49 protein-coding genes and 2 tRNA genes (1 of these 51 cut by a window edge) are annotated in these 56,946 nt (G+C 40.4%); 30 read left to right on the top strand and 21 right to left on the bottom strand.

Going from position 1 to position 56,946, the window contains the following annotated elements; all coding sequences use genetic code 11:
- Together Q1W14_RS20725 and Q1W14_RS20720 are read right to left on the bottom strand one after the other, a co-directional pair.
- Positions 1-356 (bottom strand): hypothetical protein (locus Q1W14_RS20725; RefSeq protein ID WP_300704641.1); only part of this gene is annotated, 356 nt, incomplete at its 3' end.
- A 123-nt stretch (positions 357-479) separates the two neighbouring features.
- The gene (locus Q1W14_RS20720; protein WP_300704640.1) at positions 480-947 is read right to left on the bottom strand and encodes a hypothetical protein; all 468 of its coding nucleotides are present in this window, start codon (positions 945-947) and stop codon (positions 480-482) included.
- Positions 948-1,330: 383 nt separating this feature from the next.
- Here Q1W14_RS20720 and Q1W14_RS20715 point away from each other — a divergent pair, with 383 nt between their 5' ends.
- From Q1W14_RS20715 to Q1W14_RS20625, 19 genes are all read left to right on the top strand, one after another.
- Positions 1,331-2,302 carry a site-specific integrase gene (locus Q1W14_RS20715; protein WP_300704638.1) on the top strand — a complete coding sequence of 324 codons (972 nt, stop codon included), beginning with the start codon at positions 1,331-1,333 and terminating at the stop codon, positions 2,300-2,302.
- 394 nt (positions 2,303-2,696) lie between these two features.
- Positions 2,697-3,089 (top strand): hypothetical protein, encoded by a 393-nt coding sequence (locus Q1W14_RS20710; protein ID WP_300704636.1) that lies wholly within the window; start codon positions 2,697-2,699, stop codon positions 3,087-3,089.
- Positions 3,090-3,704 carry a DUF3575 domain-containing protein gene (locus Q1W14_RS20705; RefSeq protein ID WP_300704635.1) on the top strand — a complete coding sequence of 205 codons (615 nt, stop codon included), beginning with the start codon at positions 3,090-3,092 and terminating at the stop codon, positions 3,702-3,704. It abuts the gene before it with no gap.
- Between the two features lie 49 nt (positions 3,705-3,753).
- Positions 3,754-4,734, top strand: a complete 981-nt coding sequence (locus Q1W14_RS20700; RefSeq protein WP_300704634.1) for a DUF3868 domain-containing protein — start codon at positions 3,754-3,756, stop codon at positions 4,732-4,734.
- Positions 4,735-4,760: 26 nt separating this feature from the next.
- On the top strand, positions 4,761-5,954 hold the full coding sequence (locus tag Q1W14_RS20695; RefSeq protein WP_300704632.1) for a fimbrial protein: 1,194 nt from the start codon (positions 4,761-4,763) through the stop codon (positions 5,952-5,954).
- A gap of 23 nt (positions 5,955-5,977) precedes the next feature.
- Positions 5,978-6,154: a hypothetical protein gene (locus Q1W14_RS20690; RefSeq protein ID WP_300704631.1), complete on the top strand. Its 177-nt coding sequence runs from the start codon at positions 5,978-5,980 to the stop codon at positions 6,152-6,154.
- Positions 6,155-6,175: 21 nt separating this feature from the next.
- Complete coding sequence (locus Q1W14_RS20685; protein ID WP_300704629.1) at positions 6,176-7,687, top strand: DUF3575 domain-containing protein; 1,512 nt, start codon at positions 6,176-6,178, stop codon at positions 7,685-7,687.
- A gap of 26 nt (positions 7,688-7,713) precedes the next feature.
- Positions 7,714-8,616, top strand: coding sequence for a DUF5119 domain-containing protein (locus tag Q1W14_RS20680; RefSeq protein ID WP_300704627.1), 903 nt, complete (start codon positions 7,714-7,716; stop codon positions 8,614-8,616).
- Between the two features lie 28 nt (positions 8,617-8,644).
- Positions 8,645-9,628: a fimbrillin family protein gene (locus tag Q1W14_RS20675; protein ID WP_300704625.1), complete on the top strand. Its 984-nt coding sequence runs from the start codon at positions 8,645-8,647 to the stop codon at positions 9,626-9,628.
- 68 nt (positions 9,629-9,696) lie between these two features.
- Entirely contained in the window at positions 9,697-10,713 is a 1,017-nt protein-coding gene (locus Q1W14_RS20670) for a fimbrillin family protein (protein WP_300704623.1), read from the top strand.
- Positions 10,714-10,732: 19 nt separating this feature from the next.
- Positions 10,733-11,782, top strand: coding sequence for a fimbrillin family protein (locus Q1W14_RS20665; protein WP_300704622.1), 1,050 nt, complete (start codon positions 10,733-10,735; stop codon positions 11,780-11,782).
- Positions 11,783-11,821: 39 nt separating this feature from the next.
- Positions 11,822-13,045, top strand: coding sequence for a fimbrillin family protein (locus Q1W14_RS20660; RefSeq protein WP_300704620.1), 1,224 nt, complete (start codon positions 11,822-11,824; stop codon positions 13,043-13,045).
- Between the two features lie 49 nt (positions 13,046-13,094).
- Complete coding sequence (locus tag Q1W14_RS20655; RefSeq protein WP_300704619.1) at positions 13,095-15,578, top strand: DUF4906 domain-containing protein; 2,484 nt, start codon at positions 13,095-13,097, stop codon at positions 15,576-15,578.
- Positions 15,579-15,826: 248 nt separating this feature from the next.
- Entirely contained in the window at positions 15,827-17,377 is a 1,551-nt protein-coding gene (locus Q1W14_RS20650; RefSeq protein ID WP_300704651.1) for an ATP-binding protein, read from the top strand.
- A gap of 768 nt (positions 17,378-18,145) precedes the next feature.
- Positions 18,146-18,607, top strand: coding sequence for a hypothetical protein (locus Q1W14_RS20645; RefSeq protein ID WP_300704617.1), 462 nt, complete (start codon positions 18,146-18,148; stop codon positions 18,605-18,607).
- 12 nt (positions 18,608-18,619) lie between these two features.
- Positions 18,620-18,979 (top strand): four helix bundle protein, encoded by a 360-nt coding sequence (locus Q1W14_RS20640; RefSeq protein ID WP_300704615.1) that lies wholly within the window; start codon positions 18,620-18,622, stop codon positions 18,977-18,979.
- A complete protein-coding gene (locus Q1W14_RS20635; RefSeq protein WP_300704613.1) occupies positions 18,954-20,219 on the top strand; it encodes an RNA-directed DNA polymerase in 1,266 nt (421 codons plus the stop codon). Before Q1W14_RS20640 ends, Q1W14_RS20635 begins: the two co-directional genes overlap by 26 nt.
- A 167-nt stretch (positions 20,220-20,386) precedes the next feature.
- A complete protein-coding gene (locus Q1W14_RS20630) occupies positions 20,387-20,884 on the top strand; it encodes an HU family DNA-binding protein (RefSeq protein ID WP_300704611.1) in 498 nt (165 codons plus the stop codon).
- 39 nt (positions 20,885-20,923) lie between these two features.
- The gene (locus Q1W14_RS20625; RefSeq protein ID WP_300704609.1) at positions 20,924-21,022 is read left to right on the top strand and encodes a smalltalk protein; all 99 of its coding nucleotides are present in this window, start codon (positions 20,924-20,926) and stop codon (positions 21,020-21,022) included.
- A 59-nt stretch (positions 21,023-21,081) separates the two neighbouring features.
- On the opposite strand, the gene Q1W14_RS20620 is transcribed toward Q1W14_RS20625, so the two are convergent.
- From Q1W14_RS20620 to Q1W14_RS20590, 7 genes are all read right to left on the bottom strand, one after another.
- Entirely contained in the window at positions 21,082-21,855 is a 774-nt protein-coding gene (locus Q1W14_RS20620) for a LytTR family DNA-binding domain-containing protein (protein ID WP_300704607.1), read from the bottom strand.
- Complete coding sequence (locus Q1W14_RS20615; protein ID WP_300704606.1) at positions 21,848-22,873, bottom strand: histidine kinase; 1,026 nt, start codon at positions 22,871-22,873, stop codon at positions 21,848-21,850. The genes Q1W14_RS20620 and Q1W14_RS20615 overlap by 8 nt, the downstream gene beginning before the upstream one ends.
- Positions 22,874-22,918: 45 nt before the next feature.
- Positions 22,919-24,205, bottom strand: a complete 1,287-nt coding sequence (locus Q1W14_RS20610) for a TolC family protein (RefSeq protein ID WP_300704604.1) — start codon at positions 24,203-24,205, stop codon at positions 22,919-22,921.
- Positions 24,202-27,240 carry an efflux RND transporter permease subunit gene (locus Q1W14_RS20605; protein WP_300704602.1) on the bottom strand — a complete coding sequence of 1,013 codons (3,039 nt, stop codon included), beginning with the start codon at positions 27,238-27,240 and terminating at the stop codon, positions 24,202-24,204. The genes Q1W14_RS20610 and Q1W14_RS20605 overlap by 4 nt, the downstream gene beginning before the upstream one ends.
- A 2-nt stretch (positions 27,241-27,242) precedes the next feature.
- Positions 27,243-28,292, bottom strand: coding sequence for an efflux RND transporter periplasmic adaptor subunit (locus Q1W14_RS20600; RefSeq protein WP_300704600.1), 1,050 nt, complete (start codon positions 28,290-28,292; stop codon positions 27,243-27,245).
- A 163-nt stretch (positions 28,293-28,455) separates the two neighbouring features.
- Positions 28,456-31,569 (bottom strand): ATP-binding protein, encoded by a 3,114-nt coding sequence (locus tag Q1W14_RS20595; protein WP_300704599.1) that lies wholly within the window; start codon positions 31,567-31,569, stop codon positions 28,456-28,458.
- 191 nt (positions 31,570-31,760) lie between these two features.
- Positions 31,761-32,468, bottom strand: coding sequence for a NigD-like protein (locus Q1W14_RS20590; protein ID WP_300704597.1), 708 nt, complete (start codon positions 32,466-32,468; stop codon positions 31,761-31,763).
- Positions 32,469-32,647: 179 nt separating this feature from the next.
- On the opposite strand from Q1W14_RS20590, the gene Q1W14_RS20585 reads away from it, so the two are divergent.
- Together Q1W14_RS20585 and Q1W14_RS20580 are read left to right on the top strand one after the other, a co-directional pair.
- Positions 32,648-33,196, top strand: coding sequence for a sigma-70 family RNA polymerase sigma factor (locus Q1W14_RS20585; RefSeq protein WP_300704596.1), 549 nt, complete (start codon positions 32,648-32,650; stop codon positions 33,194-33,196).
- Positions 33,197-34,498, top strand: coding sequence for an outer membrane beta-barrel protein (locus tag Q1W14_RS20580; protein WP_300704594.1), 1,302 nt, complete (start codon positions 33,197-33,199; stop codon positions 34,496-34,498).
- Positions 34,499-34,561: 63 nt separating this feature from the next.
- On the opposite strand, the gene pflA is transcribed toward Q1W14_RS20580, so the two are convergent.
- Positions 34,562-35,287, bottom strand: a complete 726-nt coding sequence (gene pflA, locus Q1W14_RS20575) for a pyruvate formate-lyase-activating protein (RefSeq protein ID WP_300704649.1) — start codon at positions 35,285-35,287, stop codon at positions 34,562-34,564.
- 123 nt (positions 35,288-35,410) lie between these two features.
- Complete coding sequence (gene pflB / locus Q1W14_RS20570) at positions 35,411-37,639, bottom strand: formate C-acetyltransferase (protein ID WP_300704592.1); 2,229 nt, start codon at positions 37,637-37,639, stop codon at positions 35,411-35,413.
- A gap of 501 nt (positions 37,640-38,140) precedes the next feature.
- Between pflB and Q1W14_RS20565 the strand changes: the two genes are divergently transcribed.
- From Q1W14_RS20565 to Q1W14_RS20550, 4 genes are all read left to right on the top strand, one after another.
- A tRNA-Ser gene (locus tag Q1W14_RS20565) sits at positions 38,141-38,225 on the top strand.
- A gap of 112 nt (positions 38,226-38,337) precedes the next feature.
- Positions 38,338-39,126: a DUF5672 family protein gene (locus Q1W14_RS20560; RefSeq protein WP_300704591.1), complete on the top strand. Its 789-nt coding sequence runs from the start codon at positions 38,338-38,340 to the stop codon at positions 39,124-39,126.
- A 143-nt stretch (positions 39,127-39,269) separates the two neighbouring features.
- Positions 39,270-39,599, top strand: coding sequence for a toll/interleukin-1 receptor domain-containing protein (locus Q1W14_RS20555; RefSeq protein ID WP_300704589.1), 330 nt, complete (start codon positions 39,270-39,272; stop codon positions 39,597-39,599).
- A gap of 99 nt (positions 39,600-39,698) precedes the next feature.
- Positions 39,699-40,097, top strand: coding sequence for a hypothetical protein (locus tag Q1W14_RS20550; RefSeq protein ID WP_300704588.1), 399 nt, complete (start codon positions 39,699-39,701; stop codon positions 40,095-40,097).
- 8 nt (positions 40,098-40,105) lie between these two features.
- Here Q1W14_RS20550 and Q1W14_RS20545 read toward each other — a convergent pair whose 3' ends face one another.
- The 3 genes from Q1W14_RS20545 to Q1W14_RS20535 form a co-directional block, all read right to left on the bottom strand.
- Positions 40,106-40,780, bottom strand: a complete 675-nt coding sequence (locus Q1W14_RS20545; protein ID WP_300704586.1) for a MarC family protein — start codon at positions 40,778-40,780, stop codon at positions 40,106-40,108.
- A gap of 262 nt (positions 40,781-41,042) precedes the next feature.
- Complete coding sequence (locus Q1W14_RS20540) at positions 41,043-41,486, bottom strand: LytTR family DNA-binding domain-containing protein (protein WP_300704584.1); 444 nt, start codon at positions 41,484-41,486, stop codon at positions 41,043-41,045.
- 179 nt (positions 41,487-41,665) lie between these two features.
- Positions 41,666-42,790, bottom strand: coding sequence for a helix-turn-helix domain-containing protein (locus Q1W14_RS20535; protein WP_300704582.1), 1,125 nt, complete (start codon positions 42,788-42,790; stop codon positions 41,666-41,668).
- Positions 42,791-42,954: 164 nt separating this feature from the next.
- Here Q1W14_RS20535 and Q1W14_RS20530 point away from each other — a divergent pair, with 164 nt between their 5' ends.
- From Q1W14_RS20530 to Q1W14_RS20510, 5 genes are all read left to right on the top strand, one after another.
- Positions 42,955-45,537: a TonB-dependent siderophore receptor gene (locus Q1W14_RS20530; RefSeq protein ID WP_300704580.1), complete on the top strand. Its 2,583-nt coding sequence runs from the start codon at positions 42,955-42,957 to the stop codon at positions 45,535-45,537.
- A gap of 45 nt (positions 45,538-45,582) precedes the next feature.
- Positions 45,583-46,761 (top strand): DUF4876 domain-containing protein, encoded by a 1,179-nt coding sequence (locus tag Q1W14_RS20525; RefSeq protein WP_300704579.1) that lies wholly within the window; start codon positions 45,583-45,585, stop codon positions 46,759-46,761.
- Between the two features lie 7 nt (positions 46,762-46,768).
- The gene (locus Q1W14_RS20520; protein ID WP_300704578.1) at positions 46,769-48,310 is read left to right on the top strand and encodes a DUF6850 family outer membrane beta-barrel protein; all 1,542 of its coding nucleotides are present in this window, start codon (positions 46,769-46,771) and stop codon (positions 48,308-48,310) included.
- Positions 48,311-48,363: 53 nt separating this feature from the next.
- A complete protein-coding gene (locus tag Q1W14_RS20515; protein ID WP_300704576.1) occupies positions 48,364-48,597 on the top strand; it encodes a 4Fe-4S dicluster domain-containing protein in 234 nt (77 codons plus the stop codon).
- 86 nt (positions 48,598-48,683) lie between these two features.
- A complete protein-coding gene (locus Q1W14_RS20510) occupies positions 48,684-50,519 on the top strand; it encodes an AraC family transcriptional regulator (protein ID WP_300704574.1) in 1,836 nt (611 codons plus the stop codon).
- A gap of 136 nt (positions 50,520-50,655) precedes the next feature.
- Here the strand turns inward: Q1W14_RS20510 and Q1W14_RS20505 are convergent, their stop codons facing one another.
- The 7 genes from Q1W14_RS20505 to ffh form a co-directional block, all read right to left on the bottom strand.
- Positions 50,656-51,003: a LytTR family transcriptional regulator DNA-binding domain-containing protein gene (locus Q1W14_RS20505; RefSeq protein ID WP_300704572.1), complete on the bottom strand. Its 348-nt coding sequence runs from the start codon at positions 51,001-51,003 to the stop codon at positions 50,656-50,658.
- Positions 51,004-51,211: 208 nt separating this feature from the next.
- On the bottom strand, positions 51,212-52,861 hold the full coding sequence (locus tag Q1W14_RS20500) for a DUF4080 domain-containing protein (RefSeq protein WP_300704570.1): 1,650 nt from the start codon (positions 52,859-52,861) through the stop codon (positions 51,212-51,214).
- Between the two features lie 105 nt (positions 52,862-52,966).
- Positions 52,967-53,040, bottom strand: a tRNA-His gene (locus Q1W14_RS20495).
- Between the two features lie 90 nt (positions 53,041-53,130).
- Positions 53,131-54,273 (bottom strand): CapA family protein, encoded by a 1,143-nt coding sequence (locus tag Q1W14_RS20490; protein ID WP_300704568.1) that lies wholly within the window; start codon positions 54,271-54,273, stop codon positions 53,131-53,133.
- Between the two features lie 8 nt (positions 54,274-54,281).
- Positions 54,282-55,163, bottom strand: coding sequence for a bifunctional methylenetetrahydrofolate dehydrogenase/methenyltetrahydrofolate cyclohydrolase FolD (folD, locus tag Q1W14_RS20485; RefSeq protein WP_300704566.1), 882 nt, complete (start codon positions 55,161-55,163; stop codon positions 54,282-54,284).
- 8 nt (positions 55,164-55,171) lie between these two features.
- Complete coding sequence (locus Q1W14_RS20480; protein WP_300704564.1) at positions 55,172-56,260, bottom strand: TlpA disulfide reductase family protein; 1,089 nt, start codon at positions 56,258-56,260, stop codon at positions 55,172-55,174.
- A gap of 118 nt (positions 56,261-56,378) precedes the next feature.
- Positions 56,379-56,946, bottom strand: partial view of a signal recognition particle protein gene (gene ffh / locus Q1W14_RS20475; protein ID WP_300704562.1) — the 3' portion only. Its footprint extends 755 nt past the window's final position; 568 of the gene's 1,323 nt are visible here — the last part of the coding sequence; the start codon falls outside the window, past its right edge — the gene reads right to left on this strand; it ends in the stop codon at positions 56,379-56,381.

The raw sequence follows: 56,946 nt of genomic DNA, 5'->3' as shown, positions 1-56,946 counted from the left end.
TCTTTTAATATCCCGGATGCTATAAACTTTTTGTGGGCTAAGATCTTATTCATTTGCGCATATATGCTATCCTTGTTGTTTTTGTTATTCTTCAAATAATCATGGTCAAACATCAACTCAGAGAAAGATATTGGATTACTCTCAATGTTATATCTCTTGGCTATATATTCAACAAGTTTGGTGTGGATATTTCCTTCGTCACAATCGCAAAGTATATCAGGCCCTATAACAGGTATGACATTTCCTTGAACTATTTGCTCAATGAGTCTATCCCAAGCAGGTTCATCGGGATCAAAACCAATATCGTCGTCGTCTAATCCAATATTAGTCTTTAAAAAGTCATCTATACTATTCATTTCCTTATCTTAAATCATTAATTTATGATACAAAGCAAAAAATATAACTGCATTTTGACAAATGTATGAAAAAATATTTAACATGATAACTTTAGGCTATTTATTTTTTATAATTTTCCATTCTTATACTCTATTCCTTCTATCTTCCTTCTCTTTCTTCCTCCATAGCTGGAAATGCTTCATTAGGGTGTCTTCATTTACCAGTTCCTCCATATCATATTCTGTAATGAAATGGAGGAGTGAACGTTTGTACATAATGCCATGTTCGAATTTTTCCTCTGTGAGGTAGATTATCATCTCCCTGCGCATCTGGCGGTTGATTTCTTTTGCGAAAAAGCGCACACTTTCCGCACTCAGAAAATTGTAGGTTCTGGGATCTTTGCCGATATTAGGAACTGGTAGGGTGAGGGTGAGATTACCGGTTTCTTTCCATGATACTTCTTTAGGACGAGGGATGGTTAGTTCCAGCAGAATGTGGTAAAGATTGGTTTTATAACTCAGTTTGATTGCACCTTCTCGTATGCTGTTGGCATAACGGGCATACATGTAGTGCGCCAGACAAGGCTCTACATTTAGACAGATTGTCATCATTGACTTTCAATGTTTTAATTTTTAACTCTGGTTGTTTATGCTTGTACTCCCCGTTGGGAGTTCGAAACCGTATGTGTGAAGTTTGAATTGAACGGTCTCGCTAAAACATTGAATAATAGTATGTTAAACATCCTGTTAAAATTCGGTGTCGATCAGGTCGTTCCCCGGTGAGGAACAGGGTGTTTCTCGGTGAGGAACGGTTGGCTTCTCACCGGGGAAAAGGATGCTTCTCATACTTCAAGTGCAAAAGTATGACAAATTAACAAGGATATTAGTCTTAGTTAAGATGAGTAATAAAAATAATATGTAATGAAACATTGCTATGATAATACTGTTATCTGGAAATCAGTTCTCTATATGTTTTATATAAAAAAATAATTGTTATGAATGAATGTAAAATGAATGATTTCATGTTGTCCGTAATAACGGATTTGGAAAACAGTGGTCGTTACAGTACCGCTCATGTCTATCGTTGTGCTCTGAAGGCTGCACTCAATTATGGTGGTGTTGCTGTGCGACTAGAGGAAATAACTCCTGCATGGCTAAAAGATTACCAGGCGTATCTACTGGCGCATCAGTTGCTTTGGAATACTATTTCCACTTATATGCGTATGATTCGTGCAGTGTATAATCGTGCTGTTGATGCAGGGATTGTTCCTTATATACCTCACCATTTCAAAGGAGTTTTTACGGGGAGACAGGTCAATCATAAACGTGCATTAGAAGGCGATGAAATGCGTAGGATGTTGTCTGATGAGGGTGAGCTTGCAAAGGATCAGCAAGGAGATGATAATACTATTGTAGAAAATGAGCCTGATTCGTACTCTCGTCATAATCTTCTGTGGGCACGTGCTTGCTTGGAGTTAATGCTTCGTTTTCATGGTATGCCATTCGTTGATTTAGCGCACCTCCGCAAGTCTGACTTGCGTGACGGATATCTGATGATTCGTCGTTATAAGACTGGAATGCCGCTTTCTATTGAAGTTACTCCTGAGGCTATGGTTTTGCTTCGTTATTACGCTCATCCTGACCCTAATTCTCCATATTTACTTGATATTCTTGATGGAACATTTACTGGAAAGCAGGCTTATCAAGAGTATCAGCGAGTCTTGAGGTTGTTAAATTTGAGATTATCCCAATTGTCTCGTAAGCGTGGTATTGGACATAGAGTTTCTTCGTATACCGCCCGTCATACATGGGCTACTGTAGCAAAACGCTGTGGAATACCTGTTGAGGTTATTTCAGAAGCTTTAGGGCATGCTTCTATAACTACTACGGAAGGTTACTTAAAGCAGTTTGATAATCGAACTTTGGAAAAAGCAAACAAGGTAATAATTCATTATATACTTGGCTGATACTTAGTAATAGAAAAACAAACAAAAGCGCTGGAAAACAAATAGATAGGTGTAAGTTACTTCATAAGTAACAGAGTTCTTATATAGCCGCAAAAATATATATAATACTTGAAAAAGAAAAAGAAAAAGTCCTTTTTTTCTCTTTTTAATCACGCATTTTAAAAATAAGCATTCTTTGGGTTTGAAATTCTCTAACTAGATTTGATTTTAGGACATAGTTTTCTAACCCTCTTTTTCTGACCGAAAGGAAGGAGTAGATAATCCCGTATATTATCTATATATACGGATATATAACTGTTTATGCACTGGTGATATTAATTAAATATAGATTTTATATGTATCTATCCGTTACTTATGAAGTAATAACCTTATATCTTAAAATGGTACGACAAATATGTTGACAAAACGAACGCAAAAGGCAATAGATATACTACATGAGATTGCATATCGCCAATCCCATTTATGTCCCAAAAGAATGGGAGCGACTTCGTGTGCGCCTGAATGTTCAACGATTTTGGATCAGTTGTGCGCAGCAGGTCTTATTCGTTTACTTCCTGATATGAATGCAGGAAACTGTAATTCCTATGCTTTGTGCCTATGTCTTTCGGAAATTACTCTGTACCAATTATTATTGGCTATTGATGAGAATATTAATCTGGTAAATCCATTGGCAAATGAAGAACGTATTTACAAGCATTATCATTATGGTACGGGAGCTTTAAAATTGGGTGTGGTGAATCAGACACTTTGTACTTTATTATGTGATGTACATGTGATTGACTTTTGAATGATGAAAATATGGAATGAAAATATGGTGTTGGAGAGAGCGACTAAAACAAGCTTGTTGCTAATATTAGTATTGTGGAGTACTTGTGCGAATTTGCATGGGCAGACTGTTGCAGTGAAAAGTAATCTATTGTCCGATGCTCTTATATCTCCCAATCTGGGGATGGAATTAGCTTTGTCACCCGGTTGGACATTGGATGTCTCTGCTCACTATCAACCATTTGCACCGGATGATAGTAAGCGCTGGAAACATTGGGTACTACGGTCGGAGATTCGCCATTGGCTTTGCTCTTCGTTTGCAGGGCACTTTTTCGGTGCACATTTGTTAGGTGGACGATTTAATGTAGGAGATATTCGTTTGCCTTTCAATATGTTGGAAGGTGCACGTAACAATCGTTATGAGGGCTGGGCATTGGGAGCGGGTATTTCATACGGTTACCATTGGGTGCTGGCTCCACATTGGGGTCTTGAAGCAAGTTTAGGGTTAGGTGCTGCTTATGTCCGCTATGATCGTTATCGGTGCGGTCATTGTGGTGAAAAATTGGGCCGTGCGGGTAGCAAGAGTTATTTGGGCCCCACTCAGGCAGCGATATCATTAGTGTATATCATTCAATAGAATAAATAGAAACAGGTAATTGAATAATTGTAAAAACGTAAATAACCAGATGAACAAAAAGTTGTTTTATAGCTTGTTATCGCTGCTTTTGCCTTTGATGCCACTTTGCGGACAAGAGGCATACATGGGGCAGATACAGGTTACCCGTCGGAGTTTTTCTCTTTCGGGTGGTCAGTTGCATGTCCAAATGGACATAAACTATGAAGGTCTGCAAATGCCTTCTGATGAGTCTCTGACCCTGACTCCTTTCCTTTCCGCTGTAGATCAGAGACTTTTATTGCCTTCCATTCTTATCAATGGTAGTGAGAAGCAGAAAGTTTATGAGCGTACTCAGGTTTTGGGAGTGAAAAATCCAAAGAAGAAAAGGATGGAGCAGAAAACCGCTACTCCCTCCGTGGTGCTGAGAAATGACCATAACTCTACGCGGCGCTTTACATATAAGGTTGCTGTTCCTTTTCGTGAATGGATGACGGAGAGTGATCTATCCTTGCGGGCCGAAGAGTGTGGATGCAATGGTAAAGAAGCTGGTATCTATAATGATAAGATAGCCTCGGGTATTCTTCTGCCCGATGTGGAAGTACCGGGACTTGAAAAGAATGTGGATGTACGTTGCCTCTCATGGGTTAATTTTCTACCGGTTTCTATGGAGAACGAAAATTGTACCCTGCCTGCTTCGGGTGCTGGTTGTGTCACATTGGGGTGTTTGTTTTCACTAGCCAATAGCTTTACACCCGGTTCGGCCGAATTCAATGATGTTTTCGATCTTGCCGCTCGTCTATTTCCCGAAAGTCCGGAGGCTAATATCAATGCAGCTGCCATAGCTTTGAGCAAACGTGATACCCGTAAGGCACGGCACTATCTTTCCCGTTTTGTAACCCGACCGGAGGCATTCAATAATATGGGAGTGCTTTGTATGCTCGAAGGCAACCGTGAGAAGGCGGAACTCTATCTTGAAATGGCTGTCACTGGTGGTGTGGAACGTGCCGGTGAGGTGCTGGAAGAACTGAGAAGTCGTAGAAACCTGTTTTAATGAATGGTAATAAAATAGATATACGTATGAAAATCAAATGTGAAAAAATGATGAAGATTAGCGGCATTTGTCTATTTAGCTGGTTGCTTGCTATAGTCTTTGCTATGTTTGCCTCTTGCAGTGGCGAGGAAGAAAATTCACGGCGTCCTATGGGAAAGACTGCCGGTCTTCAATTGACCCTTTCGGGGGGGAATCCTGCCGATACGCGAGCTACAGGCAATGCCCTTCCTGATAATGAGGCGACCATTCATAGATTGACAGTAGGGTTGTTTTTTGCCGATGGCTCGGTAAACACAATTGTTGAACCGAACATAACTTCTGACAATTCCGGCAAAGTGAAGGCGGATAAAATCCTGTGCTCTCCCGGAACGTGTGAGATAATTGTTGTAGCCAATGTACCCGAAGGTACTTTTAGCGGCGTACAGAACAAGAATGAGTTTATAGGTAAAACCGTAGGGTTGGTGCAGACTGTTCGCAATGGTCAACAAGCATCCGACTTACTGCCGATGTCGGGTATCAGTAATGAGAAAGTAAATTTGGAAGCTGATAAATCTGTAGCTGTTTCGGTCAAGCTTTCACGATTGGTAGCACGTATTTCCATAGCAGGCATTCGTTCTGATTTTGGACTTGAACATAGCAACGCAACTTTTACTTTGGATCGTGTTTTCCTTTGCAATGCCTTAGAGGCTTCTTGTGTATCTCCGGGAGATGTGGATCAGACTATGCCTGCACAACCTACCTGGCTCCATGGAGGAATGGTACAGGAACAAACGGATGGTTCACTTTTATGGACTCAAGGAGCCGGATTTTTATTGAACGATGTTACTCCGCCGGGAGGGGTTGAAATAACTAATGAAGAATATGCAGTCCCTTACTGGTTTTATGCTTTTGCCAATAATGATGCTACGAATCGCACTAAGTTGGTGTTGTCCGGTTATTTCGATCCGGATGGCAAAGGTCCCAAACCGGCTGTTTACGTTTATTATCCTATCGTTGTGAATCGTTCGCAAGCCGGTACGAGCATTACTCCTTCCGATCCTTCGCAAACAGGTATTGGCGATGGTACTATTGCGCGTAATCGTGATTACCGCATTAAAGCAGTTATCAAGGGAGATGGTGAAAGTACCCCGGGTGAAGAAGTTACCGCTTCGAACCTTGAGTTGACGGTGAGTGTGGACGACTGGACACTACAAATTGTGCAGGAGGTGGAACTTAATTAGTTGACAATTGATAATTGACAATTATGGGAAGAATAGGAAAAGGGGTGGTGATGCTGGGACTGCTGATTGGGCTTGGCGGATGTATTCCGGATGATTTGGGTGATTGTCCTGCGCCGGATGGAAAAAAGGATGGGGTAGACATTACAGTAGATATGGATACAGACGTGGATACAGGACAGCAGGAAACAGAAATGCCCTGAACAATTAAGAAATAGAGAATAATGATTGACATAAGTGTGAATGTAAAAGCGACAGTTTTGTTTCTAGTGTGCTTGTTCCCGGCTACTGGCTATGCGTGGAACAGCATATACGTGGATACACTGAATCCTGTTAATATGTATAGGGATTCGGTGTATAAGCGTGTAATAAAAGACGGAACTGCCAGTTTGAATTGCTATTTTTCTTATCCACAAGGAGGATGGCAAATACAGAAAGGATATGGAAACAATACTTTCGAACTGGATAAACTGGATGGATTTATCCGTACATCGCTTGCAGATACGCTGGTTTATGTTCGCCGGATTACATTGACGGGCTACTGCTCTATTGAAGGTAGTTACATTCAGAATGAACAATTGGCGCGTGATCGCGCCAATGGGTTCCGCAATTATCTGAATTTTGAATATGGGCTTGCTAAGCGTTATCCGGTGGAAGTACATTATATCGGGGAAGATTGGGATAAATTACGGGAATTGGTAGATGCCTCTACACTTCCCGAAAGAGCAGAAGTGCTGGAAATTATTGATAAGGTAGATATTTTCAAAGGACGTGAAAAGAAACTGATGGATTTGAACGGTGGAGTTCCGTACCGCAGTATGTTTAAAGAGCTTTTTCCTTTGTTGCGGCGAGTGGAAATTGTGGTGGAGTATGACCTTCATCGTATTATTGAGGAACGCTATCAGCGTAAATTGACGGAAGCTGAATTTAAGGAGATACTTGCCAGGGAACGTGCTGTTACCGAGGCGGAAGAACATCGCTTGGCGGAGCAGAAAAAAATGGAAGAAGAAGCTGCTGTACGTGCAGGTATGGAAAAACAAGAACGGGAACGTGTAGAAAAAGAGAGACTTGATGAGGAGAAAAGTCGTGAGGAAGAATCCCGACGTCTGGATGAAAAGAAACAGCATGAAGAGTATCTTGCCTGGAAAGAGCAACGCCGGGTTGCACGCAAGGAACGTAACCGGTTGCTGCCGCTGGTAGCGGTTAAGACCAATTTTGTTTCTTGGGCAGGTATGACGTCTGAATTAGAGCATACCACGTTTATGCCAAACCTTTCTGCCGAAGTTTTTTTTGCCCGACATTGGTCAGTGAACCTGACGGGTGTATATGCCAATTGGGATTATGACGGCAGTCGCCAGCATTTGGGGGTATCGGCTTATAGTGTGGAGCCTCGTTTCTGGTTTAAGGGAGATGGAAAACACCGGTGGTGCTATATCGGCGTTTATGGGCAGATGGGTGATTTTGATAGCCGTAGTACGGACGCTAAACGTGTAGAAGAAGGTACGGCCAACTATACAGGTACTTACTGGCAGGGAGGACTCTCTTTGGGATGTTATCTGTTGCTGAATGCACATTGGGGCATTGAACTCGGTGCACGTGGAGGATATCAGAAAGCGGTAGGCCATGTTTATGATGTGGAAAATCTGCATTATTATTTGAATCATGACCTGACAGCCGATCGTATTGGCTTGACAGGTATCAATATAAGTATCAGTTATCGTTTTGGTAGAAAATGAAATAGCTTAGAATATGACTGGTTGATATGATAAGATTTGTACACGGAATTTGGGTTATAGGGCTGGCTTTGCTTTTGACAGGATGTACGGAAGGCTTGCTGGAAGTCAGGAAGGATGAGGGACATATTATTGTTTCTCCCGACTGGCAGGCATACTCTTTGCCTTCTTTGGCAGCTTGTCATTTTTATGCTGAAAGCGGCACAGCTACTCCCCATGTGTATAAGGAGGTTGCAGCGGATATTTTTTCTTGTTCATTGCCGCCGGGTATTTACCGTTTGCTGGCATACAATACGGATGTAGAGGGAGTAGAATTCGTGTCACAAGAAAACATAGATTGTATAGCGGCCCGTCTTACTTCTGATGTACAGCCGGGAGAACTTTACACTTGGGAAGTATCACAAATGGAGGTGTTATTGAGGGATACACTTCATTTTACTCCTGTTCCCAGACCTTTGGTGAAAACGCTTCGATTGAATTTCCGTTTAACGGGTATAGGGAATATAAGCAACATTGAAGGTACTTTGTATGGTGTATATCCTTCCGTCTGCCTGCTAACGGGACAACCTTCGGTCGAGAGCGTTACGGCAGCTCCTGCCACTTCGGTCACATTCGTTGCCGAGGTACGGCAAAAGGTGAGGGCGACCGATTGTGAGGGTATTTCTTCCGTACGATTATTCGGCTTGCTCGATCCTCAAGAAGGGCAGCAATATGACAACCGTTTACAGTTAAATCTTCATCTGCCAGATGGTGAAGTACGTCCGGCCGAAGTGGATATGAACAAAGCTTTTTCTGACATTCTTGCGCAGAATGGAGGAGAGATACCTTCGGAAGTGCCGGTAGATATAGAAATTGAGATCAGATGGATAGGTTCGTCCCTAGCGGCTTCCGTGAAACAGTGGAGTATTGGCAAAGGAGAGGGAGGGGTGTGAATTAGTGATTAGTTATAAGTGATTAGTTATGATGAGAAAGAAATTGAAGGTGATTTTAGGAGGATTGGCGGGGCTTTTGCTCTGTGCTTGTACAGAGCAGGAAGCTTTGAATGTTGACGGTCTTATACGGCTGGGGGCAAAGGCTGATATTTATACCCGGGCTTCTGTGAATGACCTTGCTGGACTTTCTGCCGTAGGCAAGAAGGTAGGCGTGTATGGAGTGGTGACGGAGCATGCCGACGCGGCTTCGCAACTCCTCACGGACGAGTGGGGAACGAATCTTTTGATGAGCAACGTACGCACATCGGGCATAGATGCTTCTACCGGGGTATTGTCTTGGGAAGGCGCTTATGCTTACCCGCTGGAAGAAGGTCGATTCGTGAAGTTCTGCGTCTACCACCCTTACGCTGCCGCGGGAACCACTGGCGACAACTACGTAGAAGCCTCGGCAAAATCTTCTCCGATACTTCACTTCAAACTGACCGGAGCGGAAGACGTGATGTGGGTACAACCTGTGGTGGGGTCGCGAACGCTTTCTCCTGCTCCATTGGTTTTTGACCATCGGCTGACGCAACTCCGCTTTCGATTGACGGATGATGAGGGGAACTTTGCTGATACACAGGTTACCGGGCTGGTCTTTAATGGAGTAAATACCGTTTCCACCCTGAATCTGGAAACCGGAAAATTGGGAGTGTGGGGTACGCCTTCGGACGGGATTTCATTTCCACTACATGCGCCGGTTGCTATAACGGGGACATCGGACGCTCCACAGAATTTGCCGGGAGAAGTGATGCTGCAACCTGGTCTGGCAGAATTCAAGTTAACGGTGAAGACGGACAAGAAAGGCGATTTCCCAAATGTGGTGATACGTCCGACGGGTGGGGAAAACACGTTTGCAGCGGGTCGCTCTTATTTGGTGACTTTGAAATTCCGTGAACGTACGCCCGTTGCACTTTCGGCAGTTGTCACACCTTGGATAATGGATGGAACCGGTGAAGGTACAGTAGACTGAGGTTACGATGAGATGAACCGGGAAGTTTAAAATAAGGAATATTAATGTTTATATATAATACTGAGATTATGAAAAAGATTTTATTTTCGCTTCTTGCCATAGTAGCTATGACGGGTTGCACACAGGGTGAAATTCTGGAGTCCCGTTCCGATGAGACTGTAGAAATTAAGTTAAAGTCTTCTGCTTTGTCGGTAGAGGCTGTGACACGTGCTCCGTTTGAAGGAGAGATAGGTAGTGGAAATACATTGACGGCAAGGGTACTGGCATCCAAAACCCAAGGGAATTATACAACTACTTATGCGGATGATGCCATGACTTTCAGTGACAATGGGACTACGGCTGCCGGTTTTGCTACGGCAAAGTATTATCCGGCGGATAATAGTACGGTTTATTTCTGTGGTTTGTATCCGAGTACTGCCTGGGCTGCTTCGCAAACTACTACAACGACTTTTACTTTTGACGGGAGCAAAGATGTAATGGCTGCGGCAGAGGTTAGCTCGACTAAGGATGCAGCCAAAGGAGGCACGTTTCAGACGCTTGCTTTTAAACACTTGCTGACACAACTGGTAATAAAGGTTGTTGCGGAAAATCAGGCTGCAATCGACTCATGGGGAAAGCTGACAGACATAACTTTGGCTAAAGCGGGCGGCTCTAATAACCCGAATGCAAAAGTGGAAGTAACATTGGCTACGGGGGTAGCAGCGACCGGATCAGCTTTCTCTAGTCCGGTAAGTGATAATTCGTTTAAATTCTGGAAATTAGCTGCTACTCCAGAAGCGGCATTTGCCGGTCAAACGGTTGTTCTGACAACGGCAGGTGAGGAAGTTGCTTATTCTATGGTTTCTCCGGTGATTGCCACCGGAAGCAGTGACTACACTTTACTGGTGAAAACAGCTAATGCTGCAACAGAGGGAATATCAGTGCCTGTGCATTTGAAGAAGACCGCTGGTGGTGGGGCTTACGACTCGGATACGCAAGGAAAGAAATTTGTGGTGACCCTGACTTTCAAGGCCACGGAAATCAAAGCATTGGCTACTGTTCAGGAATGGACAACTGACGGTGGGGGAAATGAAACTATTCAATAACATTCAAAAGACTAAAGATATGAAACTGAATAAATGGATATTATATATCGGTAGTGTTTTACCGTTGATATTTACCGCTTGTTCGTCGGATGTAACGGAGATTGTTGAAAGCAAACAGCAAGAACCGGTGGAAATTCGCATGAATACCGGTATTCTATCAGAGGCTTCACCCGTGACACGTGGAGACGGAATGATTGATAAAACATTAAAAGCAGATCTGGCTGTACATTTCGCACGGGCAGACAAGGCAGGAAGTACTCCGGCTTATCCGGCTGCGTATGATGCTACAAGACTAATCGGAACGGTGGACTATGATGGGACTAACACTCCATTGAGTTTCACTCCGAAGGCTTATTATCTTGCTAACGGGAAAAGTAGTAAATTGATTGGCTGGTATCCGCAAAGCGGTACTTATGACGCTTCCGCCAAAACCGTGACTTTCGGCGCCATTGACGGCTCTACCGATATAATGGTGACGAAATTGAAAGAAGGTAACAAGACTACTCAAGTCAGTGCAATCACTTTTGAGCATGTATTGACCCAAATCAGTGTGCAGGCTTATGCGGCTGATGCTGCTGCAAACACTGCTTGGGGCGGTATAAAATCTATAAAGATCAAAGGCAAAAAGCAGGGTTGTGTGGTTACGCTTCCCGATCCTTCGACTGCCAATGCAGAAACAAATGCTACTGTGGTTTTCAATGGTACAGATGATTTGGATTTGGTAAAGAAGAAGCCTACGGATAATACGGAGATCATGCAAGGTGCTTCTGCTTACGGCGATTCGAACCCATTGGCGCTTGGTGTGAAAAGTGAGAGTGGAAATAATGCTGTACTTGCCGGATATGCCATGTTTGCTCCGGTTGCTGCTGCTGCCGATGCGAAGATTACGCTCGAAATTGTCATGGAAAAGGGAGCCGCTTCGGATGCCAAAGAAATAACGCTTGCTGCCGGTTATTTGAAAAGCAGCTCTTACGTTATCACTTTGAAATTCACTTCTACCGAAATTGTTCCTAATGTGACCATTGAAGAATGGAAAACAGGTACGGCTCCGGGTGAGGTGATTATTTAAAAGTACACACTGCTTATAGTATTTATGAAATGTAAAGGGATGAAATACTTGTTGGTAGCTTTGCTGTTCGGTTCATGTACCGAAAGCGAGTTGCTGATACCGGAAAAAGATACGTTTACCGTAGAGTTTTCTGTGGCAGGAATCGGTACGGAAGTAACTACGACACGTGCCGGTGTACTGCTGGAAAACGATAGGATGATACGTATTCTAGCTTTTCGGCGTGAAGGTACTGATCCCGATTTGTCAAAGGATGAATATATGGGGGAGGCTGAATACCGAGCGGGTGGTGACAATGGTACTTTGTCCGCTACCGGCACTCCTTTACTTTTACGTAAGGGTACCTACGACTTCTACGCATTGACGCCAAATTTGTCAGTGACCCGTACGGATGGTTCGGGAGAAGGTAAGACATGCACCGTCTCTGTAAATCATGGTACGGATTACGCTACATCATTCACTCCTGCGGTGACGGTGACTGAAGAAAAGCAGAGTGTAGACCTTGCTATGTTGAAGCGTCATTGTACAATGCTGACCTTTGCCCTTTCGCCCAAATACCAGAATGTCACTTCGGTGGCTATCAAATCGGCAGGTTTGACGAATCTGACACATGCCCCTCTAACAACCTCGCTAAGTGATAGTAAGCTCTCGTTGGAGGGGATAGCACTCGATACGGAAATATCTTTGGCTGGAAATAGTTTTACATGTCCGGATGCAGATAATACTCCCTATGACAGGAAAGCCGCTACGATTGTATTGCCCCGGAAGGCAGGTGCTTTTAAATTCAAAATGAAAGTTGCTTTCAATGGATTGGCAGACACAGAACTGGAAGCTGACCTTCCTGCCGATCTGGTTTTTGCGGAAGGTACGCATTATACGTTTACGGTAAAGATGAAGGGTGGTAGTGTGCAATTGGAATTGAAAGTGACTGAATGGGCGGGAACCGAAGATAACGATGTGTCTATGGGTGATCCGGGAACTCCCACTATTGAAGTGGTGATAGGTGAGTGGAAAAATGTAGACTTGGATGCGCTGATGGGCGGAAGTGGAGATACACCTGTGATTATAGGAGGATGGAAAGCTGATGAGGAGAACTGGAACGGTGCTATAGGCGACTATCCGGGATTGGTGTTGGAAGATGCTTTGTCGTGGGGGAGCCATGATATTCCTTCGGATACGGGTGGCGGTGAAAACGGTTCGCTTTCTCCGGGAGACTGGACAAATCAGGATTTGAATACTCCGGTAGCGGAAGATGATCTTCCATAGAAATAAAATATGAATGTATTACTTAGTATATAATTTAAAATAGACAGGAATGATACAAAAAAGAAGTTTAACAGGGCTTGCTGTCTTTATGGCTTTTGTGCTGTTTTCGTGTACCGATGATGGTGAGCCTACCGGAAACAATGACAAGCCTGACGGTATTCTGACTGCCGTAAGCCTCTCACTGGACGCTTCTCCGATGGAGGGTGCAGGAGGGGTGACACGTTCAGAAGAGTCTGCCCTGAACTTGGTGCTGGGAGCTGAAAGGGTGGTTGTTTCCGATGGGGCTACTACACGTGCGGTTACCGGTGATTTGACTGATGCGCAGGAAAAGATAGTAAATAATGTTTGTGTGTTTCAATTCAAGTCAGATGGTATATTGGCCTATAAAGAGTATTCTGAAACATTGGAGAGTGCTACAGCAAATATATCGCTGATGGCAGGTGTGGGTACTTGCAAAGTGTATGTATTGGCCAATGTAGGCAATGTGACAGGAAAGTTTGAAGTGAATTCTGCTACGGAAGAAAATTTCAAGAAGAGTTATCAAGAATACACTAGCTCAATAACTACCAATAGTTGTTTACCTATGTGTGGAACAGCCGATTTTGACTCTGACAATGTAAGTGCTACACTGTCGGTCTCTTTGACACGTTTAGTCGCCAAAGTAACATTGGCTCTGACGGCTGCAAATGGCACATTTACAGCTACTTCCGTGACTTTGCGAAATGTTCCGAAGCGTATGGGGTTCGTGGATTCACAGGTAGCTTCGTCTGATATGGTTTCGTATGACGGAGGTACGGCAACGAATGTGGTATGGTATATGCCTGAAAATAAGCAGGGTACAGGTTCTGTTTCTTCTGCCACTGATTGGACTCATCGCTTTGAAGGCACTGCCCCCGAAAAGGCTACGTATATTTGTATAAAAGGTAATTATACGCCTACGGGGAGTACTGTCCGGGAGGTGGTATATTCCATCTATCTGGGAGCTGCCGCAGATGCTAATAACTTTGACGTGGTGCGCAATACGAAATATAATGTGAGTGCTGCAATCAAGGGTACTAACCTGGCAGATGCGCGCGTCATGGTGGGACAAGATTTGAGTGTGGATGCAGCCGGTAAATCGGTAACTGCTAATAGCTATCTGGTAAATTCAACGGGAAAATGGTACCGGTTTAAAGGTACAATTCGCGGAAATGGCTCTACTAAGACGGATGTCACTACATTGCCTGAGGGCGTAGGCTCAGCGGATATGAAAATATCTCCGGGAGCAGCTGAATTAGTATGGGAAACTGGTAAACATGGGGGTGTAATAGAATATGTGGGATGGTCGGCAAGTGGCTATGTGACATTTAAGACGGGGAATTTGGAGGAAGGGAATGCTGTGCTTGCTGTGAAAGCAAATCCGGGTGATGCTGAAGCACTTTGGAGCTGGCATATATGGAAAACTTCTTTCGACTTGGCAGGGCTCTCAAGAGATCATGTGCAGACTTATAAGACAAGGTTGAGGCATGGAATGAGTCCTACCCTTTATTGGGATGGTTTTACAACTGCTTCGCGTGATTTGGTGATGATGGACCGTGATTTGGGTTCAGCAAGTAACACTCCTTCCAATACAGATGATGTTACCAAGACTTTTGGTTTATATTATCAATTCGGTCGTAAAGATCCGTTTCCTACGGCAAGTACTAGAGAAAGAAGGTCTGATAATAATTCTGAAATTGTGGATGTCTTTGATAAAGAAGGAAATAAATTGACTGCCGCTACTTTGAGGGGTAGTGCTTATCAAGTAAAGAATATAAATGTTTCAACAGATGCCCAAGGAATAATAACGTATGCGATGAAACATCCGTTGATATTTATATTGCGTGATGATAATGACAAAAGCGCAAATGGTGGTGACGGAACTAATCCGTCATATAATTGGATTTATGGTGCGCATCCTGCCAATTTTACAGCAAGTAAAGCTGATCCTACTTCCGCCTGGGTTGTTTCTAATAAATTGTGGGGTGGTCAGTTCACGGATAATAAGACCAGTTTGCGTTTAGATACTAAGTTCACAGGGAAAACTATTTATGATCCTTGCCCTCCCGGTTGGTGCATGCCTCCTCAGGATACATGGACAAACTTTACTACGACTAATACGGGCGAAGCGACTGCGATAACGGATTATAATACAAGTAATACTGATTATTATAATTGTCCCGTTGCGGATAAGGCTAATTATGCAGATGGTGACGGAAAGGGTTTTATGCTTGTTCCTGCTTCCGGTGTTTTCGGTCGTCGTTATTACGTGAGTGGTGTTGGTACGGGTGACATGGCCTTCTACCCGGCGGCCGGCTATCGCTACGGCGGCAATGGGCAGGTGTGCAACGTTGGCTATGGTTGCTATGCGTGGTCGTCAGCACCGTTTCAGGCGAGTTCGCAGTACGGTGGGTTTCTGGGCACGTACATTGGTTGGGTGAGCCCGGTGAACAGCACCTTCCGGTCGGACGCGTTCCCCGTGCGCTGCGTCCAAGAATCCAGCGTCACAGAGTGACGCTATTCGATTTATTTGTTTCATTTGATTTATTTCTTGGGGGCATTTAAAGCCCCCAAGTCTAAAACCGCCGTGAGGCGGTCGAAAAAAGTGTTCTTTGACATTATGGTACAAGTAGAGAAAATTATAACGAGAGATGTGTATCTTTGTGGATAATCATTTCTTTTATTATATAGCTTGTGATTGTTCTGAGGAATGAGTAACTTTGTCGGAGTGAAAGAGTTGAAGAATCAATAAAGGTGTATATGATGAGTGACAAGATTTATCCGATCGGTATTCAGAATTTTGAGAAGATTCGCAAAAGCGGTTATTTTTATGTCGATAAAACTGCTTTGATTTATAAAATGGTGAAGACAGGCAGTTATTATTTTCTAAGCCGTCCTCGCCGTTTCGGCAAAAGTCTGCTCATTTCTACCCTCGATGCTTACTTTCAAGGAAAGAAGGAACTCTTTGAGGGGTTGGCGATGGAGAAACTGGAGAAGGATTGGATAAAGCATCCGGTGCTGCATTTGGACTTGAATACGGAAAGGTATGACACGCCGGAGAGTTTGGAAAACAAGTTGAACGGTGCATTGTCTGATTGGGAACAGATTTATGGTTCCGAACCGTGGGAAAAATCCTTTGGTATGCGTTTTTCAGGCATCGTGAAGCGGGCTTGCGAGCAGTCGGGACAAATGGTAGTCATTCTTGTGGATGAATATGATAAACCTATGTTGCAAGCTATCGGTAACGAGGCATTGCAGAAAGAATTTCGCGATACTTTGAAATCTTTCTATGGTGTATTGAAGACAATGGATGGCTGCATCCAGTTTGCTATACTGACCGGGGTTACTAAATTCGGAAAGGTGAGTGTGTTCAGCGACTTGAATAATTTGAATGATATTTCGATGTGGAATAAATACATTGATATCTGTGGTATCAGTGACAAGGAACTGCACGAAAATTTGGAAGATGAATTGCATGAGTTTGCCGATGCGCAAGGTATGACGTACGACGAAATTTGTGATAAGTTGAGGGAGTATTACGACGGTTATCATTTTACGCATAACTCCATCGGTATTTATAATCCATTTAGTTTGCTCAATGCTTTTGATCGCAAGGAGTTCGGTAGTTATTGGTTTGAGACGGGTACGCCTACTTATTTGGTGAAGTTACTGAGAAAGCATCATTATAACTTGGAGCGTATGGCACATGAGGCAACCGACGCCCAAGTCTTGAACAGTATCGATTCGGAATCGACGAATCCCATTCCGGTGATTTATCAAAGTGGGTATCTGACAATAAAGAAGTATGATGAGCGCTTCGGTATCTATAGTTTGGGCTTTCCAAACCGCGAGGTAGAAGAAGGTTTTGTCCGTTTTTTGCTGCCTTTCTATACCCATATAAATAAGATAGAGGCTCCTTTTGAAATACAGAGTTTTGCCCGTGAGGTGGAACTTGGCGATTACAACTCCTTCTTTCATCGTCTTCAAAGTTTCTTTGCCGATACACCTTATGAAATAGTACGTGATTTGGAACTTCATTATCAAAACGTGCTTTTTATCGTGTTCAAATTGCTTGGTTTCTATGTGAATGTGGAGTATCATACTTCGCAAGGCAGAATAGATCTTGTTTTGCGCACCGATAAATACATTTATATCATGGAGTTCAAGTTGGAAGGTACTGCCGAAGAGGCGTTGCAGCAAATCAATGAAAAGCATTATGCCGTACCTTTTGAGGCTGACGGACGTACTCTCTTTAAAATAGGAGTGAACTTCAGCATGAAGACTCGTAATATTGAAAAGTGGATTGTAGAGTAGAGATTTCTATCTTATAATATTATAATTTTCGTCCCGTTTGCCAGTAAAAAGCAGCGGGACGTTTTCTTTTCTTGTACCCAAAGATATTAATAAGACAAGCTCCAGTTATATATCGAGAGTATTGCAGGTCCAGGTGCTTGCAGTAGAGTGATGTGTAAATTCAGCAATCCACTGGCGGAGTAATGTGCGTATAAGGGGTATGCGTTGTGTGGTGATCCTGCAACGCTCCGAGCTACGTTTCCGTTAGTTGTCTATTCCAGTCTGTATGGGGACTTGACGGTGCATCGTGCTTTAATGGCAGGTGTATCTGTTATTTTCCGGTACATTCATTTACAGTGATTGCTTTTCCGGCAGCCGGCTATCGAAACGGCGGCAATGGGCAGGTGTACAACGTTGGCTATGGTTGCTATGCGTGGTCGTCAGCACCGTTTCAGGCAAGTTCGCAGAACGGTGGGTTTCTGAACACGAACATTGGTTGGGTGAACCCGGTGAACAACACCAACCGGTCGAACGCGTTCCCCGTGCGCTGCGTCCAAGAACTTACGAAACTGGGCTTTTGTATTTACATGAGATACCGGAGGTTTAAGGCGAAATTAATTCTCTCCCTTTTACTCCCTTCGGTTTGTTTGCGCCGGATGAGGATGCGATATCATCATTCGTAGCGTTTTTGTTTGTTTGCGAGTCTCCTTATCCAAGAGTGGAAAGGAGGCTCTTTTTAAGAGTATTAATCAATATAAAAAAGATATGACTGTAAAAGAGATAATTCAAATGGAAAACGGTAATCAGAATACAATAATTCTGTTACGCGAAGGAATTTTCTGGAAGGCTTATGAACGATCGGCATACGCTTTCTTTATGCAGATACATCCTTATAAGCCAACCCGTAAATGGGTAATCTCGGTAAAACAGGATATTGTTTCGTTAGGTTTTCCAATGTCATCAGCAGATACGATTCTAAAGGATGCGAAAATACTCTTGAAACAGGCGGATAGTATAGTGCTTTCTGCTTTGCCTGTCATAGCAGAAGAAGTGGAAGGCTGGAAGCAGAATCTGCCGATGATTCTGCCGGATAGCAAGCAGGTACCTCAAAAGAGTGACCTATTTGTAGCTCCAAAATCTGCCATCTATGAGCAGTTGGCTAATAACATTCGTGGCTTCAATCTGGAAAGTAAAACTCCAGTGGAATGTATGTTGTTTCTGATGGAGCAGAAACGAATGTTGGGTCAATAATAAATATGAATTATGGCGACTTATAATCAGCTTCCCGTCTATAAAGCAACGTATGATCTTCTGCTTTACTTGTATCAGGTGGGGCGGGATGTACAACGTGATTATCGTTACACTTTGGGCGAAACCCTGAAAAAGGACTTGATCGCTATTCTGGTACTTATATACCGTGCCAACACTACCCGTCAAAAAGTAGAAACAATAGCCGAAGCGCGTGAAAAGCTTGTGGCAGTAAAGCTACAAATGCGGTTGCTGCATGATTTGAAGCAGATCTCGCTGAAAGCTTATGCCGATGCTTCTCTCATGGCAGAATCTATATCCAAACAATTGGCAGCCTGGCAAAAAACTTATGAAGGAAAATCCTCTGTTATATGATTTGTTTCAGGCATATTATGATGCCCGGAAACATAAACGGAATACCCGTAGTCAGTTGGAATTTGAATTCAATCTGGAGGAAAATCTCATTCAACTTTATCAGGAACTGCGTGACCGTACTTATAAGGTAGGACGAAGTGTCTGTTTTATCTCCGGGAAGGCGGTGAAGCGTGAGGTGTTTGCCGCTCATTTCCGTGACCGGGTGGTACATCATTTATTGTTTAACTATACAGCTCCGATTTTTGAAAGTACTTTTATCAGCGATAGTTATTCGTGTCGCAAAGGGATGGGGACACTGTATGGGGTAGAAAGGTTTGAGCATCATCTACGCTCTTGTTCGGATAATTGGCGGAAACCATGTTATGTACTAAAAATGGATATCAGAGGATATTTTATGCATATCAACCGGCAAAAGTTGTATGAAATGGTGATGGAAACATTGAAACATTATGCTTACCGGAAGGCACGGGATGGAAAATGTTGGATGGAATTGCTGGACTACGATTTGTTGAAGTACCTTATGCAGGAAATTATTTATAACGATCCTACCCTTGGATGTGAGATGCGGGGCACTTCTAAAGACTGGGATGGATTGCCGCCCGATAAAAGCCTTTTTCATGTAGCAAAAGGTTGTGGCTTGCCGATTGGTAATCTGACATCACAGCTTTTCAGCAATGTTTATCTGAATGTACTGGATCAATATGTAAAACGTGTACTTGGTGAAAAATACTATGGCAGATATGTCGATGATTTCTTTATTATAGGGAATGACCGTCATTATCTGCTTTCTCTTATACCGGAATTACGTCGTTTCCTGGAGACGGAATTGGATTTGACTCTTCATCCCAATAAAGTGTTTTTGCAACATGCACATAAAGGATGTGCGTTTCTGGGTATTTTTGTAAAACCCTATAGAAGGTATCTTTTACGGAAAACAAAACACCGGATAAGTGGACGTATAGCCTATATACATGTACGGGTATCTGGTCAGAATATATCAATAAAGCGGGAGGATCTACAGCATATTTCGTACGTAGTCAATTCTTATATGGGGTATATGAGGCACATGGCATGTTTCCGGTTCAAACATTTATTAGTTGAACGCAATGCCAATCTGGCGAAGATAGGGGAGTTTGTTGGGGAACAAAAGAAATTTGTCGTAAACCTTCCGGGTCTTGCTCCTGCTATTTTCCGTTTTATTCCTTTATTTCTTCTTTTATCGTTGAATTTAAGTGCTTAAATGAGTACCTATCCATGTTAGGATATATTGCAGATAGGTTTCTGCTTGTATTATATGGTTTTAGAAAAGTTCTTTTAGTTCTCTATAAAGTTGCCGCATCTTTGCATCGTTAACGTTGACAAAGAGATTTTAGAAACAAAGTATTCATTTAAAAAAACAATTGAATTATGGCAATTTTATTTAGAAAACATGCTCGTTTGAGCAATTTGATGGATGAGAGTTCTCCCAAAAAAGTTTATCCGGTTATAACGTATGAGTATGGCAACGCCGCAGACCTTAATGAAGTGGCACGAGAGATAAGCAGCAATTCCGGTGTGAGTGAAGGTGAATCCATCAGTGTACTGAAGGACTTCCGGACTTTGCTGAAGAAGATGTTACTTTCCGGACGCACCGTCAATGTAGATGGTCTGGGGTATTTCTATCTTGCAGCTAAAAGCAAGGGGACTGACAAGGCGGAAGACTTTACTGCCAATGATATTACCGGTTTACGTATCTGTTTCCGTGCGAATAGTGATATTCGCCTGGTTGCATCGGGGTCTACCCGTTCTGATGGTTTGAAATTCAAGGATGTGGACCGTATTAATGAAAATAACTCTTCTGACAACTCGGATGATGATAATCACGGTGGGTCTGCTGGCGATGAGAATGACAATCCGTTAGGGTAGTTGAATAATCTTATTCCATCCTGAGAGGAGGTGTGGAACATGAAAAAAACAATCTGGAGTAAAATCTTGAAAGTGCTGATAGCTATGGCTACAGCTATAATAGGTGTCTTAGGAGGCACAAATGTACATGATTCCTGATAGGAAGTACTAGAAAAGTATTCTCCCTTCCATATTTGGGAGGGAGATTTTTTATGAACTCAGAAGTTAAGCCATTGCTTGAAAGAAGACAACTTTTCTTCGCTAATAGTAATCTTTTCTTTATATGGAGGGCGTACACTTACTACAATCCTTCCGTTAAAATAAGGTTCGGCATGATCTATGGCACTGATACAGACTATAACTTGCCGGTTGGCACGGAAGAAGCGGTCAGGGTCGAGCTGCTCGGTAAGCTTGTTCAGAGAGAGGTCGATAATATGTTCCTGCCCGGTGTGGGTAACAGCAAAAGTTACTTTATTCTCTGAATAGAAATAGGCAATATCACAGACTTGGAGTGACCAAAAACGGTCTACACCCGAAATAAGGAAACGGGTACGATATTGCTTTTCGTGCGGTTGGAGGGCGTCGAGAAGAGTATTTAGATAGTTTTCGGGCAGAGCATTGCCACTACTTTGCAACGTTTCGTATTTTACGATAGCATCCAGCAGGCGTTGCTCATCTACAGGTTTCAGAATATAGTCGATACTGTTGACGGTAAATGCCCGCACGGCATATTGGTCGTAGGCGGTAGTGAAGATAATGACAGAAGACGGATGTGCCGCAGACAAGAAATCAAACGAATTGCCATCTGCCAATTGAATATCTAAAAAGATAAGGTCAGGATGGGGATGGGAGGCAAACCATGCAATAGCTTCGTCTACACTGCCCGGCAATACAGAGATATTCCACTCCGGACGGAGCCGTGAAACCATAGAGTGTAACAAGCGGGCTGCGGGTATTTCGTCTTCAATGATAACTACGTTCTGTTTATTCATATAGCAAAGGTACTTTTACGGTAAATGTATCTGCTTCGTGCAGAATAATTATCTCTTTGCCCGACATTAGTTTGCAACGTTTGGCGAGGTTCTGCAAACCTACGCCCGTAGTGGCAGAGCTCTTCTTGGGATGTATCGGGTTACTTACTATTAGTTGTTCATCCTCTATTTTAATGCTGATTTGCATCGGCTTGCTTTGGGTGATAGAGTTATGTTTGATAACGTTTTCTACTAATAATTGTAGCGTAAGTGGCGGCAACATACACTCGTTGTAGCCCGATGAAATATGGCATTCGCAACTCAGGCAATCGCCCAAACGTACTTCGTGCAGGAAGAGGTAAGAACGGGTGAACTCCAATTCTTCATTCAGACTTACCAGTGTCTTGTTCTGACTTTGCAGAACGTAGCGGTATACGCTGGATAGGTGCTTGGTAAAGCTGACTGCATTTTGGGGATTGTAATCAATCTCAGCTATCAGTGTATTGAGACTATTGAAGAGGAAGTGCGGATTGAGTTGATTTTGCAAGGCTGTGTATCGGGCTGTATCGTTTTCAGCTTGTAGCTTGGCTGCTTTTTTTTGAAGCTTCAAGGCGTTCAACATAGAACGATTGCTTAATACTAATCCTAAAATAACTAATTCTACCAACCATACTACAATAAGCAACTGCCACCCGCCATTTACGAAAGTGAACAGATTGGTGGCACCTGCCAGTATTTTAGCAAAGACCAATAAGCCATAGTTCAGTAACAAATACAGTAACATGACCGTGATGTAGACGGCAGGGATTTTCCATCGGGAACGGACGTTGAGTGCATACTGGTTGTTAATCCACGAACTGAGATGCAGGGTGGTATATCCCAATACATTGAAGGCGGCTATAAAGAAAATGAATGCCCCACGAGAATAGAGTGCATCTGCTATACGGGGAGTAAGGTCGGTATAATTCACCAATACCAGATAGGAGAAAGCTCCTAATCCGGAAAAAAGCAGGGCGTATATCAGATTGTTCCACTTCATAGGGCAAAGTTAGAATCTTTTATCTATTATCAGTTATCAATCGGTTTAATATTTATGCAAAGCTTTCACTAAGTCCGAGTAATAGTTTTGAGCTGAAACCTTAGCTTGTACATAGTTTATTTGTGAACTCTGACGATAATTCTTTGCTTCGATCACTTCTATAATAGATACTTTACCTTCGTCGTAACGCTCCTGTGCCATACGTTCGTTATCGCAGGCTTTGCTTAGAGAATTACTGGTGAGGCGTACTTGTTCCATGGATTGCGATAAGGAGGTATGGGCGGATTGTATTTCCAGATTTACATGATCGGTCACTTTATAAAGGTTGTCATTAGCCATGCCTACCTTCCAGGAAGAAGCACGCTTTTCGTTCCGCCGCTTTCCCCATTCAAAGATGGGTACGGATAGTTTGGCATAGACAGCATAGTTAGGGTCCATGTCCGTACGGAAGTCGTAGCCGGGAGAAGAGTAACTACCGTCTGCACCTATATGAAGTTGAGGCTTGTATTTGGAGTCGGTAAGCTTTCCGGCACTTTCGGCTATCCGTATCTGGTCACGTGCCATCATTAACTCGGGGCGGCTACTGCCGTCAAATAGTAGCAGGCTGTCGGAAAGAATAACGGTGGGAATTGTATCTTCAACTTCTGTTTCAACTTTCAGTTCCACTCCGATAAGAGAGTTGAGAGCCATTCGTCCGATGTCGAAATTGCTTTGTGCTTGTAACAGTTGATAATCTGCTTCGTTTAGTTTGACTTCCGCCATCAGGAGGTCCTGGGGATCGGCAAGTCCGACATCAACGCGCTCACGGATGGTTTGCACCAGTGAAGCGATGGATTGGCGGTAGTCGGTGGCTATCTGTACCAGTTCGGCACGAGCTACTGTATTCCAGTACTGAATATCGGTTTGATAGCAGACGGATGATAATAGCAGTTCAGCCTGATGAGTAGTAAGCGATTGTTGATACTTTGCCATACGGATATTCTCAAGGATGCGTCCACCGGTATAGATGGGTTGCATCAAGGTAAGGGAAGCACCGTATTTCATGTTTTTTCCCTGAAAAGACATGGGATTGTCTGCTTGTGGTAAATGAATGTTCAGCTCCAATGGGTTCCCGGTATACTGAAAATTAGCGTCACCGGAGAGTTTTGGTTTGAGATCAGCCTGTGCCGATTTAACCAATTCGATGCTCGAAGCGATGTTTTTATCTGCTGCGTGCAGGTCGTGGTTATAATCTAGTGCCATAGACCTGTATTTCTCCAGCAGCGGACTTTGCTGTGAGAATGCGGAAGGAATACATAAAAGACACACTATAAAGGTATATAAGGTTCTCATACTTGTTTTATTTTTATTTTATAGAATAATACATACAGTGCCGGAGTTACAAACAGAGTAAGTAGTGTGGCAAAAGTCAGACCGAAGATAATAGTAGCTGCCATACCACCGAAAGCAATGTCAAACAGTAGGGGTATCATACCCAGGATAGTTGTTGTAGCTGCCATCAATACCGGACGCGTTCTTGATACAGTGGCCTCGACCACTGCTGTGTATGGCAACACTCCGTCTCTGCGTTGTATATTGATTTCGTCTATCAGCACAATTACATTCTTGATAATCATGCCTAGTAAACCTAACCAACCTGCGATAGGAAAGAAACCAAAATCGAACCCGGTAAGCAACATTCCGACAGCCACTCCGATGAGTGATAACGGAAGTACACAAAGAATTATTATAGGCTGCCGGAAGTTGCCGAACAGGGCTACCAGTATTACAATAAGTGCCAGGAATGCCAGTGGGAAGAATTTTGCAAGAGCTTGCAGACCTTCGTTTTGGTCTTTGAATTGTGAATCCCAAAAGAAGGTATAACCTGTGGGAAGCCTCATTTGTTCTATTTCTTGGCGGATTTCTCCATGCACCTCTGCCATGGTATGTCCCGGTTGTACGCCACACATGGCAGCCATGGACAATTGGCGGTTGTAAGTACGCACTTGCGGATATTCCCAAGTGGTTTCGATACGTTCCGTAACTTGCGATAAGGGTGCGGAACGTTCGCCATTCCATACGTAGAAGTCTCCTAAAGAATGACCGTCTGTAATATCGTAACCTTCGGATTTAAGCAATACTGGCACTTTTTTTTCATTGTCCCGATAGATACCTACCGGAGCACCATCGCTGATAGATTTTACCGATTGCATCATTTGAGCCTTTGTGATGCCTAACTCTCCAGCCTTTATCGGGTCGTAGACGGGGCGGAGCATCAACGTCATATTGCCCCATTCATTGCGAGCATCGACAACCTTCGGATTACGACGCATGATTTCAATGGCTTCATTTACCAAAGAATCGAGTACGGCAGGATCAGGGCCCAAGAAACGGGCTTCAATCATTGCCTCGCTTAGCGGACTCAACTCGAACTTGTTCACTTTAATCAGTGGTTCGGGATATTTCAATCGGATAGAATCTTGTAGCAAGGCATTCAGTTGACGTGCTTCTTTGGAAGTGTGGCACTTTACCAATAGCTGTGCATAATTACTCTGTGGGCCGAAGGCTATGTTAGACAAGTAATAGCGGGGCGGTGTGCGACCTATATAAGTAGATATCATTTCAGTTTCCGGTTGTTGCTGGATGTACTCTGCCATTTCTCCCACCAATTTGTCGGTTTCATTGATATGGGTTCCTTCGGGTAGCCACACATCGACGGAGAAATATTGCTTATCGAGTGCAGGCACGAATACTTTCGGAATAAACTTGAAACTCCATGCCGAGAGTATTAGCATCACTACCAGACTGCCGATAGCTATGTAACGGTGTCGGATAACCCAATGCAGAGAATTGCGGAAATGATTATAATATTTCCCACCAAACAACTCTGCCGTCAGTTCCTCCGGACGCGGGCGACGTACATACTCTTGAATAAAGAATGGATTTTGTGTCAATGCAAATACCCAACTGAACATGAGTGATACGCCAATTACTATTACTAAAGAGGAGAGAAGCTCTCCCGTGATATGCGGTGAATAATAGATGGGAAGAAAAGTAAGGATGGCAATAACCGTAGCAGCCAGCAAAGGCAGTGCGGTAGAAGAACACGCACGCATAATGGCAACTCGCTTACGCATACCCCGTTGCATGTTCACCAGTGCCGAGTCGAATACAACAATGGCATTGTCAACCAGCATTCCCATAGCAATGATGATGGCAGCCAGTGACATACGCTGCAAGGCTATACCCGTAGAAAGCATTACAATAAGGGTGGCGAAAATAGAGAATATCAATCCGCTACCAATAAGCATGCCGTTCTTGAAACCGATAAAGAAGAGCAGGATGGCAACTACCGTGATTACGGAAATAATAAGGTTGAGAATAAATCCATCATTAGCTACTGCCGATTCATAACCTTGGTCGTAGATGGAAGTTAGTTCAAATCCACGAGGCATGCTTTCGTTAAGTTCGTCTACCTTTTGTTTCACTGCCTCTGCCATATCTACTACATTACCGGTGGGCACAGTGGAAATAGCAATGCTCACTGCCTGCTGTCCGTTGATACGCATCAGGTTGCTGGCGGGAGTCAGATAAGTTTCTTCTATCGTTGCAATATCTGCCAGACGGAAATGCTCACCACTGCGCGAAACAATCGTAAGGTTACGGATGTCGTCCAGCGAGTAGAAGTTTCCGGTAGACTCGATGCGGATGCGGTTTGTTCCGGCATTCAGTCCGCCTGCATCCACCACTTTGTTCTGTCCTTCAAAAGCGTGGGCGATATCTGCTGTAGTAATGCCGCTGCGTGCCATGACGGAGGGGCTGACGGAAACATCTATGGTAGGTGTTTGTGTACCATAGACTTCAATCTTGGCAACGTCTTTTACCTTCAGCAATTCGTTTTTAATGAGCTTGGCTTGATCTTCCAGTTCACGGTAGGTACGTCCTTCACCCGTTAGTCCGTAGAATACCCCCAGCACATCGCCAAAGTCATCGTTCACTACAGACGGCCCGGCTCCGGCGGGTAACTTGCTTTGCACATCATTCACTTTCCGGCGAAGCTTGTCCCAAAGTTGTTGCATCTCGTCAGCACGGATTTCCTTTTTTACATAGACTGTAATCTTGGAAAGTCCGGCACGGTTTTCAGTCTTCAAATAATAAAGCTCGCCTAGTGACTGGATTGATTCTTCCAGGATATCCGTCACTTGCGATTGTACTTCCGAGGGCGATGCTCCCGGATAGGGGGTTAGCACCAATGCCTGTTTAATGGTAAAGGGCGCATCTTCCAGTTTTCCCATTTTGACGTAGGAAAATAAACCACCGGCAATGACTAATACCAGTAGCAGGATAGTAACCTGTTTTTTCTGCAAGAAGTATTTTACTAATTTCATCGTTATTCAGTCTTTGAGCTAGTGGTTACTTTCATTCCATCTGATAAGAAGCGGAGTTTGCTTACAACTACGGTTTCATTGGCTTGCAAACCTTGGGAAATAGTAGCATAGCCATCGGGCAACAATTCACGTACCATTACTTTTCTACGGCTCACTTGTTTGCTTTCCGGATTCACTATCCATACATAGCTTCCTTCCGTCGGACGGTGACATAGCGCTGTCTGGGGGATGCAGACCCCGGATGCACCTTCTCCTTGCTCAACATCCAGTATCGCTTTACCGGACATACCCGCCAGAAGTTCACCGTCCTCGTTCGGAAGAAAAGCAGTCAACAAATACGAGAGATTATTTCGTGTAGTTCCTTTAGAGACTTCAGCTATACGTGCGTCAAAGAATTTACCCGGTAGTGCGTCGAAACGCAATCGGATGCTATCCATCTTTTGTGCAGCGTAAGCAATATCCTGAGTAACAAATATCTCTATCTTCAATTGATGTATATCTATCAGAGAAAGTACAGGTTGGGTTGCTTTGACATCCTGGAATTTCTCTATATAGACTTCACCTACGTATCCACTGAAAGGGGCTACCAAACGCGTGTCGGCAAGTTCGTTAACGGCGGTTTCAAAAGCCATTTTAGCGGAAATACAATCTGCTTTCGCCTTTTCGTAGGTACTGGCTGAGATATTTTCTTTCTTATATAATACTTCTATACGTTCAAATTCAGCCTTAGATTGATGGTACACGGCTTCTGCACGCTCTTTACGGATACGGAAATCGCGTGGGTCTATTTCTGCAATGATTGATCCCTGATTGTATTGATTGCCCGCGTAGACATCGAAATGATCGATAGGGCCACCTACTCTGAATGATAACTCGGAGGTGCGGAACGGTTGGGCGATAAAAGGAAACTCCTTACTACTTTCTTGAGAAGGGGTGGTGGCTTGTGCTGTATAAACCAGCAAGTCTTGTTCGCTTTTTGTCTCCTTCCCGTTGCAGGCGCAAAGTAGAAAGGAGAGACCGGACAATAGAATAAATCGTACTTTTGTTCTCATATCTCTTTTAAATTTTCGACAAAAGTAGAAAGGCTTGTGAAAACTTGTCGGAGAATATTTTCTGAGACCGGAAAAGGAAAGACTGAAAGTGGGGAATAATGCACTGAAACATAACGCCCCCGGTTTTCAATGACCGAGGGCGGATATATGAGGAACTTGAATATTACATGAAGATGATATGCTTACTCAATACAGAGGTTACCTGTCTTCTTAATTGATTAGCATTAATAGGTTTTGTCATGTAAGCGTCGAAACCATTCTCCATTACTTTCTGTTCATCCGAAGCGTATGCAAATGCTGTAACAGCTATGATGGGCACCTTGGTGGAGAATTTACGTATTTCTTTGGTGGCTTGATAACCATCCATTACCGGCATATTGATATCCATTAAGATAAGTTGCGGATCATATTTCTTGAACAAAGTGACTGCTTCTTCGCCATTCCATGCGTGTATCAGATTGTAATCTTTCTTTAGGATAGACTCAATAAGTCGGTAATTGCTGTCATGGTCTTCTGCTACCAGAATGGTGATTTTCTGTTGCTTTATCTTGATGGGTTCCGTTATCGTTTCTTTATGTATAAGGTTGATAGCAGGAGTAAAAGGTATTGTAAACCAAAATGTAGAACCTTCTCCCACTTTGGATTGTATTCCTATCTCACCCCCCATCTGATGCACAAGGGTTTGGCAGATGGAAAGTCCCAGTCCGGTACCTTGAGCAAAATTGTTTAGTTTGACAAAACGTCCGAAAACACTTTCCAGTTTGTCCTCAGGAATGCCACATCCGGTATCTGCGATATAGAAATAAATCATGTTATTACGTTTTTCGTAGCCAAACCGGATGCTGCCAGATTCGGTAAACTTAATGGCATTTGTCACTAAATTAATTATAATCTGAGAAATGCGGTTACGTTCTGCATGAATATTTAGTTCCGGTTGACTTTGCTCAAATACGAGGGTTAAATCTTTATCGACAGGTAATTTTAAACGGAGAGAGCTTTCCAGTTCCCACATTACTTTATTCAGTTCGAAATCAGTATCAATAAACTCCATTGTGCCTGCTTCGATTTTTGAAAGATCGAGAATGTCACTAATCAACTGCAAAAGCAATGTATTATTGTTTTCGATGATGCTGACATACTCCATCTTCTCTTCCTCCTCTTCTGTAGAAGCGAGAATGCCGGAGAATCCTACAATTGCATTGAGCGGAGTTCGTATTTCGTGGCTCATATTGGCAAGGAATGCTGATTTCAAACGGTTGGATTCTTCCGCCCGGTTTTTGGCGGAGATCAAATCACTTTCCATTTTCTTACGTTCACTGATGACGAGTGAAGAACCCACAAGAGTGAGTGGTTGACCTTTTTCGTCATAACTTTCTACAACTGCCTGAGCTTCCACCCAATCGATATGTTTACATCCGTTTTTGCGATTGACAACCCGATATTCTTCTCTTACTTTTTGACTGCGACCTGCCAGTAAATCGGCAAACGCTTCTTTCACTTTAGGAAGGTCTTCTTTGTATATCTTCGCAAAGTATTGGCTGTCCGGTACGGAAAGTTGTTCGTCGCTTATTTCGTTGTTGTCACTCAACTCAATGGGCTTGTTTACATCGCAAAGTATAGTGTGGTTTTGTAAATCCCACTTCCAGGGGACGATATTGGCTACATCGAGTGCCATTGAAAGCTTATGGTTGATTGAGCGGAGTAGTTCTTGTGTATGGTGTAATTCTGTACTATCCATACAGAATACATCCATAAAGCGTTCATCGCCATTCAGATTAACCAATATATCATAGAAAGTATTTATTTCTTTATAGTAATAGGAAAAAGTGATTGAGCGTTTCTCTTTTAGGGCAATATTCATAAAATGAAGGAATTGCGGGATAGATTCGGGAAAAACTTCACTACCTAGTTTACCGACAATTTCGTTACGTTTGAAGAATTTGTCCTCAAAGCGATTGTTTACATCTGCATATCGGATGTTAACTATGCGTCCGTTCTCATCTTTTATAAGCTCTTCCAGCATATAGAGGATGGGCATGTTGTTGATAAGATTGTAATATTTGCCCACTGTTTTTAATTGGTTCTGCTGGATGTGTTTCATCTTTACAAGTACGTGGACACGGTGGTACTGGAAAAACAGCAAAATAAGTATCAGGAGACAAATGCTACCAATGACGATATATTCGTATTGCTCCCAAAATGTGGGAGGGGCATTAAAGAATATAGTATTTTTGGGGCAACGGGCAGGGTCGAGATTTCGTTGAAGTAATGACTGATAATTAAAGACTGGAGCACCGTTATCTATTTGATAAAAAGGAATATCACGGGCAGGTTTACCATTGATTATGTCTTCGATGTTAGCCAACATTTGGCTGATATAGCTTTTTTCATTATAAACATAGCCGCCGACAATTCCACCTTCTTCTCTTATTCCGACTGTTCTGGATGAAAATAGGGGAATGGATACAGTTGCGATAATTCGGTGTGAATTCGTGGTCATAACCAAGTTGTCTGTGAAATCCTGTTTACGAATCCATGAAGTGAACAGTACACCGGTACTTTGCTGATTCTGATGGTTGAGTATTGTGAAGAGGCTGTCTGTTGAGGTGCTTTCTGCAGATATGAATTTATATTTTAATTCGGGATGTTTCTTTTGTAAAACTTCGGTAAGATCGTAATTGTTTTGCTGGCAAATGTATGTTCTGTCACCAATATATATGATATTGTCCAATTGGGGAATAAGCTGTTTCATCAGTTGAATATTTTCTTCCAAATAGTTATGTGCGAGCATAAAAGTCATATTGAACTTTTCGTGCAGGCTACTAACGGGAATACGTTGTCCCGGGATTATCGGTTCTCCTGAGATGATTAACTCTTCGGGGCCGGTATAATCGCGTTCGCCACACAGTAACATGGGTACGTTGGGCCATTGCTTATTCAGTTCATCACAGAATATGTAGCTTGCACATCCTATCATTACGATTAATTTGGGAGTTCGGGAAGGGAGCTTTTGGAACATACTCTCTTTGATTTTCTTCAAATCGTCCTGATTATCTAACGAAAGCATTTTCAAGTGTGCAGTTATGACACCTATTTCACTGTTTTGCGAAGCCATGCTCAAGATTGGATTGATAAGACTGTTGCTCCAAGGATTTGAGTCGGTATAAGTATTAATAATAAGGATGTGATCGATATCCGTTTGCTTATTATTACCAATCAGAGTATGGGTATTAATTAATAGGCAGATAATAAGAACTGCCTTGAATATGTTTCTCATATTACTATTCAGCTGTTTGCATGTATGTTTGTGATAATCGAACAAAAATAGGTATAATATATCAAATGGACAAAAGATATCTGCGAAATAATAGGGAGTGAGAGGATAATAATACGGAGCAGCACAATCACTGTGCTACTCCGTATTGCCTAATTATTGAGATGTAAAAAGTAGGCTACTAAAAAGAAGATTTACTTTTCTTCTTTAGTCAGATCGACGGTGATATATTTCTCACCGTCATAAATGCTATTAATTCGGATGTTCAATCCTTTTTTGTCTTTCAGCATGTTTGCAACGTTGTCTAGTTTGAAAGAAACCAGTCCAGTGCCCAGCATAAGCGGGGAGTCATTGTACGCATTTTGGCGAAACTCCAGAGTTAGGTAATCAGGCTTATCGTTCTCTCCGGTAGATGCTTCATTAATGACCAAATTAAGCATGTGCTTCTTGGCCTGGTCGTTGCTATGGTAAATCTGATATTTTATGTTCAGATAGTCTCCTGTAATCCACAAATCGGTGGCATTGATACGGTCATCGCCAATACTGTCCGCTTTTTCGGCAGGCATGGAGTAGATGTCTTTGGTTAAGATGTTTTCGATATGGTTGATTTGAGCATTGTATTCGTAACCGGCTAAGGGTTCTTCCAACTTGGTGAAATAGACGAATGCCCGTTGTCCGTCGACCACAGCATAATTACGAATGAGAGTAGTGTCGCTAGGATAGAGTTTACTTCCCTCGTCCAATGCAAAATAATAATCTTTTCCTTCTATCACATTCAATGTACCGACTGCAAAGAGCGTACCTTTGTATGGGTCATCCAAATCGTCCAGACAAGATTGGAGCGTAGGCATGACAAGGAATAAAAGCATAAAAGCAATAATCGATAATCTCAATTTCTTCATACGTGGTAGGTTTTTACTTTTTAAAATTGTTTTTGTTCTACGTACTCTGAAAATACGAATGATAGCTAAATACTGCACATTAGATTGTTAAAGAAATGAAAGTATGATTTTCTTCTCTATGCGATGCAGTACTTTTGTGCCCGTTGCATTTATAAGGTAAACACGTGTTAAAAGAAAGGATGGAAGAACAGAAACTGGCAGAACGTTGCAGGCAAGGAGACAATATTGCTCGCAAAGAACTGTATGAGCATTATGCAGGGCGCATGCTTAGCGTATGCCTTCGTTACGCCGGTGACAGGGAAACTGCGCAAGACTTAATGCATGATGGTTTCCTGAAACTCTTTGATTCTTTTGATAAATTCACTTGGAGGGGAGAAGGTTCCCTGCGTGCGTGGATGGAGCGTGTAATGGTGAATACGGTATTGCAGTATTTGCGGAAAAATGATGTGATGAACCAGACGGCGGCGCTGGAGAATGCTCCCGAAGCGTATGAGGAACCGGAGGCATCGTCAGTAGATGCCATTCCTCAGAAAGTGCTAATGCAATTTATCAGTGAATTACCTGCCGGTTACCGTACTGTATTCAACTTATATGTTTTTGAGGAAAAACCCCATAAGGAGATAGCTCAACTTTTGGGTATTAATGAAAAATCATCCGCTTCGCAATTGACGCGTGCCAAAGCGGCTTTAGCAGTGAAGGTGCGCGAATGGATGAAAAAAAATGCATAAATGAAAGAACGTATGGAAGATGAATTGTGGATGAAAAAGATAAAGGAGCGGCTGGAAGATTACTCTGAACCATTACCGATTTCTGGCTGGGAACGGTTGGAGAAGGATTTGTCAGTTTCCAAAGCTTCGATTACCGGAAAGCGGAGGCTCATTCCATTCCGTCGCTGGGCTGTATCGGCTGCTGCTGTATTGCTGGTAGCTGTATCGTCGGTTAGCTTATGGCTTCTGCAAAGTAGGATGGGGGATGAGGTGCGTAGTACTAATGTGCCGGCATTGGCTTTAGCACCGGATAATCTGCCGGAGCAAACCTCGCCTTCAACACAGACTGATGTAGTGGAGCCTCTTCGTCAAGTGCATAGAAGTTTATCGAATAATGTATCAAGACATGCTTTGGTAGCACAACAGATAGAATTGCCTACCTCGAATAGTCAAGAAGAAGAAATGACCTCTACTGAGGTAAAGAATACTACTGATAATCGTCAGGTTGAGGTACCTGTAGCTCAGGTGGAAACAACTGGGAAACAAAAAACTGATAATCCAGAAACGAATCAGGTACAAAGACGCCGTCCATCAGGAAAAGATAAACTTCATCTTCCGGTAGAACGTAAGTCTACTTCTAAATCGAAGGGATGGTCTATGGGTATGTCTGTTAATGCTGGTGGTTTAGGTAATGGATTGGGAAATAATATGGAACAAGATCTTGCTTTTGATTCTCCTAATTCCGGAAGACTTGATTTAACATCTACTGCCAACGGAGTTGTTTCGATTCCTAATGGTCAGGAACTGGTATTTAGGGATGGTTTACCCTATATAATGAAACGTGAAAAGAGTATTGTATCGGCTGACCATAAGCAACCGCTGAGTTTTGGATTTTCTGTTCGAAAGAATCTGCCTAAAGGTTTCTCTGTAGAGACGGGGTTGACTTATACTTATCTGGCTTCGGATGTGACTTATGATGATAGTTCTGAGAAATTTAGTCAGAAACTTCATTATTTAGGTATTCCTGTACGTGCTAACTGGAACTTTGTGGATAGTAAGTCTTTCACAATGTATGTATCGGCTGGTGGTGCTGTGGAAAAATGTATATATGGTAAAATCGGCAGTGAAAGTGAAACTGTAAAACCTGTACAAGTCTCTGTGATGGGGGCTGTGGGAGCACAATATAATATAAGTAGTCGGGTGGGTTTATATGTAGAACCTGGAGTGTCTTATTTCTTTGATGATGGCTCGCTTGTACAGACCATAAGAAAAGAAAATCCTTGTAACTTTACGTTGCAGGCGGGGATAAGGTTGACATACTAAAATAGTGATTAACGATTAGTGATTAGTTAGCTGCGCAATATGCCGCATGGTAATCACTAATCACTAATTCACAATCACCTTCGCAAAATATTCTTTGAAAAGCATTTCTGCCCGTTCTAATTGTTCTGGGCTATTTTCTTTTACTTCTTTTAGTTGATAATCCCATTCCATGGCTTCATACTTGTGTACACCTAAACGATGGTAGGGGAGAATTTCTACTCGCTGAATATGCTGATATTTTCCAAAACGCTCTCCTAGTAGGCGGATGTCTTCTTCAAAGTCACTATATCCGGGTACTAATACATAACGTAACCAGAAGGGGTGCGCATGTTCTTCCAACCAGTTGGCGGTACGCAAAGTTTGTTCATTACTATGTCCGGTCAACGTACGATGGCGTTCGGGATTAAATTGTTTGATATCAAGCAAGACGAGATCGGTTAATCTAACTAATTCTTCTACCTTTTTATTCCAAATCGCACCATTGGTATCCAGACAGATATGGATATCGTTTGCTTTTAAATCCTTAAATAAAGGTATCAGTGCTTCGGCTTGCAACGTCGGTTCTCCACCTGAGAAGGTAATTCCACCTTTCTTCCCGAAGAATGCTTTTTGGCTGATTGCCATTTGAAGAATTTCATTCGGTGGAGTGGGAGTACCGCCTTTTATGTCTATTGTATCCGGGTTGGCACAATACAAGCAACGAAAGGGGCAACCTTGCAGAAATACTACAAGGCGTAATCCGGGACCATCAAAGGTTCCCATTGACTCGTAAGAATGAACGTTTATCAGATTCATAATTCTATAAATGGTAAATTGTCAAAAAAAGGCACAGATTATCCGGATTGTTGCGGATTTGTAATCTTAATCCGTGGAATCCACATAATCCGTGCCTAAAATATCTCTAATGAATGGTTACATTCTTTCGTGGAATGAACGACTGATAACTTCGAGCTGATGCTCACGGCTCAACTTCACGAAGTTTACGGCATAACCGGAAACACGGATAGTAAGCTGAGGATATTTCTCAGGATGTTCCATTGCATCTTCCAGCATTTCACGATTCAAAACGTTTACATTCAAGTGGTGGGCGCCTTTGGTGAAGTAGCCATCCATCATGGTTACCAGATTTTCTACACGATCTTCCGAAGTAGGGCCTAATGATTTGGGGACGATGGAGAAAGTATTGCTAATGCCATCTTGTGAATCGCGGTAACGCAACTTGGCTACAGAACTTAAAGAGGCTATAGCGCCATTCTTGTCACGTCCATGCATGGGGTTGGCACCCGGAGCAAAGGCAACACCTTTAGCACGTCCGTCGGGTGTGGCACCGGTTTTCTTGCCATACATTACATTGGAAGTAATTGTCAGCAATGAAAGGGTAGGACGGGCATTCTTGTAAACCGGTAATTTCTTCAATTCTTCGCTGAAGTAATAAACCAAGTCTACGCCGAGGTGATCCACGCGGTCGTCATTATTACCAAAACACGGGAATGCACCCTCAATATCAAAGCTTTCGGTCAAACCTATATCGTTGCGGCGAGCGGTAACTTTGGCATATTTGATGGCTGATAAAGAATCGAGTGCAATAGAAAGTCCGGCTACACCGTAAGCCAGATTGATGCGCGGGTCAGTATCTATGAGAGCCATTTGAGCCTTTTCATAATAATACTTGTCGTGCATGTAATGAATAATATTCATGGCTTCGTTGTAGACGCGAGCTATTTCGGTCAACACTTTCTTGTAATTGCTCATCACTTCTTCGAACTTCAGAGTCTCGCTGGTCAGTACGGGAATGCCTTTTACCATGACGGTACCCGTGTTTTCACAACGTCCGCCGTTGATAGCCAGCAGCAATGCTTTGGCAAGGTTAGCACGTGCGCCGAAGAATTGGATTTGTTTTCCGATAGCCTGGTAAGATACACAACAAGCAATACCATAGTCGTCACAATTACGAACTTCGCGCATTAATTCGTCGTTTTCGTATTGAATGGAGCTGGTATCAACTGAAACTTTTGCACAGAACTCTTTGAAACCTTCCGGCAGTTGTGGGCTCCAAAGTACCGTCATGTTGGGTTCGGGAGAAGCACCCAGGTTGTAAAGTGTCTGCAAGAAACGGAAAGATGTTTTAGTCACTTTGCTGCGTCCGTCATTGAAGCGTCCGCCGATGGCTTCTGTTACCCAAGTAGGATCTCCGGCAAAAATATCGTTGTACGATTGCATACGTAAATGGCGTACCATGCGCAATTTGATAACGAACTGGTCGATTAGCTCTTGTGCAAAGGTTTCGTTTATCTTGCCATGAGCCAGATCGTATTCAATAAAGATATCAAGGAAAGAGGATACGTTACCCAAAGACATGGCTGCACCATCTTGTTCCTTTACTGCGGCAAGATATGCCATATATACCCATTGTACGGCTTCCTGCGCAGAAGTTGCCGGACGGCTGAGATCGAGTCCGTAATATTCGCCCATTACTTTGATGTCTTTCAAAGCTCTGATCTGTTCAGCTACTTCTTCGCGTAAGCGGATGCGGGCATCGGTCATCGGACCGAGGAGATTGTGTAAATCTTCTTGTTTAGCTTCTATAAGTCGGTCAATGCCATAAAGTGCCAGGCGTCGGTAGTCACCGATGATGCGTCCGCGAGCATAATTATCGGGCAGACCGGTGAGGAAACCGAGTGAACGGAAAGAACGAATTTCTTCGGTATATACATCAAATACTCCATCGTTGTGGGTCTTGCGATAGTGGGTGAAGATATCTTTTACTTTCTCATCAATCTCCATGCCATTTTCGTGGCAAGCTTTGGCTACTACATTGATACCGCCGAAAGGTTTAATAGCGCGCTTCAACAGTTCGTCAGTTTGCAAACCAACAATAAGTTCATTCTCCTTATCTATATATCCGGCTTTGTGGGAAGTGATGGTAGATACTGTGACATTATCTAATGAGCGTACTCCATTATTGTTTCTTTCCTCTTCGAGTGCTTTCAGGCAAAGATCCCAGATACATTTAGTACGTTCGGTAGGTCCTTGCAGAAACGATGCATCTCCAGCATAGGGTGCGATGTTCTTACTAACGAAATCACTAACATTGATTTCTTTGCTCCAAAGCCCGTCAATAAAGGTTTTGTTCAATTCCATAAAATTCATTTTGTTGAGTGGGTTAAGTAATGTTATCCTTTTGAGGGCGCAAAATTACGGAAATATTTCCTTAATTGCATCGTGCACATAACCCTTTTTGTGTTGTACAGCATAAAATAACTATTATTAGGTAGTGGTTAGGACATGAATTAGCATTAACGTGCCTACCGACAATTTCTTGCGTGGCGATTGATTAATATCTCGAATACTAAGAATTAATAGTTTGATATATGTCGTCTATTCATTCGACATATGTCAAATGAATAGATGACAATTGTCAAATGATTAAAGAACGGTTGTCAAACGATTAATTGTTAGTATCTGAGAAAATAATTTGTAGTAGAATTGTTTTTAGTTTTTCGCATCGGTGAGATTAGTATATAGCAATTTGTCTTTTACTAATTAATATTGCAATTAATTTATCAATTAAATTTGCTAATAAAAATAAGAGTAGTACATTTGCACCGCTTTAAATGAAAAGCATTTCTGAAATGGAGTTTTGGAGAGGTGGCAGAGTGGTCGATCGCGGCGGTCTTGAAAACCGTTGAACTGAGAGGTTCCGGGGGTTCGAATCCCTCCCTCTCCGCAAGTAGGAGTTGAAAAATATATAATACTCCACTGAGCGGATTTAAGTTTGATAAAGAATCTTTTTTATATTACTTTCCTGAATATATCCAATATAATTTCTAATTGTAGCTATGCAACATAAGGCAATTATTATCATCCCCGTTTATAGTAACAAGATCAGTCACTGGGAAGAATTGTCATTACGGCAATGTGTTACTGTATTGGGGCGTCATCATATTGTATTTATGGCACCTCAAAATCTTGATATTACTCCAATGCAAACTATATCGGGAATTGATAGTATTGTGCGTTTTGATGATAGCTATTTTATCGATGTAGCGGGATATAACAGGTTGATGCTTTCCAAGGAGTTTTATGAACGTTTTGTTGATTTTGAGTATATGCTCATTTATCAGTTGGATGCTTATGTCTTTTCCGACCGTTTACTTGAATGGTGTGAGCGAGGCTATGACTATGTGGGGGCACCGTGGATTCCCGAAGCTAAATATTTTAACTTTTGGCGTAGAGCTGAATTGATTGTTTATCAGAATATATTGAATGCAGTAGGAATTTATCGTTCCCGAAGTAAATATTTTAGTGTAGGAAATGGTGGCTTTTCACTACGTAAGATCGCATCTTTTCTTGAAGTTATAAAGAGCGATGAGGCTAATATAAAGCATTTCTTAGAAAACCGTTCTTATAATGCCGAAGATGTTTATTGGGGTATTAAAGTTAATCGCATCAAGCACCGTTTCCGTATTCCAAATTATAAAGAGGCAATAGACTTTGCCTTTGAAAACCATCCGGAACAACTTTACAACTATAATAGGCAAAGATTGCCGTTTGGTGCCCATGCTTGGTATAAAGGCTATCGATTGAAGTTTTGGCGTAAGTTTATTCCAAGTCCTGAAGAAAAATAATTCATTCAGAAATTCAATAAATTATTAGGGATTACACTTGGTTTTACATTCATACAATGTAAAACCAGGTGTTTTTTTGCATGTATAATATTTTATCTATTAACTATAATGTATTATATTTGCCTTAAATACTTTATCTGACTATGGAGACAAAACTTACTAAAACTGATATATTTATAAGTTATAAACGTGATGATGGTATTTATAAGGCTATAAGTTTGCAAAATGCATTGAAAAATAGAGGGTATTCTGCTATTTTCTTTGACTATGACTCCCTACATAGTGGGGATTTTGAAGAGCAAATAAAATATGCCATATGTAATTGTACCGATTTTGTCGTTTTGCTGACACCACTGGTATTAGAGAGCTGTCAAGATGAAAAAGCGTATGTTCCTCGTGAAATACAATGGGCATTAGAGAGTAATTGCAATATTATTACATTGAATGTGGACGGTGCTTTTGTAAAAGAATAGCCTAAAAATATACTACCTTCACCTTTTGGTAAATATCTGGATAGGAGAAACAACACCTTTCCTGGGCGCATAATTGGGCAATTTGCGAAAGGTTTTTATGTGGAATTGGAAGATGCTATTGGTCGAATAACGGATAATAATCTATCATGGCAGAAGCTAGATCATTGGGAGAATTTCTTTAAAATAGGGGACAAATGTAATTTTCATGCCATTTCAGCTAAAGACAATATGGTGGTTCTTTCGTGTCTTACTATGCCTTTTGATGCCAACAATCAAGCTATAGGTGTCTTAGAACGTGAAGATAGTAATTATGTTTATGCTAAAATAAAAGATATTACAGCTCTTATATCTAAACGTGATGCGACTCTATTAATGGCTTTTACTGATAATTTAGGCATATTACATATACCGATAGGTGATAAGTGTTTGTTGGCTCGTAAACAATTAGATACGGTTAAAAAACTTATTCATGTCAGGTTTATTGAATATTTGAAATAGCTTTTTACTCATAATATATCCAAATGAAATATCTGTGATATACCAGTCACACTAATTTGTATGCCTATACAAAAAGTGAAAAAAGCGACCAGTTTATTGATGATCTGATTTCCTACTGGTCCTAATTTCTGGATAATTCTTTGCCCTTGTGAAAGGAATACATATAATATTGCAGCCATGCACATGATGACCAATGCTATTACTGCATAATTGACTCCAGTCTGCAATAGTTTTCCTTTCACACTTGCAGAAGCCATTAAAGTGAATATGACAGATATACTACCGGGACCGATGCTGATAGGAAAAGTAATGGGATAGAAGATTTTTTGTTGTATATTCTGCCATTTCGATCCTGTTATGTTTCGATTAGATTCTGCTTTTTCAGAGGAGTCAGTATCACTTAATAACTCCATTGCTGTTTTGCAAATAAGTATTCCGCCTCCCAATTGAATTACAGGAATAGCCAAACCGAAAATCAATAGAAATAAATGTCCTATCACTAATGTTCCTATTCCAATCAGAACATAATTGAAAATAAGTTTCTGAATAGCTGTTTTTCGTTGTCCGGCATCTAAGTCGATCAGGAAGCCATTTACGACAAACCCATTTCCTAAGGGATTTATTACCGGGAATAAAGCCATAAAAGAGGATGAAAATATGATTAAAAGGTTACTTATAGACATAATTCATATTTTATACGATGTTTTTGGATTGATTCTCATGCATTGACGTACTCCTGATTTGTTTTGAAGTTTCATTGCAGGTAGAAAACGTATCCAATCGATAATTGTTCAATATCCTTTTTTTATAATCAGGTATAACTGCCAATGAATTAATTTCTTTTGCGGAAATAAAAGTCAAGTATCAAGTTTTTTTGTACATTTGATTTTGTAATATAAGCAATATTCTGTCTTTGTATAATTTACTTTTATATTATTAATATATTCATCTTCCTTTTGTTACGATATTAAAGTGAGAGAGTGCTTCTTTTTTGTATGTTCTGCCAATAGGTATCATAGTGTCTTGTACATAAAATATATTTCCATAATATTTATTGACGTATTTGATGTTTATAACATAAGAACGGTGTACGCGAATAAAAGTATCGGAAGGAAGAGAGTTGATTATTTCTCCGAGCGGTTGAGCGATCGTTAGTTTTTTATTGTTTGATACGTGAATATTACAATAACTTCCAGCTGCTTCTAAATAACATATTGTATTATATGTAAACTTTTCCAGCCAATTATTGCATTTAAAGTAGATATCAGATCCGAAAGCTTTGGAGATCTCATTAGCTTCTACTATCATTCCATTACTAAAAACTGTACTCACTACTGCTGTGTTGCATGATGATTCAATTTTGCAGTTGTCTTTTGTAGATCTTTCCATAATTAAGTATTGTTGTTAATGAAACGCGTTAATTGTGGTGTAAAGGTAAGCAGAAATACAAAAAGACACTTCTCATAAATTAGTTTAGAAGATATGCTGTGGTAACTGGTTGATTTTTTGTTGCTTGTACATGGATATACAATAGTTTTTTTAGATAATTTTGAAGCGAAATTGATGATTTAGGAATTATCAGATTGCTTTGTTTCGTTCAATATCTGCTCTTTCCATTTTAGTGGAGAAACTTGATGGCGTTTAATGAAAGCACGATAAAACGAGGCGATAGATTGAAAACCTGTTTCTTCTGCAATTTCAGTCACAGATTTAGTCTGTTTTTTATCAAGCAGAGATTTTTCAAAATTATCGAGGCGTAGTGAAACAATGTAATTGGCAAAGCTGGCTCCTATTTCCTCTTTGATAAATTTACTTAATGTCCCCGGATTAATTAAAATGTCCTTGGCTATTATTTTCAAATTTATTTTTGATTTAGAAATTTCAGGTTTATGAAGCCAAACAAATACCGCATCTTTTTGCTTTTCATTGAGTTGAGGTACTTTTCTGGAGCGAGTAGGTAGGTTTGCAATGCGTGGAAAGATTGATTTTATTTCATGCACTATGATTCGGCTAATTTTTTTGTTCCAGATAATGTATCCTCCCAGCATTATAGTAGTAAGGCAGAATAATATATCGAATACATAATTGGTTATTAAATTACTGATAAAATAGACCGAACAAATACATAAAATAATAAGAATTTTCCCATCCTTGAATATTGCTTTTGATTCATGCATCTTTATTATACGTTTTAAGTGGAAAGCATAAATAGATGCTTGAATAATACAAATCAAATAACAACTGATACGAAATGTAGTCCACCACGTAGGATGATTGAGTTTGAATTCAGCCCAGGTGTAAATTTGTTGGTCTGCCACTGAGGTGATGAATGACATAGCTACATAGACCAAAGCTAGTATTCCGGGGATTAGTAAATGTCGAAGCCATAATTTTCTTTCAGTTAGAGAACCGGTTATTTGAGATTTATAATATAAATAAGCTAATGGAATAAGTAAAGTTAATGCCCAACAGTTAAAACTTGATATTAGCGATAAGCTTTGACATAGCAGAAATGATTCATACAGTGTATGGGTAATTATTATCCATAACACTAATAAAAGAGGAAGAAGATGTGTAGTAGTATTTAATTTTTTCTTGTAATATTGCAGTTGAATAAAACAGGTACTACTTATTGTAATCCAAGCAAGTAATGAAGTACTAATATTTAATATTTGTAAGGCAAATAGATGCATATCTTTACTTTTTAGTCGTAAATATACACAAAAAGGAGTTATATGGAGGGATTTTCTATCTTTTTTTATATTTGATAGTGAAAAGATTAAATAAAATGTTTTCCTTTGCTCTGTAAACTATGAGCAGGAACTATATTCATAATATATTTTATCTATTTTTAGTTTTGTTGTCTGAAACGTGTTTTGCACAAGATCAGATACAAATATTACACCATGATTCCCTCAGGAATGTTCATCTTCGGGAAGTGGTGGTGACTGCAGTTCAATCAGATTCTCCTGATACCCGTTCTGTTATTGGTCAGGATGCTATCCGCCATATACAAGTAACTGATCTTTCCGGATTAACACAATTGCTACCAGGAGTCTTGACACGTAATCCGGATTTGAATACACCAGCAGCATTTACAATTCGTAGTATATCGCACAGTGATCCGACTAATGCTTTAGGTGTAGCAGTGTTGGTAGATGGTTTGCGGATGAATAATAATTCGAACCTGCAACAAGCAGCTCTTGGAGGCATTGGTGAGTTGTATAATAGTTCTGTTCTCACAGGGTTTGATGTACGTGCAATTTCTCCTTCTTCTATTGAAAGTGTGGAGGTGATACGAGGTGTACCTTCAGTCCGCTATGGTGATGTGACTAGCGGTGTGGTATTGGTAAAATCAAAAGCGGGGATACAACCCTATATGGCTGGAATTCGTTTTACTGCGACTGAGAAACTTTTCTCTATAGGTAAAGGAATAGGGATAGGTACACATGGAGGTACTTTCTATTTGGGTGCAGATTATGCTCTATCTGCCCAAGATGCCCGCCAACCGGAACAAACCTACCAACGCATTGGAATACAAGCTTCGTATGCAAAAGATTTTCCTTCTGCAACATTTCGTATGAATCTTAGAGGATTTCACATGCAGGACAAGAATGAGAAAGGGGCTAATATGCTAGATGGGGAATATCAGAAAGCAATGAGCCAAGAAATTTCTTTTTTGGTAAATGGGCAATGGAGTTTGATGAAATCTTGGCTGACCAGTCTTGAATATGAAGCTGGGATGACATATGGGTATCAGCGGAATCAGTCGAATGTATATAATTCGAGTACTCAACAAGTTACTACTTATGAATTGCAAACAGGAGAACATGCCGGTTATTTTCTTTCGCCCAATTATTTTTCATATCTTTCAGTAGAAGGTAAGCCATTTTCAGCTGATGCGTCTTTAATAGCTAATCTTCGGCGTACAATATATAATAAGGTATATAATCATTTTTCTTTAGGTGTGCGGGTTGGTACGGAAGGCAATCGGGGGGAAGGTGTTTGCTTTGATCCACTTTCTCCTCCAGTGGAATTGATTGGAGGTCGTACTCGCTCGTATCGTGACATTCCTTTTGTTTGGAACTATGCCGCATTTGCAGAAAATAAAGCTGTGCTTCCAATCGGGAGAATGCGGACCGAATTACAAATGGGTATTCGTTTAAATCATTTGCAGACTAAGTCTTTGCATTATGCTCCTACTATTGAACCACGTGCCAATATCAGGCAGGTGTTATGGGAACATCAAGAAGATGGGTATTTAAATAGCTTCAGTGTGCGTGTCGGGTGGGGATTGATGCGTAAAATGCCGGTGTTGGCTTATCTCTATCCTGACAAATCATACACAGACAAGAATTGCTTTACTTATAATGATGTAGATAATGGTCAGCGATTGACTGTATTGCATACCTATGTTACGGATAAAACTTTTAATTCTCAATTGAGTATGCCGGTCAATAATAAATTTGAATTTGGTGTCAATCTCAAGATTAAAGGTATTACTGCAGATATTGTATGGTTTAGGGAACATTTGCGTAATGGATTTCGTGTGGTTCAGCAGGCTGAACCTTTTACTTATCGTCGTTATACTCCTTTGATTGATAAAGGAGCCAATCCTGAATTGACCGATAAAGGAGTGATGAATGATGGAGAATTACTGTCATCTACTCCCAATTCTACTTTTGCTTTATATATGCGTCCTCAGAATGGTATTGAACAGCGTAAAAATGGACTAGAATATATATTGGACCTTGGACATTGGAGACTCTTGAACTCTTCTTTTCTGATAAGTGGAAGTTATATAAAGGTTGAAGAAAAGAATAATATACTTTCAGCTTCTTATCCGCAAATTGAATTAAATGGAACCCCATATCCTTATGTCGGTATTTATGAAGCTACAGGATTACTTGCCAATTTGGTAACATCACAATTAAGTAGTACTCGATTTCAGTGTATTACTCAAATTCCACGTATCGGATTGATAACAACGTTGACATTACAGGCTGTATGGTTGGATAAGCAACGTAGAGGGATGGAAAGTCGTTACGACAACCCGATTTACTTAGCGGATGAGAAAGGAAATCGACTTGATGGAAATCCAATGATTGATACGGAACATCGGAAACGGCTAAATCCGGTATATTATATGGATGGTGAGGGTAATTTGCACCGTTTTACTCAGGAGATGGCAACTGATAAGCGTTTTGCAGATTTAGTGTTGGAAGCTGGTACATCGACAGCTTTTCAGGAAGATTCCTTTGGTCCCTATTTTTTATTGAATCTTCGGGTTACAAAGAAAATAGGAAAACATGTTTCAGTAGCATTCTGCGCAAACAATCTAACACGGTCGAACCCGAAAAAGTTAGCACGCAGTACGCAACAATATTCACTTTTAAATCCGGAACTTTATTATGGTGCAGAGGTGAATATACAATTTTAGAATAGTACAGAATTTGACATATAAAAAATGAAATATAACTATCTTATGAAGACAACTTATTATCTACTAATTGCTTTTTTATTATTTTTCGCTTCCTGTTCGGAAGATGAACAGAGTTCATGTCAGGTAAATATTCAATTGTTACCTCCTGATGGTTATCCGACTTTACCTTTTGAAGAAATGACAGTGGTTTTAACTAATCAGTCACAGGGTGGAACGTATAAATTCAGATGTTCTTCTACTGGCTTTGCTGATTTTCATGTAGAATGTGGTTATTACACGGTTTCTGTTCATTATCAAGCTACTTCGGGTTTTATATTTAGTGGCAGAATAGAATCTTTGGTCTTATTGCCTGAGCAAGGAAATACTCCGAAATCAGTTGAATTGCAATTATCCCGTTCGGAAACGAATGCTATTGTAATTAAGGAAATATATTACGGGGGATGTATTGGAAAAATGGGAGAGGAGTACCAAGCTGACCAATACGTGACCTTATATAATAATTCCAGTGAAACAGTTTACTTGGATAAACTTTGTGTGGCAGTGGTTGATCCGGCAAATGCTATAGAGTCTCCTTGGATGAAATATACAGATATGTCGAGAATTCCGATAAATGATTTGACTTGGCAATTTCCAGGTACTGGCAATGATTATCCTTTAGCGCCGGGCAAAGAAACAACAATTGCTACGAATGCAGTCAATCATACTGGGGGTGAATATCAACATGCTAATTCTGTTGACTTATCTAAAGTTGATTGGGGATTTTGGGATGTGAGCTTGAGCGGGCAAAATATTGAGCCGGGTGTTACTCCATTGAAGTTAATTGCCAAACTGAACCCAAATACTTCGAAATACTTTTTACCTATTTGGGAACCTACTTTTATGATTTTTAGTTTGCAAGGAATCAGTGCAGAAGATTATGTGAGTGACTTGAATAACCGCGAACCGCGTCCACAAGCCACCAATCAAAGCAAACTTTATTTGACGGTTCCACAAGAATGGGCTATTGATTGTGTTGAATGTGTGAGAAGCGCCGAAATGATAACTCTCAAAAGAGTTCCCGATAATTTGAACCATACTCCTTTCTATATTTCCGAAGGTGCTTATTGTGGGAAATCAATTGTTCGTAAAAAGAGTTTGGGTACAGATGGTCAAGTGATCTATCAAGATACCAATAATGCTTTTGACGATTTTGAGGTTTCAGCTCCACTATTAAAAAAATAGGTTTGTAATGAGATTGAAGGCTGCATGTTTAGGATTGTTGGTGGGGATGCCGATTGTGATTTTTGCACAATCCGATACTCTGCGTATTCCTACGGTGCAGGAAATTTATGAACATAACGATTGGCTGTATGGGAAAAACCCTGTAGGGTTATTATTCAATCAGTTCAATACTTTTTCTATGGCGGAGATTGGTTATAGTTATAGTAGCGGAAATCTAGGAAAGATTTCTTTACCTACCTCGTCTAATGTCTATTCTGTAGTAAGCGAATCCTATCAAAAGATGGGGAAAGTAGCTTTGTATGGTCGGTTGAATTATGAACAAAATCAGAACAGCGGGCAAAATTGGCATGGCATGGTCAATGATTACTGGCAGTCAGTGAATTTATGTGATTCTGTAAGCGGGAAACGCCGTAACGAGGCTTATCATTTAGCAGGAGCTTTTTCTTTACCTGTATATAACCATTGGTTACTTGGAGCAAAATTTGATTATCAAGTACAAATGGCAGCAAAGAAAATTGACCCTCGTAATAAAAATCAATGGTCTGAATGGATATTGACTTCAGGGATAGGTTATCGCTCTGAAAAGTATATTATTGGATTATCTTTACTTCATGCAAATAGAAAAGAAACGGTGGACTACCAGAATATGGGTACGCATGTAACTTATCCTATTTTTGTATCTTATCCATTGAGTTATTTTAAAACTCTTTCGAGAGAGGGAAATATAAAGTGGTATTATTCAGGACAAGAAATTGGCGGAGCTTTACAGGCAGAATTACATTCGGATGTTTTTCGTCTTTTTCAGCAATTTGAAGGGAGTATTACTAGACAGAATGTAGAAAGTAATCGGATACAAGACCGTAAAGAAGGCGAAGCTAATCTTTGGCAAATAAACTATTTAGGGAGGTTGAAGAGGTCTCATATACATAGTCAGCATGAATGGGAAATGAAGATGAAGTATGAGCGAACTGATAATTATGATCCGTTGCAACAACAAGAAGATAATGGAGTTTGGAAATCGTATGGAAAAATACTTCGTTCCACTCGACGTGTAGGAATGTGTGATTTAAATTATGAATATCGTAAAATGCGTGATGCATGGGACCCTCTTTTTTCTTTAAATTCAGGAATTCATTACCAATATCAGGAAAATGTATTACTATTTTATCCGGTAAAGTATTCACAACCTCTACATCGACTTGCGATTTATACTACATATACTCATAATTTTGTATTTCCAAATGCATATCTTGATTGTGCTTTAGGAGGAATGTATGGCATAGGTAGAGGAATGATGATGAAAAAAAATGTGATTAATATCAATCAAGACACAGAAGATATAAAGTTATGGCAAAATACTAGTATTTTACAGCAAGATTATAATTATGAAACGGCAGCGCGTTTGAATATAAATTTTTCTATTACATATATAAATAATTCTCCTTTCTCTTGGTATCTTCGATTAATAGGAAACTATGAATGCTCCAACAAATGCCAATCAAATGAAAATAATAAGAAAATAGTTACATGTGTTGGCTTGATTTTCTAAATAGAATATGTATTTTTGAGGGTTAAATATTTAAAACAAAAAGTTATATAATTATGGAAAACAATGAAGAAAAATTAGTTTCTGGTCCGGGACCAATGCCAGTGGGAAGATGGACAATAAGACCTGATAAGTGTAATACTTGTTGTGATTGTGTAGATGCATGTACCATAGGATTGTTATATTTTGATGAAAAAAATAAGCTTATTCGAATAAAATATGAAGGATTTTGCACTCATTGTGGCAAATGTGCATCGGCGTGTGCTTATGGAGCAATTGTGCTTACATGATTTATAGAATTAAGATTTTCCATTTACTTCTATTATGTCTGTGCTGCTTTAGCTGTATAAGTAAAAGGGATGAAAAAGCTATTTTATTGAACAAAAGGTTAGGAGCAGTATCTTTGTTATCTTCTGCTTCTGACTCTTTGTTGTATGAGGTAAAATCTTTATTACCTTATCAGCAAGTTGAAATATTATTAAATGTATCATCTAATGATGAAACGACTTCATTAGGAACAGAAAAGCAGGAACATCTTTTACTTAAGGCTTTGACTTTTGCTTCAAAAAAAGACCAAAAAAAAATATTGCAAAGATTAATTATATTGTATCAAAAGTTAGATCAATGGGGAATTTCAAATGCAATATCAAAAGGAATAAAACGATGTGAAGAACTAGAAACGCAATATTCATTATCAAGAGAGGAATTTAGAAATCTAAAACGAATAAAGGCCAACTTATTAAATAGACAAGGTTCATATAAGGAAAGTATATCTATTCTATATGAATTGTTGGAAGAAGATCGCATTGCTAATGAAGTTGAATATGTGATAGAAGAACTTTATACAATAGCTGTTTATTTCATTCGATTAGGAGATTTGGAGACAGCATTATTGATACTGAAAGAGATTTATTTTAAAGCAGCTGCTGAAGGGCTAAAAGAACAACAATATATATGCTTATCATCTATAATTGATGCGTCATTTAATTTAAAGCGTTATAGTGATATTGACAGTATTAGTAACAACATAAATTTAGATTCACTCTCTCATTTTACATCATCCTCTATTTATCTAATGCTTGCGAAAAGTAATTTGCACCTTCAAAAAACAGATAGAGCTCGTTTTTACTTACTTCAAATGAATCAGAAATCGCAGAAAGGCACTGGAATGGTATTTTATTGTCAGATGGCTGAAACTTATATTGCAGAGAATCGTGAGGATTCTGCTACATTTTATTTGAACGAAGCACTAAAAGCTAAAGGGATATTTGATAAGACTGATAGAAGTATTGAAAATCTTCCATTATATTTTATGTATGTTTATCCTTCTTATGCTTCTTTGTTGCAACGTAATGGAAAATTGCAGCAGGCGCAAGATGCTTTTCAATTTGTTGAACCTTTAATGAAGACACCTGTTTCTGAGTCGGAGCGTATAGAAAAACAAATTGATGCATTAGGCCGTTACAGTGACTTTTGCCGATTAACTAGGCAATATGCTAAGGCTACTGAGTTATTAGTATATCGAGATTCTATTCAAAAAATGTATTATGAGAATAAAATAAGTCTTGATAGTAAACATTGGGTTGACCGATTTGAAATTCAAGAATTGACAAATAAGAATGCGAAACAAGCAGACGAGATTAATAATGCAAAACGTATATTATCTATCCTTATTGTTGTTTCGGTAATTATTTTGATTCTATGTGCAATAATAGTATATTTATATAGGCTAACAAGGAAACAATATAAGAAATCATTTGAGAATAAGCAACAGGAAATATTAGGAGGAACAGTCGATCTATCTCCTCAACTTGTGCCTGAACCTTCAAAGAAACGCGAACCACTCACTCCCCAGGAAAGATATTTCCGTAAAGCTTGTAAAATGGTCGAATCGCAAAAACTTTATTTAAATAATGCACTAACACTCGAAATATTATCTGAAATGGTTGGAACGAATCGATCTACATTATCAGCATGTATCAACCAATATGCAAAAGTTAATTTTAATCGATGGATTAATGATTATCGTATAGATCACGTAAAACGTTGTATAACTCCAGCCACAAATTTTAGTGAAATATATAAAGAATTTGGTTTTAATTCATATAATACATTTAATAATAGTTTTAAAAAACGAGTCGGTTGTACTCCTAATGAATATCTTCAAAAACTAACAGCTGATGAATTTCAGGATACCGATACTATGGTATAATAAATCTCGTAAAAGATAGAATTAATTAAATTCAACTTCTACGAGATTTACAAAAAATACTCTTCGAATAATATTTCTTATTTAAACAACCTACCCAATTATTTTGCTCTTATCGTGTATTAGAGTATTTATGGCTTTAAAATCCCATTATATTTAAGCGAGAGAAAATATCTTTTTTATTTTCTCTTCCGATGGGAATAGCAACCTCACCTATATAAATTAGGTTACCAAGAATGCGTTCAATATAGTTTATATTGACGATGAAAGAACGATGAGTACGAATAAATATCTCAATTGGCAAATGTTCTTGTAGTTCGGCAAGTGAGGTCGTGAGCAGTATTTTTGAATTGTTAGAAAGATATATATAGCAATAACTACCTGAAGCTTCTATGTAAAGAATCTCATTATACATATATCTACAGTATGCTTCATTTACTTTCAAATAAATACTGTCTGTGGCAGGAATTTTAGATTGTGTTTCCATTTTATCCATTTATTATAAAACCTGAAATTTGTTTGTAAAGATAGGTCGAAAATGGATTTACTACTTTCTCAAAAAATATGTAATATGATATATTATGATAAAAAGTTGAACTATAAATAATTATCTAGGTATTTGCGATCTTTTGTTTTTACGATTTAGGAATCGTATTGATGATTTTACGGTCCATTTTATCATTGAACTGATGTTGTTATGATGGATTTATACTTTTTGCTTTGAATATTGGCTTAGGTATTTGCGCTTCAGATTCATATCCAAACCAATATCCTTGTTCTCTATTTTCATTCATTGGGAGGAAACATAAGCGAAGACTTTCCTTGTATTCTCCATAAATTACTTCCCAGTCTTCGGGTGGTACCTGATGTTTTGTTTTCACATTCTCTGCTGGCATTTTCTTTAAAGACATACCTGCTTCTATCCAAGCGATGCTGACTGCTGTTTGAAAAGTCGGATAATTTATTTTACAAAATTCATAAAGAATGAGTCCTCTCTTTTCTAAGCTCATCGGTTGGTCTATCAGACTTCCTTGTATAAGATGCGCTAAGAAAAGATGAAGAAAGTTATTGTTATTCAATATTAGCATGCGGGTAATATCTTGCCAAGCAGGTGTATTGTAGAATCCGTCTAACAGGCGTGATAACTGGCGGGCAGTTTGTAACTCGCTGGCACTTATTTCATAGGTTTGCAAAACTTCGTATGGAGGCAGAGGAGAGTATTGTATACCTAACTCTTCAGCTTTTCTTCTCATCTCGGTGCCGGGTAGTAGTTTTAAGGATTCCAATTGTATTTCTCCGGCATGGTATTCTGCTAGCGTATGCACATCTTCAAATATCTCAGTTAGATGATAAAGGGGTAATCCTGCGATAAGGTCAGCATGAGTCTCCATATTGGGTAAAGAGCATAAGAACTTCAAGCCTTCGAGGGCATCATCCAATTTCCCCATTCGTTGACTTTTTTGGAGAACTGGTTCACGTAGGCTTTGAATACCAGCTTCAAGATGAAGTAACCCCTCGGGTAAACATTTTAGTTCCTCTTTAAGTTCATTGGATAATAAAGCCGGATGTATTTCTAAATGAAAACATATATCCGGAGAAAATTCCAGAAAAAGTTGAAGTAGTTCTTTGGCTCTACTTGAGTTATAATTGAATGTACGATCGAGAACACGTACATTTTTTATGCCATGCTGGTGAATTAGCTGAAGCCGTTCACGGATACTGTCAATAGACAGGGTTCTTACAGGTTTTTCGCCACCACTGACGCAGAAAGCGCAAGTATTAAAACAGCCACGTGTCGTTTCAAGTTGCACGAAAGGTTTACTCCAGTTGAAGAAACTGCTTTTTTCAGGAGGCACAAGTTGAGAGAAATTGAGTACGCGGGCTATTCCATTATCCACATATTCTTTTTTAGGCGTGAGATAACATAAACCAGGAATAGTTTGCCATTGTTCCGGTTGATTCCAACAAGCTAGCCATTGCGGGAAGGCTTCTTCTCCTTCTCCTCTGAACACACAATTGATAAAACTGTTTTTACGAAGAAATTCTTCATTATCTCCTAAAAATTCAGGACCACCTAAAATGAAGCAGCTTTGAGGTAGCAAGGCTTTTAATCTAGCAGTAATATGTAGTAGTTGCTCGTGATTGAATAGCCAGGCTGTAGCAGCGAGAATATCCGGTTGGTGCCGATATATTTCATTAACAATCATACCTATATTTTCATTGATAGTAGTTGATACAACTTCCCATTCAATGAATGTATTGTCTGCAATCTGTGCGTGTAGTGCAGGGAGAGCTAAAGAAGAATGTGCGTATGAACTATTTAGGTCTATCCAGAGAATTTTCATGCTTAATTGGTTTTCATTTATGCAAAGATAACTGATTTAAAAATGTGGTTAAGTTTATTATAAAGAAAATCCTCATAAGTTCTTGACTTATGAGGATTTCTTAAGGGTGACTGATGGGACTCGAACCCACGACATTCAGAACCACAATCTGACGCTCTAACCAACTGAACTACAGTCACCATGTTAGTGCTTTTCTTAATTGCGGTGCAAAGATAGGGATAATCTTTAATATTGCAAAGAAAGAAACATTTATTTTTGCATATTCTGCATTATTTTTTGTTCTCATGAATTCCTATATTGTACTGTTGAAGGAGCTTTCGGGAGTTTTCAGTAAAGATTTTCAGACGATTACGGGCTTCCTGTGGCAAACTATCCGGCGAGTAATTAACAGGGTAAAGAATATAGTTTTTTCTTTTGGAAAGTTTTGGGAGAGCAGTCCAAATAAGATCATATCCACAATTCGCTACCCGGCAATATGGGAAACGAATAGAAGCTGACTCTAGTAATGGAGAGTAGCTAGCTTCAGAAAATCTGGGGGGAATTGGCTTGGGAAGTGGAAACTTTTCGAGTTGTAGAGTGAATATGAGTCCTCCATCTGTGTTTGTTGCACCCATATTGGAAATAAAATTTCCTAGGGAATAGACTACTATATTTTGTTGAGTATTCTCTTTACGTAACTCCATAGGTTGGATAACGTGAGGATGAGAACCTATAATATGTGTTACCCCTTGTTCTATTAGCCAATCTGCAAGTTCGCGTTGCTCCTTATTGGGCAATGATTGATATTCTACTCCCCAATGCATACAAGCAATGATAGCATCAGGACGGCGGGCTTTAGCACTGAGAATATCTTGCGAAATGATGTCTTTATCAATGTAGTTTACAATATTAGCAGAACTCGGTTTTATACCATTTGTGCCGTAAGTATAGTTAAGTAATGCAATTCTGAATCCGTTCTTATGAATGAATAGAGGATAGTGTTGTTTACGTTCGGTGATATTTCTATAAGTACCGGCATGAGGAATTGATAAGGAATCCAACATTAATATTGTACGCTCCAATCCTTTTTTGCCGCGATCCAGACAATGATTATTCGCAGTCAGTAATACATCGAAACCTGCATTTTTGATAGATTGAAGATATTCATCGGGGGCACTGAAAGCCGGATAGCCTTGATAAGGTTTGCCACCTAACGTTACTTCTAAGTTACCAATAGCAATATCAGCACGGGCTATTTGCTTTTTGACAAGCGAAAAGCAGGGGAAATAATCATATTTGCCATCAGGTGTACGTGCCGCATCTATTTGGGCTTGATGTTGCATTAAGTCACCAACAAATAATAGCGTAATCCTTTCCTGAGCGGAAAGGTTTACGCTATATAATAAGGTGATAAATGCAATGAGCGTTTTCATTACATTTGTTATTGATAAATAGCTTTTTTGCCGGCTAACAAGGTGTTCTTCATTAAAGAAACAATAGTCATTGGACCTACGCCGCCCGGTACAGGAGTGATAAATGAACACTTCGGAGCAACTTCGTCAAATTTCACATCACCGGTTAGCTTGAAGCCTGACTTTTTGCTGACATCCGGTACACGAGTAGTACCTACGTCGATAACAACGGCACCCTCTTTCACCATTTCTTCTTTTACAAAATTGGGTTGTCCCAAAGCTGCGATTATGATATCTGCTTCTTGGCATTCTTTAACCAAGTCCCTGCTACGGCTATGGCAAACGGTTACAGTTGCATCACCAGGATATGCTTTTTGCATCATTAAGGCTGCCATAGGCTTACCAACGATATTACTGCGTCCCAACACAACGCACTTCTTTCCGGAGGTTTCTATTTGGTAGCGCTTCAATAGCTCAAGAATACCATTGGGAGTAGCAGATACATAGCAAGGGAGTCCGATAGACATTCGACCTACATTGATAGGGTGGAAACCATCAACATCTTTACGATAATCAATTGTTTCAATCACTTTCTGTTCTGAGATGTGTTTAGGCAAAGGTAATTGTACAATAAAGCCGTCTACGTCTGCATCCTCATTCAACTCATGTACTTTGGCAAGCAGTTCTTCTTCTGTTACATTCGCTTCATAGCGGATAAGGGATGATTTGAATCCGCAAATTTCACATGCTTTTACCTTGGCGGCAACGTATGTTTCGCTACCACCATCGTGTCCTACAAGAATGGCTGCCAAATGCGGACGTTTACCACCACGAGCCACAATCTCAGACACTTCTGCTGCAATCTCTTGTTTTACTTGTTCTGAGATTGCTTTTCCGTCAATTAATGTCATATTCAGTATTATTTTAAGTTATTATTATCTTGCATTACTTCTTTTACTTTCAACTTCATATTGTCGCCTCTAAGGTCTCTTGCCAGGATTGTACCATCAGGACTAAACAATATAATATGTGGAATGCCATTGATTCCATACTGTTTCATTGCTTGCTCTTGGGTGTCCAACAGTTGAGGCCATGTTATGTTCAGTTCTTTGATTGCTTTAAGGATTCTTTCCGGCTTATCCCAAGTGGCTATACCCAATACAATTAAGCCCTTATCTTTGTATTCGTTATAGATTTCGGCTAGATTAGGTATTTCGTCACGGCATGGACCACACCAGCTTGCCCACATGTCTGCTAATACATAATTTCCTTTACCAACAAAATCCGAAAGATGAATTTCTTTACCGTCCACACTTTCTCCTGGCATGTCAACAAAAAGTTTGCCTTCTGCTGTATTACTCAATACTTCAAGGCGTTTGATAATTTCTTTCACAGTCTTCAGTGAATGCAACCAATCTCCTATCTCACTAGACAGTACATTCATTTCTTCGGGTTTACACATCATACTATAGTGTCTGAAAGCATATTCTCCTACACCGTTGTTTTTATTGGCTAATAATTGATTTTTCAGAAAGCCAAGGAGTGAAGGGCGAAGTTCATTTCTAAAATAGGTTGTCCATGTATCTTGTCGCTCTTTGAGATCCGGTATTTTGCTTTCGAGTTCTTTTGAATATTCATTTCCGGCTTTCAGGATACTATCTGATGTAGTCATAGCGTATCTAAGGGCATCATTTAAAGTCGTTCCTGTTGAGTTATGTGTATAAACATTTACGATTGTAGTTCCTTTATCCAATATAAAATTGGTATAGTCTCCTCCTGCATCGATTCTGCAAAAATAAGGACTGGTTATTTGTCCTTCGAATACGAAATTTTGATTTATCACTTGGGTACTATCTATTATTTTTTGATCATCGTACCGCATGATGTACAGTGTTTTGCCGTCAAGTGAGTTATCTTTCAATTCTCCTTCTACTCTATAGGAATAGTTGGTTTGTGCATGGGCAAGTATACCAAATAAACAAACGGTTAATAATAAGTAGTATTTCATGTCTTTATAGATTATAATAGTTATTCACAAATGTAGAGCAAATAACCGAATAAAGCAAAAATCCCGCTGACTTCATTCCATTCATGAAATTAGCGGGATTTATATTTAAATAAATTCTTTATTTCTTCATTTTAGGCATCATCTTGCCCATTTTACTGCCTGTTACCATCTTCATCATTTTGCGAGTTTGGTCAAACTGCTTCAAGAGGCGGTTTACTTCCTGAATGTTTGTACCGCTACCTTTGGCAATACGCTGGCGGCGTGAACCGTTCAGTATTTCGGGGTTAGAGCGTTCCGCAGGAGTCATTGAATGGATGATGGCTTCAATACTTTTGAAAGCATTATCATCAATATCAATATCCTTAATTGCTTTACCTACCCCTGGTATCATGGAAGCAAGATCTTTCAGATTACCCATCTTCTTGATCTGAGCAATCTGGCTCAAGAAATCGTTAAAGTCGAATTGATTCTTAGCGATTTTCTTTTGCAAGCGTTTTGCTTCTTCTTCGTCATATTGTTCTTGTGCACGTTCTACCAATGATACAATATCACCCATGCCTAGAATACGGTCGGCCATACGAGAGGGATGGAATTGGTCTATAGCATCCAATTTTTCACCTGTTCCCACAAACTTGATTGGTTTGTTGACAACCGAACGGATGGAAAGAGCGGCACCACCACGGGTA

Source organism: Bacteroides sp. (genome assembly GCF_030151085.1).
Lineage (GTDB): Bacteria > Bacteroidota > Bacteroidia > Bacteroidales > Bacteroidaceae > Bacteroides.
The sequence above is the reverse complement of the archived record's forward strand: the minus strand, read 5'-3'. Positions and strand labels throughout refer to the sequence as shown.

What these genes read in the sequence shown, in the direction of transcription:
- Q1W14_RS20670 (WP_300704623.1), top strand. Translation starts at nt 9,697, where the DNA reads ATGAAAAAGATTTTATTTTCGCTTCTTGCCATAGTAGCTATGACGGGT.
- Q1W14_RS20610 (WP_300704604.1), bottom strand. Translation starts at nt 24,205, where the DNA reads ATGAGAACCTTATATACCTTTATAGTGTGTCTTTTATGTATTCCTTCC.
- Q1W14_RS20705 (WP_300704635.1), top strand. Translation starts at nt 3,090, where the DNA reads ATGATGAAAATATGGAATGAAAATATGGTGTTGGAGAGAGCGACTAAA.
- Q1W14_RS20545 (WP_300704586.1), bottom strand. Translation starts at nt 40,780, where the DNA reads ATGTCTATAAGTAACCTTTTAATCATATTTTCATCCTCTTTTATGGCT.
- Q1W14_RS20710 (WP_300704636.1), top strand. Translation starts at nt 2,697, where the DNA reads ATGTTGACAAAACGAACGCAAAAGGCAATAGATATACTACATGAGATT.
- Q1W14_RS20480 (WP_300704564.1), bottom strand. Translation starts at nt 56,260, where the DNA reads ATGAAATACTACTTATTATTAACCGTTTGTTTATTTGGTATACTTGCC.
- Q1W14_RS20600 (WP_300704600.1), bottom strand. Translation starts at nt 28,292, where the DNA reads ATGAGAACAAAAGTACGATTTATTCTATTGTCCGGTCTCTCCTTTCTA.
- Q1W14_RS20625 (WP_300704609.1), top strand. Translation starts at nt 20,924, where the DNA reads ATGAAAAAAACAATCTGGAGTAAAATCTTGAAAGTGCTGATAGCTATG.
- Q1W14_RS20535 (WP_300704582.1), bottom strand. Translation starts at nt 42,790, where the DNA reads ATGCATCTATTTGCCTTACAAATATTAAATATTAGTACTTCATTACTT.
- Q1W14_RS20685 (WP_300704629.1), top strand. Translation starts at nt 6,176, where the DNA reads ATGATTGACATAAGTGTGAATGTAAAAGCGACAGTTTTGTTTCTAGTG.
- Q1W14_RS20605 (WP_300704602.1), bottom strand. Translation starts at nt 27,240, where the DNA reads ATGAAATTAGTAAAATACTTCTTGCAGAAAAAACAGGTTACTATCCTG.
- folD (WP_300704566.1), bottom strand. Translation starts at nt 55,163, where the DNA reads ATGACATTAATTGACGGAAAAGCAATCTCAGAACAAGTAAAACAAGAG.
- Q1W14_RS20525 (WP_300704579.1), top strand. Translation starts at nt 45,583, where the DNA reads ATGAAGACAACTTATTATCTACTAATTGCTTTTTTATTATTTTTCGCT.
- Q1W14_RS20540 (WP_300704584.1), bottom strand. Translation starts at nt 41,486, where the DNA reads ATGGAAAGATCTACAAAAGACAACTGCAAAATTGAATCATCATGCAAC.
- Q1W14_RS20620 (WP_300704607.1), bottom strand. Translation starts at nt 21,855, where the DNA reads ATGAATAAACAGAACGTAGTTATCATTGAAGACGAAATACCCGCAGCC.
- Q1W14_RS20555 (WP_300704589.1), top strand. Translation starts at nt 39,270, where the DNA reads ATGGAGACAAAACTTACTAAAACTGATATATTTATAAGTTATAAACGT.
- Q1W14_RS20715 (WP_300704638.1), top strand. Translation starts at nt 1,331, where the DNA reads ATGAATGAATGTAAAATGAATGATTTCATGTTGTCCGTAATAACGGAT.
- Q1W14_RS20490 (WP_300704568.1), bottom strand. Translation starts at nt 54,273, where the DNA reads ATGAAAACGCTCATTGCATTTATCACCTTATTATATAGCGTAAACCTT.
- Q1W14_RS20595 (WP_300704599.1), bottom strand. Translation starts at nt 31,569, where the DNA reads ATGAGAAACATATTCAAGGCAGTTCTTATTATCTGCCTATTAATTAAT.
- Q1W14_RS20675 (WP_300704625.1), top strand. Translation starts at nt 8,645, where the DNA reads ATGATGAGAAAGAAATTGAAGGTGATTTTAGGAGGATTGGCGGGGCTT.
- Q1W14_RS20695 (WP_300704632.1), top strand. Translation starts at nt 4,761, where the DNA reads ATGAAAATCAAATGTGAAAAAATGATGAAGATTAGCGGCATTTGTCTA.
- Q1W14_RS20720 (WP_300704640.1), bottom strand. Translation starts at nt 947, where the DNA reads ATGATGACAATCTGTCTAAATGTAGAGCCTTGTCTGGCGCACTACATG.
- Q1W14_RS20500 (WP_300704570.1), bottom strand. Translation starts at nt 52,861, where the DNA reads ATGAAAATTCTCTGGATAGACCTAAATAGTTCATACGCACATTCTTCT.
- Q1W14_RS20635 (WP_300704613.1), top strand. Translation starts at nt 18,954, where the DNA reads ATGAAGGAAAATCCTCTGTTATATGATTTGTTTCAGGCATATTATGAT.
- Q1W14_RS20520 (WP_300704578.1), top strand. Translation starts at nt 46,769, where the DNA reads ATGAGATTGAAGGCTGCATGTTTAGGATTGTTGGTGGGGATGCCGATT.
- Q1W14_RS20615 (WP_300704606.1), bottom strand. Translation starts at nt 22,873, where the DNA reads ATGAAGTGGAACAATCTGATATACGCCCTGCTTTTTTCCGGATTAGGA.
- Q1W14_RS20640 (WP_300704615.1), top strand. Translation starts at nt 18,620, where the DNA reads ATGGCGACTTATAATCAGCTTCCCGTCTATAAAGCAACGTATGATCTT.
- Q1W14_RS20560 (WP_300704591.1), top strand. Translation starts at nt 38,338, where the DNA reads ATGCAACATAAGGCAATTATTATCATCCCCGTTTATAGTAACAAGATC.
- Q1W14_RS20630 (WP_300704611.1), top strand. Translation starts at nt 20,387, where the DNA reads ATGGCAATTTTATTTAGAAAACATGCTCGTTTGAGCAATTTGATGGAT.
- Q1W14_RS20660 (WP_300704620.1), top strand. Translation starts at nt 11,822, where the DNA reads ATGAAATACTTGTTGGTAGCTTTGCTGTTCGGTTCATGTACCGAAAGC.
- Q1W14_RS20590 (WP_300704597.1), bottom strand. Translation starts at nt 32,468, where the DNA reads ATGAAGAAATTGAGATTATCGATTATTGCTTTTATGCTTTTATTCCTT.
- Q1W14_RS20650 (WP_300704651.1), top strand. Translation starts at nt 15,827, where the DNA reads ATGAGTGACAAGATTTATCCGATCGGTATTCAGAATTTTGAGAAGATT.
- Q1W14_RS20585 (WP_300704596.1), top strand. Translation starts at nt 32,648, where the DNA reads ATGGAAGAACAGAAACTGGCAGAACGTTGCAGGCAAGGAGACAATATT.
- Q1W14_RS20690 (WP_300704631.1), top strand. Translation starts at nt 5,978, where the DNA reads ATGGGAAGAATAGGAAAAGGGGTGGTGATGCTGGGACTGCTGATTGGG.
- Q1W14_RS20515 (WP_300704576.1), top strand. Translation starts at nt 48,364, where the DNA reads ATGGAAAACAATGAAGAAAAATTAGTTTCTGGTCCGGGACCAATGCCA.
- Q1W14_RS20645 (WP_300704617.1), top strand. Translation starts at nt 18,146, where the DNA reads ATGGAAAACGGTAATCAGAATACAATAATTCTGTTACGCGAAGGAATT.
- Q1W14_RS20700 (WP_300704634.1), top strand. Translation starts at nt 3,754, where the DNA reads ATGAACAAAAAGTTGTTTTATAGCTTGTTATCGCTGCTTTTGCCTTTG.
- pflB (WP_300704592.1), bottom strand. Translation starts at nt 37,639, where the DNA reads ATGGAATTGAACAAAACCTTTATTGACGGGCTTTGGAGCAAAGAAATC.
- Q1W14_RS20680 (WP_300704627.1), top strand. Translation starts at nt 7,714, where the DNA reads ATGATAAGATTTGTACACGGAATTTGGGTTATAGGGCTGGCTTTGCTT.
- Q1W14_RS20655 (WP_300704619.1), top strand. Translation starts at nt 13,095, where the DNA reads ATGATACAAAAAAGAAGTTTAACAGGGCTTGCTGTCTTTATGGCTTTT.
- Q1W14_RS20580 (WP_300704594.1), top strand. Translation starts at nt 33,197, where the DNA reads ATGAAAGAACGTATGGAAGATGAATTGTGGATGAAAAAGATAAAGGAG.
- Q1W14_RS20505 (WP_300704572.1), bottom strand. Translation starts at nt 51,003, where the DNA reads ATGGAAACACAATCTAAAATTCCTGCCACAGACAGTATTTATTTGAAA.
- Q1W14_RS20665 (WP_300704622.1), top strand. Translation starts at nt 10,733, where the DNA reads ATGAAACTGAATAAATGGATATTATATATCGGTAGTGTTTTACCGTTG.